The organism is Limisphaera sp. VF-2 (genome assembly GCF_049537125.1).
In the GTDB taxonomy this organism is placed as follows: Bacteria; Verrucomicrobiota; Verrucomicrobiia; order Limisphaerales; family Limisphaeraceae; genus Limisphaera.
Genome location: NZ_JBMVQY010000004.1, coordinates 230,687 through 288,357, shown reverse-complemented (window position 1 = coordinate 288,357; position 57,671 = coordinate 230,687). Strand labels below are relative to the sequence as shown.

The 57,671-nt window shown below is 65.2% G+C and carries 32 protein-coding genes (1 of these 32 cut by a window edge); 6 read left to right on the top strand and 26 right to left on the bottom strand.

The window, feature by feature from the left end; translation table 11 throughout:
• Both larB and ACPDIT_RS12945 read right to left on the bottom strand, forming a co-directional pair.
• A protein-coding gene (gene larB, locus ACPDIT_RS12950) for a nickel pincer cofactor biosynthesis protein LarB (protein ID WP_423444139.1) crosses the window boundary here: on the bottom strand, positions 1-253 show its beginning. It extends 563 nt beyond the left edge of the window; 253 of the gene's 816 nt are visible here — the first part of the coding sequence; it begins with the start codon at positions 251-253; its stop codon lies off the left edge, out of view.
• Positions 250-1,686 (bottom strand): 3-deoxy-7-phosphoheptulonate synthase class II, encoded by a 1,437-nt coding sequence (locus tag ACPDIT_RS12945; protein ID WP_423444137.1) that lies wholly within the window; start codon positions 1,684-1,686, stop codon positions 250-252. The genes larB and ACPDIT_RS12945 overlap by 4 nt, the downstream gene beginning before the upstream one ends.
• A 234-nt stretch (positions 1,687-1,920) precedes the next feature.
• On the opposite strand from ACPDIT_RS12945, the gene ACPDIT_RS12940 reads away from it, so the two are divergent.
• Positions 1,921-3,432, top strand: a complete 1,512-nt coding sequence (locus ACPDIT_RS12940) for a sigma-54-dependent transcriptional regulator (RefSeq protein WP_423444135.1) — start codon at positions 1,921-1,923, stop codon at positions 3,430-3,432.
• 172 nt (positions 3,433-3,604) lie between these two features.
• On the opposite strand, the gene ACPDIT_RS12935 is transcribed toward ACPDIT_RS12940, so the two are convergent.
• Both ACPDIT_RS12935 and ACPDIT_RS12930 read right to left on the bottom strand, forming a co-directional pair.
• The gene (locus ACPDIT_RS12935; RefSeq protein ID WP_423444134.1) at positions 3,605-4,618 is read right to left on the bottom strand and encodes a glycosyltransferase family 9 protein; all 1,014 of its coding nucleotides are present in this window, start codon (positions 4,616-4,618) and stop codon (positions 3,605-3,607) included.
• A complete protein-coding gene (locus tag ACPDIT_RS12930) occupies positions 4,615-5,406 on the bottom strand; it encodes a class I SAM-dependent methyltransferase (RefSeq protein ID WP_423444132.1) in 792 nt (263 codons plus the stop codon). The genes ACPDIT_RS12935 and ACPDIT_RS12930 overlap by 4 nt, the downstream gene beginning before the upstream one ends.
• A 404-nt stretch (positions 5,407-5,810) precedes the next feature.
• Here ACPDIT_RS12930 and ACPDIT_RS12925 point away from each other — a divergent pair, with 404 nt between their 5' ends.
• Positions 5,811-7,829, top strand: coding sequence for a hypothetical protein (locus ACPDIT_RS12925; protein ID WP_423444131.1), 2,019 nt, complete (start codon positions 5,811-5,813; stop codon positions 7,827-7,829).
• 786 nt (positions 7,830-8,615) lie between these two features.
• On the opposite strand, the gene ACPDIT_RS12920 is transcribed toward ACPDIT_RS12925, so the two are convergent.
• From ACPDIT_RS12920 to ACPDIT_RS12900, 5 genes are all read right to left on the bottom strand, one after another.
• A complete protein-coding gene (locus ACPDIT_RS12920) occupies positions 8,616-11,702 on the bottom strand; it encodes an immunoglobulin domain-containing protein (protein ID WP_423444129.1) in 3,087 nt (1,028 codons plus the stop codon).
• Positions 11,703-11,984: 282 nt separating this feature from the next.
• Positions 11,985-12,401, bottom strand: coding sequence for a hypothetical protein (locus ACPDIT_RS12915; protein WP_423444127.1), 417 nt, complete (start codon positions 12,399-12,401; stop codon positions 11,985-11,987).
• A gap of 4 nt (positions 12,402-12,405) precedes the next feature.
• Positions 12,406-12,735, bottom strand: a complete 330-nt coding sequence (locus ACPDIT_RS12910) for a hypothetical protein (protein WP_423444126.1) — start codon at positions 12,733-12,735, stop codon at positions 12,406-12,408.
• Positions 12,705-13,328, bottom strand: a complete 624-nt coding sequence (locus ACPDIT_RS12905) for an RNA polymerase sigma factor (RefSeq protein WP_423444124.1) — start codon at positions 13,326-13,328, stop codon at positions 12,705-12,707. Before ACPDIT_RS12905 ends, ACPDIT_RS12910 begins: the two co-directional genes overlap by 31 nt.
• Before the next feature lie 817 nt (positions 13,329-14,145).
• Complete coding sequence (locus ACPDIT_RS12900; protein WP_423444123.1) at positions 14,146-15,468, bottom strand: S8 family serine peptidase; 1,323 nt, start codon at positions 15,466-15,468, stop codon at positions 14,146-14,148.
• Between the two features lie 862 nt (positions 15,469-16,330).
• Here ACPDIT_RS12900 and ACPDIT_RS12895 point away from each other — a divergent pair.
• The gene (locus tag ACPDIT_RS12895) at positions 16,331-20,305 is read left to right on the top strand and encodes a hypothetical protein (protein WP_423444121.1); all 3,975 of its coding nucleotides are present in this window, start codon (positions 16,331-16,333) and stop codon (positions 20,303-20,305) included.
• 348 nt (positions 20,306-20,653) lie between these two features.
• Here the strand turns inward: ACPDIT_RS12895 and ACPDIT_RS12890 are convergent, their stop codons facing one another.
• Positions 20,654-22,354: an FAD-dependent oxidoreductase gene (locus tag ACPDIT_RS12890; protein ID WP_423444120.1), complete on the bottom strand. Its 1,701-nt coding sequence runs from the start codon at positions 22,352-22,354 to the stop codon at positions 20,654-20,656.
• Between the two features lie 676 nt (positions 22,355-23,030).
• Here ACPDIT_RS12890 and ACPDIT_RS12885 point away from each other — a divergent pair.
• Complete coding sequence (locus ACPDIT_RS12885; RefSeq protein WP_423444118.1) at positions 23,031-24,806, top strand: hypothetical protein; 1,776 nt, start codon at positions 23,031-23,033, stop codon at positions 24,804-24,806.
• A 1,388-nt stretch (positions 24,807-26,194) separates the two neighbouring features.
• Here the strand turns inward: ACPDIT_RS12885 and ACPDIT_RS12880 are convergent.
• From ACPDIT_RS12880 to ACPDIT_RS12855, 6 genes are all read right to left on the bottom strand, one after another.
• Positions 26,195-28,225: a heavy metal translocating P-type ATPase gene (locus ACPDIT_RS12880; RefSeq protein ID WP_423444116.1), complete on the bottom strand. Its 2,031-nt coding sequence runs from the start codon at positions 28,223-28,225 to the stop codon at positions 26,195-26,197.
• A 53-nt stretch (positions 28,226-28,278) separates the two neighbouring features.
• Positions 28,279-29,409, bottom strand: coding sequence for a protease modulator HflK (gene hflK, locus ACPDIT_RS12875; protein ID WP_423444115.1), 1,131 nt, complete (start codon positions 29,407-29,409; stop codon positions 28,279-28,281).
• A 5-nt stretch (positions 29,410-29,414) separates the two neighbouring features.
• Positions 29,415-30,320, bottom strand: a complete 906-nt coding sequence (gene hflC / locus ACPDIT_RS12870; RefSeq protein ID WP_423444113.1) for a protease modulator HflC — start codon at positions 30,318-30,320, stop codon at positions 29,415-29,417.
• A gap of 17 nt (positions 30,321-30,337) precedes the next feature.
• A complete protein-coding gene (locus tag ACPDIT_RS12865; RefSeq protein WP_423444111.1) occupies positions 30,338-32,221 on the bottom strand; it encodes a hypothetical protein in 1,884 nt (627 codons plus the stop codon).
• Between the two features lie 150 nt (positions 32,222-32,371).
• On the bottom strand, positions 32,372-33,343 hold the full coding sequence (locus ACPDIT_RS12860; RefSeq protein WP_423444109.1) for a hypothetical protein: 972 nt from the start codon (positions 33,341-33,343) through the stop codon (positions 32,372-32,374).
• A gap of 267 nt (positions 33,344-33,610) precedes the next feature.
• Positions 33,611-34,864 (bottom strand): glycoside hydrolase family 5 protein, encoded by a 1,254-nt coding sequence (locus ACPDIT_RS12855; RefSeq protein ID WP_423444107.1) that lies wholly within the window; start codon positions 34,862-34,864, stop codon positions 33,611-33,613.
• A 337-nt stretch (positions 34,865-35,201) separates the two neighbouring features.
• Between ACPDIT_RS12855 and ACPDIT_RS12850 the strand changes: the two genes are divergently transcribed.
• Positions 35,202-36,104 (top strand): type II secretion system protein, encoded by a 903-nt coding sequence (locus ACPDIT_RS12850; protein WP_423444105.1) that lies wholly within the window; start codon positions 35,202-35,204, stop codon positions 36,102-36,104.
• 136 nt (positions 36,105-36,240) lie between these two features.
• Here ACPDIT_RS12850 and ACPDIT_RS12845 read toward each other — a convergent pair whose 3' ends face one another.
• Together ACPDIT_RS12845 and fmt are read right to left on the bottom strand one after the other, a co-directional pair.
• Positions 36,241-37,650, bottom strand: coding sequence for a S8 family peptidase (locus ACPDIT_RS12845; protein WP_423444103.1), 1,410 nt, complete (start codon positions 37,648-37,650; stop codon positions 36,241-36,243).
• Between the two features lie 61 nt (positions 37,651-37,711).
• On the bottom strand, positions 37,712-38,737 hold the full coding sequence (gene fmt, locus ACPDIT_RS12840; RefSeq protein WP_423444101.1) for a methionyl-tRNA formyltransferase: 1,026 nt from the start codon (positions 38,735-38,737) through the stop codon (positions 37,712-37,714).
• Between the two features lie 239 nt (positions 38,738-38,976).
• Between fmt and ACPDIT_RS12835 the strand changes: the two genes are divergently transcribed.
• Positions 38,977-41,127, top strand: a complete 2,151-nt coding sequence (locus ACPDIT_RS12835; protein ID WP_423444099.1) for a TonB-dependent receptor family protein — start codon at positions 38,977-38,979, stop codon at positions 41,125-41,127.
• Between the two features lie 548 nt (positions 41,128-41,675).
• On the opposite strand, the gene ACPDIT_RS12830 is transcribed toward ACPDIT_RS12835, so the two are convergent.
• The 8 genes from ACPDIT_RS12830 to ACPDIT_RS12795 form a co-directional block, all read right to left on the bottom strand.
• Complete coding sequence (locus ACPDIT_RS12830) at positions 41,676-44,636, bottom strand: Ig-like domain-containing protein (protein ID WP_423444098.1); 2,961 nt, start codon at positions 44,634-44,636, stop codon at positions 41,676-41,678.
• Positions 44,637-45,025: 389 nt separating this feature from the next.
• A complete protein-coding gene (locus tag ACPDIT_RS12825; RefSeq protein WP_423444096.1) occupies positions 45,026-46,510 on the bottom strand; it encodes a sulfatase in 1,485 nt (494 codons plus the stop codon).
• Between the two features lie 142 nt (positions 46,511-46,652).
• The gene (locus ACPDIT_RS12820) at positions 46,653-49,349 is read right to left on the bottom strand and encodes a T9SS C-terminal target domain-containing protein (RefSeq protein WP_423444095.1); all 2,697 of its coding nucleotides are present in this window, start codon (positions 49,347-49,349) and stop codon (positions 46,653-46,655) included.
• 470 nt (positions 49,350-49,819) lie between these two features.
• Positions 49,820-52,777 carry a hypothetical protein gene (locus ACPDIT_RS12815; protein WP_423444093.1) on the bottom strand — a complete coding sequence of 986 codons (2,958 nt, stop codon included), beginning with the start codon at positions 52,775-52,777 and terminating at the stop codon, positions 49,820-49,822.
• Between the two features lie 136 nt (positions 52,778-52,913).
• Complete coding sequence (locus ACPDIT_RS12810) at positions 52,914-53,582, bottom strand: hypothetical protein (RefSeq protein ID WP_423444091.1); 669 nt, start codon at positions 53,580-53,582, stop codon at positions 52,914-52,916.
• 340 nt (positions 53,583-53,922) lie between these two features.
• Positions 53,923-54,750 (bottom strand): H-X9-DG-CTERM domain-containing protein, encoded by an 828-nt coding sequence (locus tag ACPDIT_RS12805; protein WP_423444089.1) that lies wholly within the window; start codon positions 54,748-54,750, stop codon positions 53,923-53,925.
• 40 nt (positions 54,751-54,790) lie between these two features.
• Entirely contained in the window at positions 54,791-56,563 is a 1,773-nt protein-coding gene (locus ACPDIT_RS12800) for an alpha/beta hydrolase (protein WP_423444087.1), read from the bottom strand.
• A 278-nt stretch (positions 56,564-56,841) separates the two neighbouring features.
• On the bottom strand, positions 56,842-57,285 hold the full coding sequence (locus tag ACPDIT_RS12795; RefSeq protein ID WP_423444086.1) for a hypothetical protein: 444 nt from the start codon (positions 57,283-57,285) through the stop codon (positions 56,842-56,844).
• Positions 57,286-57,671 lie beyond the last annotated feature (386 nt).

Genomic DNA, 57,671 nt, shown 5'->3' with positions numbered 1-57,671 from the left:
GGGTCAGACGCGTGGCCAGCACTCGCTCGCCCCGTTGCAGCAGGGTCTCGGCGATGGTCACCACCTGAGCGGGTGTTTTACCGAGTCCAAAGATCACCTCCGGAAAGCCCTGACGCAGCCCGCGGTGCAGATCGACGCGTGCAAACCCCAGGTCGGCCACGGGATCCATTTGAAAGGCCCGGAGGACCTCTTCGCGTTCGACGCGGCCGGCGCGGAAGGCTTCCAACAGTTGAATGGCTTCGGTGGTGGTCATGGAGTCGGGCTCGGTGCTGAGGCAACAGTGGGGGATCGTTCGGGAGCGGTGCTCCCGGCGAGCGAGACGCGGGTGACCGATCGGGCGCGGAGCAGCCGGGCCAGGTGCAGGGCCATTTCCAGGGACTGCTCATAGTTCAGGCGCGGGTCCACGGGGCTGCGGTAGGCCCGGGCCAGGTCATCCTCCGTCAGGCCACAAGCCCCGCCCACGCACTCCGTGACGTCTTCGCCACTCAGTTCGAAGTGAACGCCTGCCAGGGGAAGGCCCGCCTCATGGAGGATTTCACAGGTGCGCTCGAGCTCCAACAAGATGCGGTCGAACCGCCGGGTTTTGAAGCCGGCCGGCGTGGTTTCGGTGTTGCCGTGCATGGGATCGCACACCCACAGGACACGCCGCGGCTGACGTTGCAGCGCCTCCACCAAGGACGGCAGGTATCGCGTGACGGCGTCGGCACCGAAGCGCGTGATGAGTGTCAGCCGGCCGGGTTCGCGCTCGGGATCGAGTCGTTCGCAAAGCGCCAACAATTCCTCCGGACTGATGGGGGGGCCGATCTTGACGGCCACGGGGTTGCGAATGCCGCGGCAATACTCGACGTGGGCGCCCTCGATCTGCCGCGTGCGGTTTCCGATCCAGGGAAAGTGGGTCCCCAGATTGTACCAGCCGGTGCGGCGCGGCACCTGGCGGGTGAGGGCCTGTTCGTAAAGCAGATGAAGCGCTTCGTGACTGGTGAAAAAGTCCACCCGTTGCAGCTGCGGGATCGTTCCCCCGGTGAGGGTCTCCAGAAACGACACCGCTTCCTGGACAGCCGTTACGCGCTGCTGGTACGCCTCGGCCACGGATCGGGCGCAGGCGAAACTGAGGGTCCAGTTTTCCGGATGGTGAAGGTCGGCAAACCCGCCATCGATGAGCGCGCGGATGAAGTTGAGGGTGAGCGCGGCTCGCTCGTATCCGCGCAGCAACAGCTCGGGGTCCGGCTGGCGCTGTTCGGGGGAAAACTCCGGCCGATTGACCAGGTCCCCCCGGTACGCCGGGAGGGTCAAGCCATTCCGGGTTTCCACCTCCGTGGATCGCGGTTTGGCGTACTGTCCGGCAAAACGGCCGACACGGATGATCCTCCGACGCGTTTCGTAAGCGAGCACCAGGCTCATTTGGAGGAGGATCTTGAGCTTGGCGGCGATAATGGAGGACTGGCAATCGGCAAACGTCTCCGAGCAATCGCCTCCCTGGAGAAGAAACCGCTGACCCAGGGCGGCTTCGGCCAATTGTGCCTTGAGGCACTCGATTTCGTAGCTGCTGACCAGGGGAGGCAGTTGACGAAGCTGTTCCAGCACCCTGGCCAGGGCAGCAGAGTCCAGATAGACCGGCTGTTGGGCAGCGGGCCGGGTCTGCCAACTGTCCGGGCGCCAGTCTCGAAGATGGACCGGGTCACTCATCGATTCCCCGGCAGGGTGCCGGAAACCCGCCCCGGGTTCAAGCAACCCCGCGGTCGATCCCGGTGGGCGCACGGGCCAAGGCTACAGAGAACCGCTCGGGCCGGATGTTGAAGAAGGGGTGTATTTCTGACCGCCCGCTCTCGAGTGCCCTCTCAAGGCAGCCGCTGACGGAGGGCGGCAAACATGCCTTTGGCCTTCTGAAGGTTTCCCGCTTGGGCTATGTTAAGGCCATCTATGGCTGCGTACAAGCTGCTGTTGATTGATGACGAAGAAGACGTGCGGTACTCGTTCCGCCGGCTGTTTGCCGGGCCGGAGCTGGAGGTGATCACGGCCAGCAGCGGGGAGGAGGGATTGCGCTTGCTGCCCAAAGTGCAGCCCGACCTGGTGGTGATGGACATTCGCATGGCGGGGTTGAGCGGGTTGGAAACCCTGCGGCGCATCCGGCAGATGGATCCACGGCAACTGGTGATCCTGATGACCGCCTACGGCACCACCCAGACGGCCATCGAGGCGATGAAACTCGGCGCGTACGACTACCTTCTCAAGCCGTTCGATGTGCCGAAGCTGCGCGCGCTGATCCAGCAGGGGTTGAAGGCCGCCCGGGACATGCGCCAGGCGGTGGCCCTGCGCCCCTCCGGTCCCGGCGAAGGAGAGGATGCCCTGGGACTGGTGGGGCGCAGCGAACCGATGCAGCAGGTATTCAAGTTGATCGGGCAGCTCGCCGGTTCGGATGCCACGGTGCTCATCACCGGCGAAAGCGGCACGGGCAAGGAACTGGTGGCCCGCGCCATATATCAGCACAGTCGGCGCAGTGATCAGCCGTTCCTGGCGGTGAACTGCGCGGCCATTCCGGAGGGGCTGTTGGAGAGCGAATTGTTCGGACACGAGCGCGGGGCCTTCACCGGCGCCACCCACCAGCGCATCGGCAAGTTCGAGCAATGCCACCGCGGCACGCTCTTTCTCGACGAAATCGGCGACATGAGCCTGACGACACAGACCAAGATTCTGCGGGTGCTGCAGAGCGGGCAGTTCGAGCGCGTGGGGGGCAACCAGACGCTCCAGGTGGACGTGCGCATCCTGGCCGCCACCAACCGCCCGCTCGAGCAAATGGTGGCCTCCCGCCAGTTCCGCGAAGACCTGTTCTACCGCCTCAACGTCGTGCGCATCCACTTGCCGCCGCTGCGTGAGCGCAAGGAGGACATTCCGCTGCTGGTGGAGTATTTCTTGCGCCGCATCGCCCGCGAGCAGAATCAGGGCCCGAAGTCCGTCACGGCCGGGGCCCTGGAGGCGCTGATGGCCTATCACTGGCCGGGCAACGTGCGTGAACTGGAAAACGCGCTACGCCGTGCCACGGTCATCGCCAAAGGGGAAGCCATTCTGCCGGAGGACCTGCCCGCAGAGATCCTGGGGGCCGCGGTGGCAGGGGTTGGCCGGCAGTCGGGCGCCAGGCCGAATGCCACGGGCGTTTCCGCCCCCCTTTCCGGTCCGGGAGCGCCGACAGCGGAGCCCGATGAAGCCAGCGAACTCGACGAGGTCGTCCAGTTGGCCCAGCGGCTCTTTCAGTGGGCCCGGCGGCATCCAGATCGGAAGGTGTTGCCGGCCGTGGAGCGCGAACTGGTGGTACAGGCCCTGAAAGAAACCGGGGACAACCAGGTCCAGGCGGCCAGGCTCCTGGGAATTACGCGGGCCACGTTGCGCAAGCGGATCGAAAAGTTCGGCATCCGGCGCGAGATCCGCGTCCGGTGAACCGTCCTTTCCAGAGCGATTCCCGAGTGCCACGCAATGCGGGGGCAGGCCTGCGGGCGCCCCGGAGGCGGGGTTGCTCAGTCGGAGGCCTGAATTCTGAAGGAGTGGGGCCAAGCGGGATTCCGCGAACCGGAAAACGGAGCGCGTTGAGGCGCGGTGCGCGCGTTCCTCTTCAAGTCGGGCAGAATCCTTCCGCCGGCGTCAGTGCCGGGGAACCCGTGGTTTTTTGCAAGAACTCGAGAACCGCGGCCCAAACCTCTTCGAACCGCAAATGCTCCAGACAAACCGGCCGGGGCCAGCGACAATAATCCGAGCAGGGCTTGAAGGGGCAGGGCTTCCCCTCGATCCAGCGCGCCCGGGGGTGGAGTGGCGCAAACCATTCGGGCAACTGGGGCCCGAAGAGCGTGAAGGTGGGCACGCCGCAGCAGGCGGCCAGGTGACCGGGGCCCGAATCGTTGCCGATGAAGAGATCCGCGGCGTCGATGAGCCGGAGCAGCTCCGCCACAGTCTGCGGAGCAACCACTTCAGTCTCGCCCGCCTCACCCCACCACTGCCGCTGATGAGGATCGCACGCCACCTGGACGCGCCAGCCCAGTGACCGGAGCCGCTGAACCAACTGGCGATAACGCTCCAACGGCCAGACTCGAACGGGCTGACCGGCGCCGGTGTGGACCAGAATCGTCCGGAAGCTGAGGCGGGGAGGAGCCGCAAGAGCTTCACGCGGCGGCAGTTCGAAGCCCAGGGCCCGTCCCAAGCCGCGCCAATACTCGTAGCGATGGGCCTCGGGATCGGGGCGTGGCAGAGGCCGGGTCAACCAACGCTGGCTGCCCAGCCGGGGGAACCCGATCCGCTCCCTGGCGCCCACCAGGCGAAGCCATGCGTGATCCCGCGGGTCCCAGCGGCCCGAGACGCCCACGTCGAACCGTTGCGCCCGGAGCTCCCGGGTCATCTGGAACAATTGCCGCCACGGCCACAACCAAAGCCGGTACTTTCCGCGAAAGGCCGTCCAGGGCGCCACCAGTGTCTGCACCCGGACCCCGGCCCACAAACGCGGTTGCAAGTCGCGGCCGAACGGCTTGGCAACCAGTGTCACCTCGAAACGTTCACTGGCCGCACGGAGAAACTGCGTGGCAATGACCAGGTCACCCAACCCCCAAAGTTCCAAGACCAGCAAGCGCGGTTTCATGCCGCTGCGGAATGTGCCAAGGGCGTAGCGTGGGCGTCCCCGGTTTCAGGTTTCCGGGCGCTGAGCCAGGCGGACCATCCCACCCAGTGGACCTGGGCGGTGAAGCGTTTCCGGGAAGGCGGGCCCCATCGCAACACCCAGTGGGCCAGCGCAAAAAGCCAGTTTCGCGAAATCCCGCGGCCGGTAACGGCCAGGCCCCGCCGTTCCACTTCTTGCGCCAGCTCTTCGACCGGCACCAACCGGTGGTGCGTCGGATCGTCATAAAAATTCAACGTAAACGCCGCCGTCCCCTGTTGCCCGCGCAAGGAGGGCAAGCTCAGGCTGCGCGGATGCGGCGTTTCGAAATACACGCGGCCGCCCGGGCGCAGAAGCCGGGCCACCTCGTTGAGGAGGTTTTCGAGGGACCGAAGGTGTTCCACGACGTGCATGCAGGTGATGGCATCCATCGAGCCGTCCGGCCAGGGCAATCGGTCTTGCTCCAGATCCACGCGCGCAAACACACAGCCCGGCGGATACTGATCCGGCCGACCGGCACGATCCGCGGCGAAGAACCGGAGGTCCGGCCGCAGCTCGGCCATGTGCCGCAAGGTTTCTCCATCCGACGAGCCCAGGTCCAGGAGGCATCCCCCACGCGGCGTTGCTGCCACAAAACCAGCGCGGGTGTCGAGCCAGGGCCACGGCCTGAGATAACGCCAGTTCATCTCGGACGGCCGGCGCGAAGGTCTGCGGACCGTGCCCCGGTCCGCAGGGATGCCGCGGTCGATCCACGGAAGAATCCCGGTTTCCAAGGTCTCACTTCCGGGTGCAAGCCGGGCTCGCAACGCCGGCCACTCGGAGACTAGGGCCCCACCAGACCTCTGTAAAGCAGCCGTCGTGCACCACCCCATGGGCACGCCACGGAGCGGCTGCGGCATCGGCTTGGGCTCCCAGCCCGAACCGGGGCTGATTGCGCTACCTGCCAAGGGCCCACGGCAGGCGCGTTGGTGGACGTGGCAGGAGCCGCCCCGGGCCTGACGTGGATTGCCCCTGGCCGTGCCCCGGCGTCGATCCTGCAGCGGCGAACCGGGAGTGTCGTTCAGTCCACGGCGGTGGCCGGGTTGGCATCGACGCCGGGCATTCCCGCGAACGCAGGCGAGGCCCCGGACATTGCACTTGAGAGGCCCTGCCTCTGCTGGTAGGGTGCAGGCAAAGCATGGCTCAGGGTCTGCACTTGTCGCAGCGACTGACCCAGTCGCTGATTCTGGCGCCGCAACTGCAACAGTCGTTGGTTCTGTTGCAGGCGCCCCTGCTTGAATTGAAGGCCCTGGTCGAACAGGAGCTCCAGCAAAACCCCGTGCTGGAAGAAGCTCCGCCCGGGGAGACCGAAGCGGAGGAACGGGAGGGCTTCGACACGGACTTCGATCGGCTCGATCCGGCCGAGCCGCCGCCCGATGTGCGGGTCGACCCAACCGCGGAATCCAATGCTCCCGTGGACGATTTTCAAGCCGAGTTCGAGCGGTTGCTCCAGATGGACCAGGAATGGCGGGAACATTTCATGCAGACCAACCTGGCCCAACCCGCCAGTGAAGAAGACGAGGAACGCCGCCAGTTCATGTTCGATTCCCTCGTGGCCAACCCCTCGCTGCAGGAAGACCTGCTGGAGCAGATGCGGGAGTCGGATCTGCCGCCGCAAGACCATCCGATCGCCGAACTGATCATCGGCAACGTGGACGAGCGCGGCTATCTGACGGCCACCGTCGAGGAGATTGCCCGGGAGGCCGGCGTGACGCCCGAGCGCGTGGAACAGGTCCTGCGTGTGGTGCAAAGTTTCGAGCCGCCCGGCGTCGCTGCACGCGACCTCCGCGAATGCCTCCTTCTGCAATTGGAACGAGCCGGGCAACAAGAGAGCCTCGAGTACCGGTTGATCCGCGACCACATGGACCTGCTGGCACGGCGAAAGATCCCGGAACTGGCCCGCGCCACCGAGTCCACCGTCGACGAAGTCCAGAGCGCCCTTCAGCGAATTGCCCGCCTCGACCCGCGGCCCGGCCGCGCGTATCAGCCCGACACCGACCTTTACGTCGTGCCGGAGGTCTTCGTCCACAAGGTCGGGGATGACTACGTGGTCACCGCAAACACGGAATACCTGCCCCGGTTGCGCATCAGCCACACGTACAAGGACCTGATGACGCGGTCGCCGGTGGACACCGTGGCCCTGGCCCGCGCCTTCGAGGGTTGTGACGAGCCCATTCGCCCGCTGCTGGAACAGGCCCTGGAGGCCATGCGCACCGACAACGATGCCAGGGCCCTGGCCCTGCTGAAGCAACTGGCCGAAACCCCCAATCTGAGCCGCAGCCAGCGCCAGGCGTTGCAAGTGGCCCAGGCCCAGCTCATGGAAAAGGCCGCGTTCGTTGAGGCACGCAACTTCATCCGCGAAAAAATCCGGGCCGGGAAATTCCTCATCCGAAGCATCCACCAGCGGCAGGAAACCATCCTCAACATCGCCCGCCAGATCGTGCAGCGGCAGCGCGAATTCTTCGACAAGGGTCCGGCCCATCTCAAGCCGCTGACCATGGCCGCCGTCGCCGAGGCCGTCGGCGTTCACGAAACCACCGTCAGCCGCGCCGTCAACGGCAAGTACATGCAAACTCCCCGCGGGCTGTTCGAAATGCGCTATTTCTTCAGCACGGGGATTCGCACCGCCAATGGAGACGGCCTCTCGAACACCAGCGTCAAGGAAATGATCGCCGAGATCTTCCGTAACGAAGATCCGGCCAACCCGCTCTCCGACGACCAGGTCGTCAGGATTCTCAAACAACGCGGCATCGAAATCGCCCGTCGAACCGTGGCGAAATACCGCATGGAACTGGGCATTCTGGCCTCCAACCTCCGCCGCGTTTATACCGGGAAACCCAAGGACAAAGCGAAGAGTCCTGCAGCGCACGCTCGAGACAAGGGGAGGACCCTGAACCAGGGGTCTTCCTGTCCAGACGCCCAGGAGGCCCCAGCGAGTGGTGCGCCCGCGACCTCGCAACTCCCGCCGGCGCCGCCCATTGCCTCCGAGCCCGCCGTGGTGGAAAACTCCGCGGGCACTGACTTGTCGTCGCCCGGCCCCTCCGAATCCACACCCCTGGCGCCCACACCGGCTCAAGAAACCCTGCAGGCAAGCCCCGACGCCTCTGCATTCCCAACCACTTCTTCTCGGACCTCTTCGGAAACGCCCGCGGCGTGATTCTCGATCGGGTCCGCATGAGCGCCAGCTCGGTCGTGCCCGGGGCGACGTGTTGAGTTTCCAGAACCGCTTTCCAATGCCAGACCTTTTTTTTTCGGCAGAGAGACCTGCCCGCTTCCCGGATGCACAAAAGGAGCTAATCACACCTGCCAACGCGCGCCGGAGTCGATCGTTTTGGCTGGCCGGGTCCGACCTCGGGGCTTCCGCCCCTCACAGGGCCTCGATCGGGCCTCACGGCGCTACCTGGCAGACGCAGAAACGGTTTTTCTCGGTAAACGCTCTTCCAACAAACACCGGTGGGCGCTATTCGGAAAACCGGCGTCTTTTCAATCCGCCGGCCCCGGGTCATCGAACAAGTAGTTTCACCAGCAGAGCGCATGCGACTTTCCTCGAAAAAGCGTGGGGCGTTTTTTGGAAGACCGCGCCTCCTCAGCAGCAACGGGATTTACCGAGCCGCTGCAAACGCAGGGTCCTTGACATGGTTCATGAGGAGAATGAGTCCGCATATCACCACCGTCAGCACCACCTTGGCCGGTTTGGCTGCGGAGCGCAGGCGCGGATCAAAGGCGCGCATCGGGCCGTGGGCTGAGGGGCCCACCAAGGGCTGCCGTGTAGAGCACTCGTCGCACCGGGGCCCGGCCCTGCCGGTCGAGCGGGAATTGACTTCTCTCACGCGAAGCCGGTTCAGGGATTCAAACGCGAGAGGTACAGCTCTGAGACGAGCAGCCCGCAGACCGGGTGCAAGCCCATTGCGTCAAGGCGATGGCGGGAACGGCGTTCGTTGACTCAGGGGGCAGTGCGGCGCAGCCGGAAGAAACGGCCGGGCCCGTCCAGAGACACTTCGACTTCACCGGTGCCTTCGACCGCCTGCCAGGGTGCTCCCAGCCCACTCGCGGCCTCCAACACAGTTCCGGTGGGCACGGTGAATCGGAGTCTGCCCGGGCCGGGGCGGGCGAACTCCAGGCGAAGCGCCGTGTCATCGACCGGGCCCACGTTGGCGTAGTAGGTGCGGCCGCCCCAAGGGTCTATGATGCCCACGACCACCCGCGTGCCGTCGGTGCCGGCCACAAACTTGTTGCCCGGGCGGCCGTCCAGCTTGGCAGCACTGGTCAAGATTGGTTCGATGCCTTCCGCGCTGGCCGCAAACACCGCCTGCCGGACGCCTTCGGCCCCGTCCAAGGTCCCGGGTACATAGACTTTGCCGCCTGCGACACTGCCGAGACCGCTCACGGTTTGCACGGTCCCGCCGCCTCGGACGGGCATGCCTGGACCGGCGATCCGGCGGAGGGTGCCCTCGCGCCATTCGAGCCAATTTGAGGCTAGGGCCGAGTTTAAAGCGATGATGAACACCGCGCCACCTTCTGCTGTCATCGAACCAAAGTTCGACACGGTATCACTGGTGCCAGGAATGGGATCCCCTTTGGCCAGCAGGGCCGTGATTTCGCCCGCCGCATCCCGGCGCAGGACGACGCTTTGTTGGAGGCCCGCCGTATCCGCCACGAAAACCACGTTGGTTCCGTCAAACGCCAGGTTCCGGAATTGAATGGCGCCCGCGCCCACCACGGGCAGGTTTTGCGTGCTGTTCACGAGCTGGACCAAATCCCCATCCCCGGCACGGTACAGGGCGGACTGGCTCCCAATCCTCGTGCCAAAGACGATCCGGCCGCCGGCTTGGACCGCAGTGAAGAAGGATGAGGACGGAAACAGTGTGCCAGCGAAGCCCGGGGCGGGCGTGGTCACGTCCACCACCACCTCGAGAGTGCCGCCGTTCACACGGTAAAATCCCGCCCGCTGCGAGACGCCGTTGACCAATCGGTATCCTACGACCGCCAGCGGCTCCCCAAGTGCCGAGGGCAGCAGGGTAAAGCCCGAGGCCACGCCCAAACCATTCGGCAGGGTGGCCCCGGCGCCCACCAGGCGGGTCAAGGTGCCGTTTTCCCACGCAAAGATGCCCTCGTTGCGGTTGGTGGCCGGACCTCCCGAGAAAATCAGCCGGCCATCCAGGACGCGGAACGTGACCGAGGCACCGGAGAGGTCGAAGGGCTGGTTGCTATTCGGCACCAGGGTCGTGGGACCGAGGATCGCCGTGAAGCGACCGCCGTTGTACACCGGATTCGGCGGAGCCGGAGTCACCGTGACCACCGCTTCGGCACTGGTCACCTGGCCCCACGCGTTGCTCACGGTCACTCGATAGCGGCCCGAGTCAGCCACGGTCGGTACCGTGCGGATGAAGACTCCTCCGAGCGTTGTATCGTTGGTCACCGCCACGCCGTCCTTCGTCCAAAAATAGCTGAGCGGGAAACCGCCAATGGCCGTGACATCCAGACGCAGTTGGTCACCCGCTTCGAGGGTTTTGTCCACCGGCTGCACCAGGATCTGCGGCGGCGCCTCCACGTTCAGGAGGAAGTTGGGAGCCTGCGCAGCGCCCAGCGAATTGGTCACCAGCACGGTGTAGTACCCGGCATCGGCCACCGTGACCGGGTCCAGGACCAGCGTGTCGGTGGTCGAGCGAACGACCTCTCCGGTGGGACTGCTCCATTTCCAAGCGTAGGTCAGTGGCGCATCTCCGAGGACTGTGACCCGCAGCTCGACGCGTGCCCCTGGCAGCACGGAGAGGTTGGTGGGGGAGGACAAGATCACCGGCACGGCCGGACTGGCCAGGTTGGCCACCAACCGGCGGTTGCCGGACTGGTCCGCCACGTAGAGCACGAGCGTGTCGTCCGCCACATCGTGCAAAACGATGGCCGCCGGGCGGATGCCGCCAAGGTTGTTGACGCCCGGCGGAATAACGGTCCGCAGACCGGTCTCACCAAGCTCGTAAACACCCGGCCCACGGGCGGTCAGGGCCGGGAAAAACACCTTACCCTGCTCCACCGCCAGGCCGAACGAGCCGAGGTTTTGCAATGCATCGCCCTCGGGGGTCAGGTCTCCGTCCTTGACCAACACCGATACGGTGTCGTTCTCGAACTTCAGCAACCGCGTCACGCTGGCAGCGTCGTAGGCAAAGAAATACACCGCCCCGCCCGCCACGAACGGCGGGCTGTAAAAGCGATCCATTGCGCCGCCGTCCGGAAACGTGTCGCCGGTGCGGGCGATGAGTTTCACCGGCCCTCCATCGGCCTGCACGAACATGCCCTGCTCCTGGCCCAAGGGCCCCCGCGCGGCCCAGAAGGCCAGCGACTGGCCGTCGAACCCCACCTGGCTGCTGAAGGTTCCGGGCACGCCCAGGCCGGGCAGTTCGGTGGCGGTGTCTGCGACCGCCTCCAAGGCCCCCGCCTTGACCCGGTAAACGCCGCGGAAATCCTCGCTGCCAGGAGTGGTCTCATGGGCGGCAATGACGGCGAGCGCTTCGCCGACCTGAAACGGCTCGAGGACCACATTGGCCACCTTGCCGCCGGAGTTGGGCAACGCGCTGCCGCCGGGCAGCAGCGTCGCCCAGTTCGTTCCGTCGGTGCGCAGCAGGGCATCGGCGCGAGCGGGGCCGGCGGCGATGACCACTTCGTGACCGGCGGTGGTGTTGCGGGCGAATCCCTGGTGGAAGAACTGCAACGTGCCGGCGGGCGTCGCCGTGCCGGCGGCGGCCAGTTTGGTGAGCGGTCCACCGCGGCCACGGAAAATCCCGCTGGGGTTGAAAGCCGCGTCCCGCGTCACAAAGACCACCGCGTCGCCCACCACCTGCGCCCGGCCGAAATCCTGGATGAAGCCCGCCACCGGATCATTGGCGTTGGCCCGGCTGATCAGGACGAAGGGCCGCCCCGCGTACGTCGGCGATTGGGCTGCCGCGCGATCCTCACCGAGCGAAACGACCCACACCAAAAGAAGGGAGAAAGGGAGCCGAAACCCGCCGGACAAAGCCAATTTTGACGTTTTCATTAGCCCCCCTTAGCCATTCTCACATTCCCTGACAAGCGCAAATCCATGGCCTGGCTGTGCCCGGCCTGCCAGGCCGGCCGCGCCGTTGCTCATCACATCGTCAACGGCCGGGAAGGTCTTTTCCTCAGCGGCCTTGACTCAGGCACGGTTCCGGGGGGCCCTCGGCTGACTTGCCCCGGCAACTCGTCGAAGATCTCGCCAACCGCCTCGTCGCGGGGAGCAGATTGCGCGGTCGATCGTTCCTCACGCCCCGTCGTGCCGGACACCGCCCGCGGATGACCTTCACCGCGGCTCCTGCGAAACTCCCGAGGACCGCCCGTTTGCCGGTTTTCGCTCCACCGCCCGCTCGGCCTGCCTCAGGAGGCGGTCGTAGGCGCCCCGCTGTTCGGGCCGCAGGATGGCGCGCAGACGGGGGCTGTTCTGCTGCAGCACTTCGAACCGCTGTCGGGAACGCGGCGGCAACACCGCCAGTTGTTCCGCCATTTCCTCGAGCACCGGTTTGAACTTCGCCTGCTGCTCGGTGTCCAGACCCAACTCGGCCGTCATCCGCGCCAATGCCATGTCCACTGTGCGCACCCCACCTCCGGCCACGGGCACAAGAATCGGCGGACGCGGGGCGGTCCACCGACCGGTCAACACACCGGCGATGAAGATCGTCACCAGCAGCAGACTGATGCGGAGGATTCGGAACGTTTCCATGGACTCAGTGAAAGATCGGATCTTCCGCCCGGGACAACAGGATCTCCCAACCGGAGGGTTCGGTCGCGCGGCGCGCGTGCATCGCAGCCGCCAGACAAACGACCACCGCTGCACCCGCGCCGATCCAGCAAAGTCGTTCCCACATCGTCCATTGGGCGTGCGGCTGCCGCCGGCTTCGCGCTTCCGCCACGATGCGGGCAGCAAAGCCGATGGGCGCCGACTCGAGTTCGGGCCGACAGACCGGGCGGCGCGGCGCGCGCCGGGCCAGGGCGAGCAGCCGGGAGAGCGCAGTCGGATGGCGGCTCACGGCATTGGGGATTCGAGTTTCTTCCATGCGATCCGGAGGCGTTTCCGGGCCCGGAACAGACGCACGCGAGCAGCCACGGCGCTCCAGCCGGTCTCCTGGCAGACGGCGGCCAGTGAGCGTTCTTCCAGCTCGATTTGGCGGAGCAGCCAGGCATCCGCCGCCGGCAGCGATGCCAGCAACCGTTCCAACAGCGCCAGCGCACGGGGCGCGTCGGCGTCCCGCTGCGGACGTTCCTCGGCCAAACCTTCAAGGAAGGTCTGGTCCTCGACGCTCAAATCTGCGCAACGCAGCTCCGGCCGGGCGCGCTGGCGGCGCAACCGATCCAGGCAGGTGTTGAGGGCGATACGCGTCACCCAGCGCTCGAGGGCAACGTCGCCGCGATATTGGTCCAGCCGGGCGAACATCTTGAGAAACGTTTCCTGCATCAGGTCTTCGAGGTCGTCCCGGCGCGGCAGGTGGGCCCGCACCACCGCAGCGACGCAGGGGTAAAGCCGTTCGACCAGGGCCCGCGCCGCCGCGTCGTCCCCGGCGCGGACGGCGGCCAGCAGCGCGGCCTCGGGCATCGTTCGGCCGCCCTCGCGGGTGTCCGGCAGGTCCCGTTCTCGCGACGCGTCGTCCACAGACAAAGACGCAGGGTAGCTCAAAGCGTTACTGCCGGCTCGGACGCGCTTGCGTTGTCGCGACTGGACGGCACGTGCCAGGTCCGGGAGGTAACGGAAAAGCCCGGGCTGCGCCTGGTAGCAAATATGGCGCGGCTCATCACTCGCCTCAACCCCGGCAGGAGGGTTGGGGGCCGAGCAGGCTGGCAATGCTCCGCGGTTGCGGGACATTCCCCCGTCCGCCCAACTGGCCCGGGCAGGCCGGAGCGGTTTGGAGGTGCCGGGTCGCCCGGGCCCCGGCACTTCAGGCGTGCGGCTTCGAGTGCGGAGCGGTCAACGGGTCAAAAGGCACTTGCCATGCGCATGAAGCGGGAGGCGCGGGTTCGGGCCCGGTCATTCCTCTCGCACCGGCTGTCCCTTCCACGTTCCATTGTTGCCCCAAGGGGATGGGCCGTGTGAACACTCCGATGAGGACCAAGGTTTGCCGGGCGGCCACTTCCATGTGCTCTGCGGCGGCGCAGCGGGCTTGGCCCCGAGCCCGGAATGGGCAGTGGCGCGGTTGCCGGAATCCCTGCCGCCGGCAGTGGCCCGGGAAACAAACGCACAAGGCGTTCACCCGTCAAAGCCATCGAAGACTCCAAGGCCGGTTTTTCCCGGCGCCTCATCGGGCCCATGCCGAGCCCGGCGCCGGGAAGGGTTGCAGGGGCAATGGATCATTTCGTGACAATGGATGCCGCGGTCTCCGCTCCTCCAAGGGCCGGCCCGGCCGGAGCAGCTTTCACGGAAACCCTCGGATGGAGCCGCAGCGTTTGTGGCGCAGCCGCACGGACCGGGCGTTTCAGGGACCGAGCACGGCGCCCAAGGCGGCGGGGACGTTGAGAATGCCCTCGCGGAAGCCGTCGAAGGTATAGCACCGGGTGGGACTATCCAGAGGGGCGACGCCGGGACGGTCGGCGGTGGCGATGAGGACCGTACGCAACTCCTCCGGCGCAAGCGACGGATCCGCCTGCAGCAGAAGGGCAACGGCTCCTGCCACGTGAGGAGCCGCCATGCTCGATCCGGACATCGAGGTTGTGCCGCCTCCCAGCCTGGTCGAAAGGATCCCCACCGATTGAATCAGGTTGGCGTTATTGACGTCTTCCCGGGTTTCGCCCGGGGCCGAGATGGTCACGCCGATGTGATCGTCGAACCAGTTGCCGTCGGTCGCGAAATACGAGGCTGTGTCGGCAGGGATGAAAACGCCGCGGCGATTCGCCCGGCCGTCGGTGGCCGTGGTGCTGGCGACCGCAATGACTTCGGGAAACCGCGCCGGCACCAGGTCGTTTACTTCTCGCCCGCAATCATTGCCTGCGGCCACCACCACCGTAATGCCGGCGGCCACGACAGACTGCACGGCTTGGTGCAAGGGGATGTCGTCGTCACCAGCCGCGGGCCGGCCCAAACTGAGATTGGCGACCCGGACCAGGCCCCGATGTTCCTCGGTCAGCAAGGATTCGAGGCCGCCAATGATCGTCGCATCGGTACCCGTGCCGGTGTTGTCCAGCACACGCACCGAATACAGTGTGGCCTCCGGAGCCACACCCACGACGTCTCGAGTATTGTTCTTCGCTGCGATGATCCCGCCGACATGGGTCCCGTGCCCGTTGCGATCTTGACCGTCCCCGTCAAACGGATCGTAAAGCGTCCCGCCGATGTTCAGGTCCGCATGACCATGGTCCAATCCGGTGTCCAGGACGGCCACCCCCACGCCCCGACCTGTCACGAGCGTCCACACGGTGTTCGCGCCGACCCGGAGCACCCCGGCGGGCACAACCTGCCCGCCCGAGCCGCCACCCGGTTTGCCCTTTTTTGCCTGAATCGGATCGCTGATGGCCGTGACGATCCGATCCGGCACGATCCGCAGGACATCAGGATCTTGTTGCAACCGCTGCAACTGTCCCGGCGGAATCTCGCCCGCAAAGCCACGAATCGTCCGGTGATACACATGGGTCGGGCGCAAGCCGTGTCGCTGACTCACCGCAGTTGCGGATGCAACGTCGCGCAGCTGGACAATATACCGTCCGGGTACGATGTCCCCGGCCCGCCCACCCTGGGCGAAAGCGCCCGGGCCGAATCCAGTCAGGCTAATGGCAACCAGGAGAAGACGACCGATGGCTTTCATGATGCTGTCTAATGTTAAAGACTCGAAAGAACGGGGTCATCGCGGCTCATCCGGCGCTCGGCCCCAAGCGATTCCTGAACGCACTGTCGCGCGGCAGAGGGAAAAAGTCAACCCGGGAAGGCTTGCGCTCTCCCGGCCGGGATCCGTGGTCACCCGCCGGACGGCACGAGTCCTCCGGCAAACACCACGCGCAGCCCCTACGATCGCACCCGGCCGAGCTCCTTCGGCGCCAATGCGTTGCTCGCGCATCTCGGGTTGGCACGAGCTCCGCCAAGTTCCCGGCGTGGGGTGATCCACCTGAACATGCGACCGCCGGGGGTGGCCATGAAACGGGGCGCTTAGCCCCACAATCCCCGATCAACCATCTTGGGACCGGGGCATGGGCGTCTGGAGACTATCGAGACTGCAGCAGAATGCCATTTCCGGCGTGCGAGACGCCCGCACAGGTGCAGATCTCTTTCCTTGTCAAACCAGGCACGGGCAAAAGTGGGCGGCCCGACCACGCTCGGGAAAACCGCCCAAAACGCCGGCAGCCGGGCAAAGCGGGCCTGCGACCGGTCTTGGCCCACGGGACGGATTCTGCCCAAATCGACCACACCCCTGGCACAACCGTGTTCGAGGTGCCTGCCCTGGCCGGGACTGCCGGTGGCGTCCGGCTCACCGCCTGCAATCGCAACGCCGGCCCGGTTGGAGCGGCCATCCATCAGGCCGCACGAGCCCGCACCCGGGTGGATAAAAGGAAACCCGGTTTGAGCGCGGGCGATGTCGGCCGGAGAGGCCAGAGTTTTCGAAAGCGGGCGCGTCCAGGGCCGAGCCGGCAAGCACCTGTAACAGCCACTTCGCCAGCGCGTCATAAGACAGTGTGAAGACCATCATCACTGCCTTACCCGCCGCCGCTTTCCTCTTGGGCAAGGTTTATGCCGCAGAGTTCACCTCGCCCACGCTGGGCACGGATCTGGACCACCCGGCCGAACTGGTGCTGCTGCAAAGCGCCATCCAGATGGAGGGCCAGCATCTGTTGCCCGACGGCCGCGTGTTGCTCGAGGTCCGCGCCGGCGTGCAAAACGTCGGCGAAGGGTTGTGGAGCGCCGTGCAGGTAGGATTTCAGCCCGGCAGCAGCAACGGGGTTGGCTACGGCATCATCGCCAACGGACTCGAGATCCTGGGCCTGCTCTCCACCAACAGCACCCTTGTTGTGACCAATTCAATGTATCTGCGCGTGCCCACGGCCAACCTGACCGCCGCGCGCGACGAATTGCTTTCGGGCAGTCCGCTGGTGCTTCACGCCAGGGACCGGCTGGGCCAGCGCCGCACCCTCGATGCCGCGGCCCGGGCGGCGGAAAACCTCCAACTGGTCAATGCCCGCGTGCTGGCCGAATTGCCCGTGGCCGACAGCAAGACGCTGCTGGTGTTCACCACCGACCTGCAAAACAACGGCTCGAACACGTGGTCGGAGCTTTTCCTGGCCGTGGACGCCGGGCTCGCGACGAACGAGTTCTCCGCCGCCGCTCCCACCGGCACGTTTCCCGACCTTTTGCCGGCAATGGGCGCCCTGTCCAACTCCCCGCCCTTTTACGCCGCCGTGGCCAGCAACGAGGTCGAGCTTGCCGTCTCGAACATCCTCAGCGGGTCGGCCCTGACGCACTCGGGCTTCGAGCTGTGGGTGTTCAACGCGCCGCCGCAAGGTATTGACCAGGAGACCGAGGACGCCTGGCTGCCGCCGGCGGAGACCGTGCTGGGCGTGACCACCCTCAAGTTCGACCGGCTGACGACGTTCCTTTCGACACTGCAACCGGGCGATCTGCTGCTGGAAGACCCGGGCGTGAATCTGTTGGACCGACCTGCGCCCAACCCGGCCGACCCGTTTCACCAGACCGAGCCGTGGCTGGGACTGTATCTGCCGTTCGAAGTGACCGCGGTCACGCAGGTCGGCAACGACGTGCACGTGACCGGTCGCATCCGGTCCCTGCTGGACGTGCTGCAGAGTGGGTCGTTCGTGCAGGTGGCGGCCCTGGACGCCTACGACAATCCGGTGCGCGACGTTTACAATCCGGAGCTGGAAAACACCTACACCGGGGCCGAGCAGGACGCGCGCGACGTCCTCGCCGAGACGATCGAACGGGATGATCCGCGCGATGGCCGGCTGGCCGACCTGCGCGGGTTCAACGCGATCCCGTGGCACTTCAACGACCTCCCCCTCACCGACAAGGTCCGGCTCAGCGGCGAGCTGTTGCTGCGTTCGTCGGGGCTGAAGATCGAGGCGCGCATCCGCAACTTCGCCCTGCGACACGCGTTGGTGCATCTGGATGCCGGGGTGGTCATGAACGTGGTGCTCGAATGTGACGGCGGGGAGAACACCACCAACACCCCGCCGGCAGAGAAGACGGTGGAAATCTTCGACCTGCCGCTGCCGCCGGTCACGCTCAACATCGCCGGTGTGCCGATCACGGTCGGCCCGGCGGCGCGGCTGACCGCCGGCGTGGAAGCCAACCTGCCGCAAAAGCTCACGCTTCCGTTGCAAAGCAGTTTCACCATCGGGATGGAAATGGGCTACGACCCCGCGCGGCCCACGGCAAACACCAACGGCTTTTTCTACGAGCCGATCAAGGAGTTCGTGCCCTTGCGGGTGTCCGACCCGACCGTGTTCACCACACTGGCTGCGGAGGTGGGCGCGTGGTTGGAACTGGAGCTGGGGCTCGAGGGCAGCGTGGCCTCCGTGGTCAGTGGCGCGACGACGATGGGCCTGCGGTTGGGCAGCGATTTCCGCGTCGCGCCGCTCGCCAATCCGTGGTGGAACTTCGATGCCACGTTCGATGTGACCGGCCATTTCAGTCTCCGGTTGCTGGGCCTCGAGCTGGTGGATGCCACGACCTACCTGGATCACAACGTGTTGTTCCATCGCGACGCCGGCGGTGGTCTGGGCGGCATTCAGTTGGCCGGGTTGACCACCGATTTCAAGCCCGAGACCGGTCAGACTGTGCGCTGGGCGCGGTTGCTGGCGTCGGGCTTTGATCCTTACGCCTTCGGCGAGACGGGCACGCGCAGCTCCGGCCGGGGGGCGGTCGTGCTCCAGAGCGGCGGGAGCAACGACACGGACTTGATCGTCGCCGGGTGGCCCGGTGCACTGGCGCGGCTGAGTCCGCGGGGCGATCTGCTCTGGGCCAAAGACCTGGGCGCAAATCGAGGCATTGCTCCCCAACGCGGCGTGGCTCTGGCGGACGGCACGTTCACTTTGATCGGCAACCAGGGACGGGCGGTTTGGCTGCAGCATTTCGACGCAGACGGCAACCGGCTCTGGGCGACGAGCCTCCTGCCTGCCGACCCGGTCAAGGAGCTGTTCATTCATGAGTTGCTGGCCGGGACGAATGGCGCGGGCCAAACCGAATACTTCGCCGCCGGTTACGTGCGCCACGGGGCCATCGGGGAAAACGACCCGCTGGTGATCAAGTTCGACGCCGCCGGTGCGGTGCTCTGGGCCAAATACTTCGCGCTGCCCGGCGACGACCCGACCTGGGGCGCCACCCTGACCGCCGACGGAAACCTGGTCCTTTGCGGCACCACCACGGCCGATGTCGCCCCGCCGCCTTATGGCACACCGGACAACGGCAACCTGTTCAAGAACAACACTCCGAACGGGCTGTTGCTGAAGATTTCCGCAACCGACGGCGGTCCGCTTTGGGCCACTGCCTTCGTCAGCGAACGCGGCATCAACCTCGCCTCGGTCACCGAAGGCCCGGACGGAACGCTGTTCGTGGCCGGCGCCATCCACCTGATCGTCACGGACGGCTTCCCCGCCATCTTTGTGGGCAAATTCAAGGCCGACGGCACGCTGCTCGACCACGTGACCATCGGCGAAGACCCGGATTGGAGCGACGAACTGCCCACCGGCGGAACCTCGCCCTACGACATCGCCACGCGCCTGCGCTGGACGCCGGAGGGTTTGATCGCCTGCGGCAGCACCGGCCTGGGCGATGGCCGCTCCGGCTGGGTGCTCGGCCTTACGGACGAATTGGGAGTGAAATTCTACAGCGTGTTCGACGGCCCGCGCGGAGACTGGTGCGCGGAAATCGTGGAGGCCGGTGACGGCCTGGCCGTGCTGGGGAACGCCACGCTGGACACGGTCCGGTTCGGCATCGGTTCGCTCACCGCGGCCACTGTGCCGCTGCTCATGAAGCTGCCGTGGGAAGGCATCCTTCGCTTCCACGAAGATACCGGCCTGCGTTCGCTCTTCCTCCAGCCGCGCGTCTTTCACAGCTCGGCTTCGACCATGTTCCACGTGCTCTCCGGTTCGGGCCAGCTAACGTTCGCCAACGCCCAAAGCCCGGTCTCGTTCACCGTCACCGATCTGCCGTGGGTGCCCGCGTCGCTCCCGCCAGCACCCGTGACCGACATGGACTACCGAATCGTGCCCGTTGAAGCGACCGACCCGGCCCTGATCCAGACCTACGAGGACTGGGCGGCGTATCATTATCTGAGCGGCAGCATGGCCGATCCGGCGGCCGACCCTGACGGCGATGGTCTGCGCAACCTGTTCGAGAGCTATTTTGGTCGCAACCCGTATGTGGCCGAGACCGAGCCGCCCCTGACCATCACGGCGGGCCTGCTCAACGGCGAGCCGGTGGTGGTACTGGAATTCGACCGGGCCACCGGTGCCGCCGCGCTGGGAATCCGGTTCGAAAGCAGCCAGAACCTTCTGACCTGGCTCGGGGCCAGCGACCTGATCGAGGAGGTGCAACCCCTGGGTGGCGGGCTCGAACACGTCCGGCTCATCGCCGCGCAGAATCTGCCCATCCGCTTCTTCCGGCTGGTGGGCGAGTTGGCCGCGGGAGCGAACTGACAGGGCTCGCGGCGCGCCCAAGATGATTCTCTCCGCGTCCCCGGCGCCGAACCAGGGGCGGGACCCGTTCGGGCCGCTCGCCTCCGGCGCCGGCGAGCCGAAGAGGGCAACCCTCGGCCGCTCCCTTTCGATGAAGACGGCGCCAAGAACAGCGGAGGATCGCAGCCTCCCCCGGGTGGGAGGCCCGTTCTTCAGAGAGTCGATCAGAGGCGCCTCAGCGAGAAGCGTCGTCCCGTGCCCGCTCGAGGCATCGCAACGCACCGGTCCCCGCAAACCCAAGCGGGCCGCGCACGCCTGCAACCCAGGGGCAGTTCATGCGGACACCGGGAGCAGCTTTGAGGGAGGCCTTCACAGCGGGCGCAGGCGCGGCCATTCCAATTCGAATCCTTGTCGCTGCAACGTTTGCTGAAACTCGGCCAGCAGTTTGGGGTTGTTGCGCACCTGCCGCGGCACGGCCTTTTTGGAATGGCAGAACGCCACCAGGACACCGGCGGCCTCGCCCACCGTCCACTCCACCGGGTGGAGTCGGTAGGCCCCGTTGGTGATGTGCGTCGTCCCGATGTTCTTGGCACCCGCCAGCAGGTTTTCCACGCGTCGTGGCAACAACGCCCCCAACGGGATCTGGAACGGGAGGCAACTGAGGTCGAGGTAGTTTCGCCCGTTTGTCCTGGGATGAAGATCGATGCGGTAGGCGCCGACGCCGACGGTGTCGGCGAATCGTTCGGCGAGGATCTCGTCTCGCGGTTTCCCGGTCAGGGCCATGCGGGCTTCGGTGCCGACGTGTTGCTCGGTGACGGTAAACTCGGCCAGTAAACGCCGGGATTCACGAATATACGGGGCCTTCGCCAGCCCGTCGCTCGTGCCCACCACGTCGGGGCGCAGACGCAACCCTTTCCAGCCCGTGCCGCCGTCCGGACGGGGCGCCTCGGTTTGCATCCAGTACAGAAGCGAGAGGCTCAATTGTTTTGCACGAGCGAGGTTCCGGGCCGCTTCCGCCGGGGACACGCCCACCAGGGGGCCGAGCCAGTAATCGTTCTGCGGCCAGTTCACGAGGCAGAGGTCACTGCGGTAGGTCCCGGGCACGAACTGCGCAGCCGCCGCAATGCGCCGATAGGTCCAGAGGTTCAACCCGGAACTCCGAAGCGTGGGATCGAACACGAACCGCCGCACCCCAAGGGTCCGGGGATCGGAAGCCTCCCAACTGAGCAGCGGCCCGGGCCACGGAGGCTGGAGCCGCGGCACATAAGTGCGCCAGAAATCGTATTCCTCGGGTCGCTCGATGGTGTGGTCCTCCCCGGGCAGGTATTCCACGACGAAGCACCAGGTGAACGCCTGTTGGTCGCCGGGATCGGGCTCCGGGGGTGCGTGAGGTTCCCCTGTGTCGCGCCTAGCCTCGGCGCCGACGACATGCTCGGTGCCGGTCAGCGGCAGAAGTTCGCCCAACTCCGTGGCATCGATGAAGAACGGGGCCCTCAACGTGCGCCGGTCGCCCGAGCGACGGTCCTCCACCTCCACCACAACCACTCGATCCCCGGAGATAGCCGCGTTCACGGGGGCATGCTCCCCCAGGACGGTGAGCCTCCCGCCGCTGCAATGCGGGGCGAGCATTTGATGCAAAACGGCCAGGGCCACACGCGGTTCATGGCAAAGACGCGACACCCACCCGTTGCCGGGGTTGAGAAACGGCTGGGCGCGGGCTTCCGGAGTAAGTGGGTAGTGCGCGCGATAAAACGAGCGTACACCTTCGCGGAACTCGCGGTAGCTGCGGGTGCAACCGAAATGCTCGATCCACGGGTGCTCATCCGGCGGAACCGCCTGGGCCGTCAATTGCCCGCCCAGCCAGTCGGTGGCCTCGGTGAGAATCACCCGCAGTCCATTTCGACAGGCCGCCAGGGCAGCCGCACAACCGCCCACTCCCCCTCCGACGATCACCAGGTCGGCTTGGAGTTCCCGGCTTCGCGCGGCCAAGATCGACGGTTGCAACATCCAGGGGCCGGCAAGCAGGCACGCTGTCAACCGGTCCAGAAACGAACGGCGGCTGAGGCTCATGTCGCGTGCAATTTTGCAGATCCAGGGCCAACCGTCCATGCCGCACCCGGGTAGCCTGCGCCAATGGCAACAATGCGGGCTCGATTTGCAGCCAGGCCAGCGGGCCGCTCCGCAGCCACACCCGCTGCCGGCGGGCACGGGATCGGAATCGAGCATCGGCTCGGGACCGGTCAATGCTTCGCTGTCCCCGGAGCTCAACCAGGATCTCGGAAGGCTCCAGCGAAACCCGATGTGCGTCTCTCCACCGCGTCCCACCACGCGTAGCAGGGCTGGTGACCAGGCAAACGCCACGAGGCCGGTCAACGCCCACGGGCGTTCGAGCAAGCCGACTGAGATCGTGACGACCTTTATGCCCGCCGGAGCCAAAGGAGGGTTGTGGGCGCATGGCTGTTTTCGAGCCCCGTGAGGAAGGATCTCGAGCGAGTACCCTTTTCCCGCGGCTTACCCGTGCCGAGGACGCCCGGAATTCCGCCGGGCTCTTCGGGAGTGCCCAAAACCTGAGAAAACGCCAAGAATGTGTCGCAACCCAAAAAACCGCTTGTCGGCGAAGCCATAAGGTCTACGCTTCCCTCGAGATCGTGGAAAAAGTTACCGAGGGTCATCACAGGGGCATATGCGTACCACGTCGTCACACACTCTCGTTCCCGGCCGGCGAAACGGCATTTCCAGCTTTGGCTTGATTGTGCTCACTGGTTTGCTGGGTGGATTCCTGCAAACCCGGGCTGCGACGCTGAGCGTCAGTCCGACGGCAGCGCCACATACCTACTCCGGCATGGTCACCCTCCAGGCCACGGGTCTGCAGGGCGGCGAAACCGTCATCCTCCGTAGGTGGTTGGACGCCAATGGCAACGGCACCTGGGACGCTAACGACCTGCTCACCTTCGAACTCCGGCTGACGGACAACAGCGTGCCCCTTCTCGCAGGAGTGACCAACTGGAACCAACCTTTCGATCAGGACCCCGCCGCCGGCCAACTCCGTGTGCCGGTGAACTACGGCCAGCCCTGGCTGGACCACACCATCGGCACTCACATATGGGAGCTGGCCAGCCCCACCGGCCGGTTCGCCACGGTCCGCCAAACTCAACAGTTCACCAATGCGCCCCTGGGGCAAGGCGTGACCGGCGTCGTTCGCGCAGCCGGCACCAACCTGCCCGCGGCGGTCGTGGTCGCCATCGACCTGGTCAAGGACGGTTCCTTTGCCGCAGCCACCCTGACGGACGCGGGCGGACGGTTCCAACTGCAACTGCCGCCCGGGTTTTACGTTCTCGTGCCGGCTCGACCCGGTTGGGTCACCGACCTCGAAAGCCCTTATATGCTCGGCTTGGGTCCGGGCCAATCGGTGCCGACCGAGCTGGAACTCTTGTCTGCCACGCGACAACTTTCCGGTCGTCTGGTGGACGCCTCCAACCCCGAACGAGCTCTGCCCGGGGTGTTCCTCCAGGTGGAGTCGGACACGGGGCTCTTCGCCCCGGCGTGGACCGATGGCAACGGATTCTTCACGGTCGCCGTCCGCGAGGGGGCGTGGACCATCGAGCCTGCTTTCGAGGACCTTCACCTGCACGCCGTGCTTTTCCCCAGTAGCGAAAAAGAGCGCTCCTTCCTGACCACCACCGGCAGCGTGGCGGGAGTCGAAGTCCACGTCGTGCCCGCGAATGCCGCGTTCCACGGACGCGTGTTGGATGCCGCCGGCCAGCCCCTGGCCGGCATTCGGCTCCGTGTCAGCGGCCAGACCGGGAGCGACACCTACGACGGCAACGATCCCATCACCGATGACCAGGGCCGCTACACCGGCATCGTCGTCGGAGGCACTCCCTCATGGTGGATGCTCATGGTCGACCCGATCCTGAATCCGCGCCTGACCAATCACATCGCCTCCGGATTCCGATTCAATCAAACCGTGCTGCCGGGTCAGGCGATCGCGCAAAACATTCGTGTCGTCGAAGCCACCAACCAAATCACCGGCACGGTGCGCGACCCACGCGGCTTGTCCGTGCTGGGTATCGGCGTCTTCGGCTGGGCCGATCTCGGCGGCGAAACGTTCTATGCCTCCGGGATGGCCACGGACCCCCAGGGGCGTTACCGCATGCCCGTTTCAGGTGGCCCCTGGCAGGTACAGCTGTCGTGCGACGATCTGCAGGACGAGGGCTTCAATTGCGCACCCGCGAGTGTGATTCTACCTCCCCCTGGCGGCGCCGTCCTGGACTTCACCGTCTTCCCTCTGCCGACTCCGGGCCTGGGCAGTCCCCGCAAGGTCGGCCCCCACGAGTTTCAATTCGAGATCCACGGAGAGCCCTTCGTCACCTACCAGGTCCAGGTCTCCTCCGACCTGCGCCAGTGGCAGAATCTCATTCAGGTCACGCCCCGCATGGACGGCCCGGCATTCGTCAACACCACGGTAACGGACCTGAATGCCGGCACTTCCCCGCGGTTCTATCGACTGCTTCGGCGGTGAGCTGCAACCGCGGTCCAATCCCGAACAAAGGCGGTCACTCCAGACCCGATTCGGCGCCACCCCGCCCATCGACCCATTGCCTCAGCGGCTGGAACGAGAACCCCCGCACATGGAACAGATCCCCCGCCAGGCCGAAACCGGGTGAGCCGTGGCGATCCTGCTGTCTTTTCGACTGCCCGGGTTCTGAGAACTGGATGTGGTCAGGATCCGCGCAGGCTGAGGGTTCTTTGCGACTCGGTGGCGCACCTCCGGAACAGCAGGTCGTCCCGCTGCCGCGGGGGTTTGCGCCCCGCATTCGGTGCCGGCCCTCCGTTGTCGTTCAACAACGGCCAACAGGAACGCAACTGATAATCCGCGAGCTGTCTGCCCGCCGACCTCCATCGGCGGCTACGGAATTGCGGAGGTGGCCGCCGCAGTAAGGCAGCGGACCCGGAATCTGGAAGCCAACTGCCGCCCCAACTGGTAGTTACCGCGGTGACGCGGTGGACCCTCCGGTGCAACCGCTGACAGCTGTCATCCGGTAGCCTCCACGGAACGCCGCCGATGGGCTTGCCAGAGAGTCTTCGCCGTCCTGCGTCCGTGGCTTCAGAAATTGCGAGGGTTCGTAGCCGCCGCCCGTTAGGCGAGGCACGTGGGAACCGAATCCAGCCCCTTGCCTACAAAGCGTGGGCACCGCCGCCATGGGAAGGATCGTAGGGTCATCCGCCCACTACTGTCGGCAGCTCCTTCAATGAGCCCGCCTTCGAAGCGCGTTTGGCGACCGGTACGATCGGCTCGTGGCCCCGCCCCCACGGAAGTGGCCCAAGCTGGCTCCACCTCCTTCCAGGCTCCGCTACCAGCAAGGCCTTCGGCTGCGGCTTCTGGGAAAGCCGCGCGGCTCGCATTCCCGGGGCACTGAGAAGGAACGCATTGCGCAAAAGCATATTGCGCAAGTCGTTGCTCGGGTAGGGCTGTTTCCCGAAGAATACGTTTTTCAACAACCTGGCAATTGGGGAGGCCCTGCAGTTGCGATGCCAGGGGCTGGGCCCACAGTTTCCGACCGCGGGAGGGCTGTTTTGCGGCTGTCTGGACAATGCTCAACGTCGCGTGGCCTGATTCTTGAAGGCCGCGCGCAGCCGGAAAGTCGGATCTACCGGACCAAACCTCCGCGTCACAGGGCAACCGACTTCGGCCCGCCGTTGGTCCGCCGCTGCTTTAACCCGTGCAGGGGCCCCAGACCGTGTGCAGAGCCGAGGCTGCGCCACAGGAAGCAACCACCGTCCCCAACGTACTGCCAGAATCGTCGCTCCGACGAGCGATCTCGACGCTCGCGTTCTGCCGCTCCCGCCGCCAACCCGATCTGCACCGCGGATCCGGCAGGGATCGTGGCACAGATTTCCACTCCTGTTTCAAGCCGGCCGCGGGACCAGCTGGGTCGCAGCCCCGTGCCGCGGGGCGGTCGGACCTGTCGGAGGGACTGCCGGCGCCTGCTGCGCCTGGAAATGCTCCAATTCCTCGCCCTTCCGCACCAACCGGGCGCTGTTGAACACCACAATGAGCGAACCAACGTTGTGCAGGATGGCCGCCACGATGGGATTCAGATAGCCGAAGGCGGCGGCCGTCAAACCGGCGATGATGAAGAACACGCCGAAAAGGAAGTTCTGATTGATGACGGCCCGTGTGCTGCGGGAGAGCTTCACCAGGAAGGGCAGCCGCCGCAGGTCGTTGTTCATCAATGCAATGGTGGCACTGTGAATGGCCACTTCACTGCCGGCGGCACCCATGGCAATTCCCATGTCGCCCGCCGCCAACGCAGGCGCGTCGTTCACGCCGTCGCCCACCACCGCCACGCGATATCCCTTGCCCCGAATCTCGCGCACAAAATTGACCTTGTCCTGCGGCAGGCAGTCTCCGCGAACCTCCTCGCAGCCGATTTCCCGCGCCACGCGTTCGGCCACCGGCTGCCGGTCGCCGGAGATCATCGCAATGCGGCGCACGCCGGCCTCTTTCAATTCGGCCAGGGCTGGCTTCGCTTCGGGACGGATCTGGTCCTGCAGGCCGATCCAGCCAACGCACTGACCGTTCCGGGCCACGAACACCAGGCTCCATCCCTCCGCCTCGTTCAGGTCCACGGACTGGAAAAGCTCTCCATTGACGCCCTGTTCCTGGAGCCACTGGGCCCGTCCCACCAGCACCCAGTCGTCTCCCACCCGTGCCCGCACGCCCCGGCCCGGCGTTTCCGCAAAATCCTGCGGCTCTGCCATCGGCACGTTCACCTCTTCGGCCAGTTGCGCCAGCGCCCTGGCCGTGGGATGGTTGCTGTACTTCTCGGCCGAGGCCGCGAGCCGCAGCAATTCCGCCGGCTTGACCCCCGGGGCCGGCGCCAGGCGGCTGACCGCCAGTTGCCCCGTGGTGAGCGTGCCGGTTTTGTCGAAGATGAAGGCGTTGATCTTGGCGGCGGCTTCGATGTCCGCCACGTTCTTGATCAGGATCCCCAGCCGGGCCGCCGCCGAGAGGGCCGCCACCATCGCGGTGGGCGTCGCCAGAATAAACGCACACGGACAGGCCACGATGAACACGGCAATGACCCGGTCCAGATCACGCGTGAACGCCCACACCAGTGCCCCGATCAACAGCACCAGCGGCGTGTAAAAACCCATGTATTGGTCCACGATCTTCATGATCGGGAGCTTCGTCTTTTCCGCCGCCAGGATCAGTTCCCGCACGCGGCCCAGGGTGGTATCCGTCCCCGCCCGCGTTACGCGCACCTCGAGCACACCGGTGAGATTCTGCGTGCCGGCAAACACCTCGTCCCCGGGCTTCTTGTCCACCGGCAATGATTCGCCCGTGATGGTGGCCTGGTTGAAGGAACCCTGGCCGCTGACGATCACTCCGTCGGCCGGCACATTGTCGCCGGGGCGGATGCGAATGATGTCGCCCACCGCCAACTGGCTGGCCGGGACCTCCTCCTCGGTGCGGTCGGGGCGAATCCGCCGTGCCTTGGTGGGCGTCAGTTTGATCAGGGATTCAATGGAAGCCCGGGCCCCCTCGGCCGTGCGGGTCTCGATGATCTCCCCCAACAGCATGAAAAACGCCACCACGCCGGCGGTCTTGTAGTCGCCCGAGGCAAATGCAGCCAGGACGGCGATGGCCACAAGTTCGTTGATACTGAGCCGGCCGGCGCGCAGGTCGCGCACCGCGGTGACCATGATCGGGTAGCCGAGGATGATGGCCCCGATCATGCCACTGGCACTGGCGATGGCATGGCTCTGGTCGAACAACCAGTCGACCAGGAACGCGTTCACGACGAACACCAGCCCGATCAGGGTCTGCCACAACTTGATCGGCGTGTGCTCGTGATCGTGGCCACAGCCACAGCCGGGCCCGTGTTCGTGGTCATGCGCGTGTTCGCGCCGGCTCAGCAACGACGTCACCTGCATGGTTGGCTCTCATCCGATGCAGCCGCACTCTTCGCTCCCGCCAACCCTGCCGGTCATCGGCTCGGCTGCGGGGACGGCCTGGGCGGCTCACGATTCAACAATAGCCGAAGTTCCCGCGTCCGGCCATCGGCACGTTCCGGCACGAAGAACTTGTCCTGCACATTGGTCAACACGCGGGCCATGGTTTCGGCCACGCGCTGCTGCATGTACAGATCGGGATTCCGCTCGAACTGGGCCAGCAGGCCCTCGAAGCGTCGCGCCTCTGCCGCCAGCGTCTCCAAGTAGCGGGTCCGTTCAGCCTGGGCCCGACTCACCAGCGCGGCCGCTTCGGACGCGGCCCGGTTGGTGGTCTGATTGGCATAACTGAGCGCCTCGTTGAGCACCTGGCTCCGCCGCAGGGCCGCCTGCACCACCTGGTCGAAGGCCTGTTTCAACTGGCGCGGCGGACGGCTCTCCACCTGCAGTTGTTCGACCGCAATGCCCAGGTTGCGCTCCTCGGCCAACGCCAGAAACCGACGCAACACCTCCTCCTGAAAGCCCAAAACGTTCCGCGTCAGAATGTCGTCCACGGTGAACCGCGCAGCCGCATGCAGAAGTGCCTGGTTCAGCGTGTTGAGCACCGCGTTGGAAACCCCCGCCAGGTCAAAGCGTCCCGGAGTGCCCCCGCTGAACCCAAAAATGCAGCGCAGCGGGTCCTCGAACCGATACCGCAACACCGCCCGGGAATGAATAATGTTGCCGTCGGCCGTCAGCAGGTAACCGTCCACCCCCGGAATCAGTGGGGTCCGCGGATCCACCGGCGGTTCCGTCCCCGCCGCCTCCTGCTCCGGTGTTACGGCGTACCATCCGATGGTGCTGCGCAAGGTCTGAATCTCGGTAATGGGCACGCGAATGACTTCGTCGATGGGATAGGGGAACGACCAGTGCAAACCGGGACCCAACAGAGCCGCCTCTCCCTCGCCCACGGGCTTGCCGAGGCGCAGGATCAACCCCCGCTCCTGCGGCCCCACCGAGAAAAAGCCCGAGGCCAGAAACACCACCACCAGCACCACCATCAGGAACCGCACGATGGCGAAGCTGCTGTGCAGCGCCTCGGCCAGGGCTTGCGAACCCGCATCCAGCGGGGTCGGCGGCGCCGTCTCCGGGAATCGGGGCGGGGCAGGAGAAGAAGGGGACTCAGCCATGGCTCTTACCGGGCAGCTCGATTCGTCAGGAAACCTTGAAACACATCGAAGGGCGGCGTTCGCTCGTCGAAGATCAGTGTCGTCCGCTCCTTCAACGCCTGTTCCAACGCACGCAGCCGCAATTCGAAGTTGGCCAGGGCCGGATTCCGTTCGAACACGGGCAGGATCTGGGCCGCCGCGGCCTCGCCCTCGCCCCGAATCCGGGTGGCCTCGGCCTCGGCCGCAGCCAGAATCTCCGCTGCCTGCCGGTTGGCCTGGGCCCGAATCTTCTGCGCCTCGGCCTCTCCTTCGTTCTCCAGCCGACTCACGAGCACCTTTCGCTCCGACGTCATCCGGTCGAAGACCGTTTGCGTCACGCTTTCGGGCAACCCGATCTTCTTGATGCCCAGGAACTCGATGCGGATCCCCGTGTTGTTGGTGCGCAATTGCGCGTCCACCAACGCCAGAATGTCACGCTCGATCTGGTCGAACTTGAGTTTGGTCGGATCGGCATTGATGAAATCGGACAATTGATACCGCCCCACCACCGCCCCCTTGGCATTCCCCAGGACGCCTTCCAGCATTCGTTCGGCCGCCTGGATCGAGCCGCCGCCAAACTTCGGAAAAAACGCCTGCGCATCTTCGATCCGCCACCCCACATACACCGCGGTCAACAAATTGTTGTTATCCGCGGTAAGTCCCTCGGTGAACTTGTCCTCGAAGACCTGCACGCGCCGATCGAACTTGTAGACCCGCTGGATCGGCCACGGCCATTTCAAGTAGGCCCCGGGCTCGCTGATGTTGCGGGTGGGCTGCCCGAAGGTGGTGACCACGGCAACCTCCGACTGCCGCACCTGAAAGGTAAACAGCAGCAGGGCAAAGATCGCCACCAGCAGGGCACCAACGATAAGCGTGACAACAGGTCGTTTCATGGCGGAACGTGCTCGACTCACTGACGCGGGGCGGGCAGGGCAACGTCCAACAAATCCTGCCGGATCCGATCCTGCAGGTCCACCTGGATCAAATCCTGGGTGTTCGTGGTCCAGAGAACATACTTGCGCACACCGGCCACCGCGGGCACCAGCGTCTGCAAATACGCACGCAAAGGATACACCGAGGGCGCTGCGCGGTAGGCGGGTTCCTGATTGGTGAACGCCGCCGCCCGTGCCAGGCTCACCCGTTCCAGCTGGGCGCGCTCGGCCAGGGCCTGGTTCGTCAGCACAAACGCTTGGGCCCCCGCCAGGGCATTGGTCCGAATCGCCTCCGCCTGCGCATCCAGAATGCGTGCCTGCCGCGTGTGCGCCGCGGAGACCACCTTGGCAAACTCCGGCGCCACCTTCACCGGGGGATGAATCCCCTGCAAACCAACAAACAGGATCTTCACCCCCAGCCGTTTCTCCTCCGCCCTCTGCTGAATGCGCAGCCGCAACTCCTCAGCCGCCCGGGCACGGCCCGTGCTCATGATCTCCCCCAAATCTGCGCTCACCAGGTAGCGCACAATCTCCCGCGTTGCCAGCTTCTCCAACAAGGCCGCCGGATCCTTGTGCCCGTACGCCCACTGGCGGACGTCCTGAATCTGGAAGTGGATGGGCACATTGACCACCAGGAAGCTGACGGGAGGCGCGGAGCGGTCCCCGCCACCGCCCGGGCCCGGGGTCAGTCCCTCCTCCCGATGCGCCACCATGAACAAATCCTCCTTCCCGTGGGCCACCGACCACACCACCGTTCGCGTGTCCTGCACCCCGGGCTTGGGCTCCTCCGGCTCGATGCCGACGATCAAGGTCTGAATCTCGTCCGTCCGATACCGATATACCCGCTCCACCGGCCATGGCCATTTCAGATGCAGACCCGGCCCCAACAAGGCACGGTCATCCGCCGGCCGACCCCACCGTTCCAACAACGCCTGTTGTCCGGGTTCCACCACCACGAAGCACGTGGACAGCAACAACACCCCCACCTGCAACAACAGCAACCATCCCAACGCCCGCTCGAAAAACTTGTAAAACCAGGTCTCGGAAACCTTGAATCCGAACTGGTAATCCAGCGCCTCCGCCGCCGTGGTGATCAACCCCTCCGGCCTCGCCAACAACCCGACAAACCGACTCTCGTACACCGGCCTGGGCCGCTGCCCCTTGATCCGCGGTCGATAGATCTCCAGGATCAGGTTCAGCAACGTCTCCACCGCCACCAGGGCCAGCACCCCCAGCAGGACGCGCGCCGCCCAGAAATCCGCCCGGGCCCACCCCGCCTCCACACCGACCACGGCCGCAGCCGCCACCATGCACACATACGCTCCAAACAGGACGTAATCCCCACTGGGCCGCAGCAGACGCTGGTTCTCCAACCGCGCCAAAGTGGAGGCGAACTTGCCCAGCAAAAACAGAATCAGCGCAAACAACCCAAAGAACGACATCGCCACCAGCGGCGGGGAAATCGGCGGCAGCGTCTGCCGGTCCAGCCACCGCCACATCCACCAGACCCCGGCCGCCTGCAGACCAAAGAGCAGTAGGGTGAAAACTGGAACGAAATACCGTTCGAACTGTTCCCGGGCGCGCCGGGCCGGCAAAGCCTCCGCCTCTTCAGTCTCGAACAGAGCGCTGCGCCCCTTGGACCGCAGCAGATCCTCCAGTTCCAGCTGTTCCTCGGCCTCCTGCTCTTCCAACCGGAGCTGGAACCAGCTGACGAAGGCCACCAACATGCCCAGCCCCAAATGCAGCGCGGCCACGTAGCCCGCCAGCGAATTCACATACCGGGCGGCGCCCAACGCTGCTGCCCCCACGGTCAACAGCGTCAGCAGGTTGATCAGGCCGTACTTTTGGTAACTTCGTCGCATTCTGGTTCTTGCTCGGGGGCCGGCCCACTGCCGGCTTCCCTTCCTTGGACCGGTTCCCAGCCCTGCGCGTTGGAACCCCGGGGCACCCTCTCCCTTGCAAGGGCCCCGCCGGGCATTCACCCCGCCGGCGTCTGCCGCCGCAGGGACGGTTCAGCTCAGTTCCCGGTCCTCGAACAACACCACCGCCAACGCCAACAAGGCCCCCACGAACCCGGCCGTGTAGGCGAACGCCTTGGCCACATAGGCCCAGTGGAAGGCACCGCGGCCCGTTTCCAACAGGTCCGCGAGCCAGAAAAGCTGCCAGTTCGGCAGCAACGTGTAAAGCACAGTCGCCCACCACGGCCCGCCCTCCAATGTTCCCCCCATCCGGCTGTACAAGTAGTCGGCCACCAAACCCAACAGGAATACCGCGGAACAAATGGCCAGCGTCGGAATCAGATCCAGCCGCGTCGAACAGGTCACCGCCACGGCAGCCAGGATCCACAGCGCAAACAAGATCAACAAACCCGCCGGGATCATCCGGTAATCGTACCCGGCCTGTTCGTACAGCGAGGGCGAGTGGGCCGAAACCTGCCCGATCACCAGGGCCGCCACCGTCACCATCGGAACCAACGCAAAGACCGCATGGCTTACGAACGGCCGGCGCAGAAAATAATTCGCGAAGGCCCCGTACAAGTACGCCACCACCACGGCCCCCGCAAAAATCCCCAGCGCCCGCACGTCGGTCCGACCGTACGCATCGAACGCCATCCGGCCGGCCACCATGGCCGCCACAACGTTCACATACGTCAGCACGGTCAACGCACCGGCCAGCCCGAGGTATTTGGCCACCAGAAAGCGTCCCTTTCCCACCGGCTTCGATAGCACCGCCAGTGCAGTGCCGGTGCGCAACTCCCGGGCCACCGACGAGGCCGCACTCAACACCGCCCCCGCCAGGCCACTGATCAACGCCACTGCCAACGTGCTGTTCTTCACCAGCTTGGGCTCGTCCCCGAACGCAAAGTAGTACGGGACCGCCAGAAAAATCTCGAACAACGACGAGGCGGTCATGAGCAGCAAAAACACCGGCTGCCGGGCCAGCTCCATGAACGCATTGACGGCAATGTTGAGAAACGGTCGCATGGGACTCGCGCGCCGCACCCAGCATACGAACGGCCCGGCGGCCGGGCAAAGGACATTTTCAGCCTCGCTGCCCCAAAGCGAGCTCAGGCGTGCCGTCAATTCGCGCCTCCGGCCCCCGGGCTCGAACGTGCTGGTTCGATCCGGCCACCGCTCACCGGGCGTTTGGTCCGCCTCAGCGGGATTTTGCAATCCCTCTTGGAAGCCCCCCGCACCGCCCCGGCAGCGGTCATCGCCCGACCGCACCGGCGCGCCCGCCCGCGGCTCTCCTCACCGACTCACCCCGCGCGGAATCAACGCCTCCACCACCTCGGCATTGTACTGACAGCGTTCCGCCCGCAAATTCTCCGCCAGACCAAACAGCGCCCGCACTGCCACCTCGCGCGTCGGCCGGGCCCCGCCGCCGTTCCAATACTCCAACAATGCCCTGTACTCGGTCGGGGGTGTGACCGTGTACACGCAGGAACGGCTCTCCACCTTCTTGTGCGGCCACCAGGCCCACCCAATCCGATGCCGCTCCATCAACGCCACGCACTCCCGAAACCATTCGTTGGAGTTCTCCCCGCTCTCCCCCAACCAGATCGGAATCCGATACTTCTCGCGCAGCGCCAGGTACGGCGCGATCGCCTCGTCCGTGTTCGGATTCCAGTACTTGTGAAAACTCAGCACCAGGTTGTCATCCCACGGACCGGGGAACCCCCGGTAGTTGTTTCCCCAGCCGTTGCCTCCCAAAATGATCATGTGGTTCCGGTCCACCTCCCGAATTGCGCGGGTGATCTCCCGGTACAAGGCCCACAGGGGCGCGTTGGTCTGGTCTTCCCGGCCGTGCCGCTCCCTCCCCTCGAAGCTCCAGTTCGGCTCGTTGATCAGATCGTAGCCCCCGATCCATGGCTCCCGGGCATATCGCTCCGCCAACTTCCGCCACAACGCCACCGTCTTTTCCCGATTCCGTGGATCCTCCCAGAGGGACGGCTTGTTCGTGTCCCGATCGCAAATGTTCACGTCGTGGCCCTGTCCACCCGGAGCCGCGTGCAGGTCCAGGATCAAATAGATCCGATACGCCCGACACCAGGCCAGCAGACGGTCCACCAACTCAAAGCCGGTCGGCAGCCACGTCTGCCGCCCCGGCTCCGGCTCTTCATCCACCGGCAGCGTAAACAGATTGTAATGCATCGGCAGACGGATCGAGTTGAAGCCCGCTTCCGCCAATGCTCTCACGTCCGCCTCGGTCATGTGCCGGTCCCGCCACAGGACATAAAACCGTTCCGTCGCCTCGGGTCCGATCAACTCCACGATCCGCTGCCGGATTCGATGCTGTGGATTCTCCCCTTTCAGCCGCAGCATGTAGCCCTCCTGGAGCATCCAGCCGCCCAGGCCCATGCCCCGCAAGAGCACCTCCCTGCCCTCTCCGTCCACAATCCGATCTCCCCGGGCGCGCAAAAAGCCCTCGGCGCGGGCCGGTACAACGAGGCTCAAGGCCAGGCAAATCAGCGGAACCCAAGGCGATACGGCTGGAATCTTCATGGTCGAAACGGTTTTGGACATGGTCTTTCCCTGCATCCGGCGGTTCCCCCGGAGCGGTGTGCCGTCATTCAACCTCGCCCCGGGACGTGCGTCGAGTCCGGTTTGGAGGCAAAGAAGCCGACGCCCAACGCGTTAGGCCCACTTCTTGGCCCGGCGCCCCACCGCGACGAGTTCCTCCCCCCTCCTCCGGCTTACAAGTAAGCCATTCTCCGCCCCGGACCTCCGAGCCCGGAATGCCCAGTTGACGAAATCCGGCAAACGGCCTAACGTGGCTTGAGAAACGGGCCGAACCAGTGTCCGGACGGCTACAAAGCAGAAGCAGCAACCGACTTCGACCATGCAACCTTGGAACCAAACAAGGCGGAACGCCGCGGGCAGGGCGTTTACACTGATCGAACTACTGGTCGTCATCGCCATCATTGCCATTTTGGCGGGCATGCTGTTGCCGGCCCTGAGCAAGGCCAAGGCCAAAACCCAGGGGATCTACTGCATGAACAACGGCAACCAGCTCATGAAAGCGATCACCCTGTACGCCAGCGATCATCGGGAGCTTTTGCCGCCCAACCCGGACGACGGCAACACCATTCCCGGTCACAACTGGTGTGCCGGCCAGGCCGGTCGTGGCGGCGCTCAAGAGTTCAATCCGGACGTCCTCATGGACCCGGACCGCACGCTGGTGGCGCCCTACATCGGGAGGAATGTCGAGATCTTCCGTTGTCCAGCAGATCAACGCTCGGGCCTCTACAGTGGCACCGACCCGGCCAAGCGCGGCCAAACCGTTCGCGCCGCCCGCACCATCGCCATGAGCCAGGCGGTGGGTACAATTTGCCGAGGTTTTGATGCTGGCTCCGGTCACGCTGGTCCACCCGATCGCCCGACCAACGGTCCTTGGTTGAACAATTCTCACACTCACCGTCGCAACCAGCCCTTTTTCACCTACGGCAAGACCACAGATTTCCTCAAACCCGGTCCAGCGATGACCTGGGTTATCTTGGATGAAGACGCCTACAGTTTGAACGACGCCGGCTTCGCCGTGGGGATGGTGAATCCCGAGTGGATTGATTGGCCCGGAACCTATCACAACTTTGGCGCTGGCTTCGCCTTTGCAGACGGTCATTCCGAAATCCACAAATGGCGGGATGCGCGCACCAAGGTGGTCGGCGGAAATGTCAGCCGCCGCGCCGTGCCCGGAAGTCCCGACTGGATGTGGATCGCTGAACGCACCTCGGCTCGCCCCTGAGAACATGTGGTGTTCTTAAACCCGCGGCTGGATTCCTGTTCTTCGGATACCCGAACCGACTGGTATATCCCACCCCAGCTAGCCCCGCTCGCCCGAATGGGTGATCCTTGGCGCCGGCACTCCGTCGGGTAGCCCGTTAAGGTTTGGGCGTCGAAAGAATCACCCGCAGCGCACTCCGAATCTCGTCCGGGTTGCGGCCGCGCGTCTCGGCCAACCCTGCCGCCAACCCGCTGGCAAACGCCGTGGCCGCCGAGGTGCCACTGACCAAAAACGGCTGCCCTTGATGGTACACCACACTCACCCCGGGTGCGATCAGGTCCACGAAATCCCCGCGATTCGCATAAGGTGCGATCCGCCCGGTCCGATCCCCCGCAGTCACCGCCATCACCTCGGGATACGCGGCCGGAAACACCGGAGTCGTCACCGGTTCGTTCCCCGCCGCCGCCAACACCAGCACCCCGCTTGCACTCACCTGTTGCAGCAGCGCGTGCAAAAAGCGGTTGTCCGCCTCGCTGCCCAAACTGAGGTTCAGAATGTGCGCTCCTCCTTCGTGCACGGCCCGGTAGACCCCCACCGCCAAGTCGAAGGTCGAGGTCGCCGGTTGATCCCCGTAAACGTCCACGGGCAAAAGCCTCACCTTCAAATCCGCGCCGGAAACCATTTCCACTCCACGCAACACCGTCTGAGCCATGGCCGTGCCGTGCGTGGGAACATCCGCCGGGACCTGGCCGCCCGGCACAACCCGGATTGGCGCAAGGACAAACTCGCCCAGCGAGCCCGGTAACGACTGAACCGCCGTGTCCAACAACGCCACCACGACCGGCCCGCCGGGGTCCGGAGGCCGCGCCCGAATCCGGGGCCAGCCCACCGAGGTCCCCAACAAACCCTGGACCTCCCCCGGCCGCCCGATGGCGTAGTTGGCCTCCACGTCCGTCACCGCGGGATCCTCCAGCAACCGCTGGCGTGCCGCCTCCGCTGCCTCCGCACTGGCAAACCGCAGGCGATACGCATGGAGCTCCTCCAGCCGACCCACCACTTCCGCACCCAGTGCGCGCGCCAGAGCTTCTATCTCCGACCCCGGTTTTACCCGCACAATCCACTCGTTCCGTAGTCGGTTCGTCTCTGCCGTTCCGGCGGGCGCACGCCCGGCCTCTGTCACGGGCTGCGTTGCCTCCTGTAATGAAGTGCGAAACACATACAGCTGGGGAGGCCCGTTGCTCCGGGGCAGCAACGCAAAGTTCAGTCGGTCCAACAGCCGTCGCAACGCCTCACCGGGCGGCAAGCCCTGAAACCGCGTGGACACGCGCCCTGACAAACCGGGCTCGACAAACACCCGCCAGCCCGTCTGCGCGGCGATCTCCCGCAACACTGTGTCCAACGACCACCCTTGGACATCCGCATCCACCCGATTCTGCTGCGTATCCCACGCCAGTCGGTTGGTCACCGCGGCTCCCACCCGAAACACCATCGGAACCAGGCTCAGCCACAGGCACGCACAGCCCGCCACCAACCGTCGAAAGATCCGCCTTTTTGTTCTCCCTGCCATGACGCCCCCAAGCTACCATGGCTTCACCCGGTGCGAAACTGCGGTCCCTTCCGCCCGACTGCTATACCGGCGGCTCCATGCTACCGAGCCGGTCGCCGGGGCGCATCGGATTCCCCGCCAGGAACTCCGCAATCCCCATGCGCCGTCCCCCCTCCCGCTGCACCTCCAGAAGACGCAGGATCCCCTGACCGCAACCCACCAAGACGCCGCGAGGATTCACTTCCAAAACCTCTCCCACTCGCCCGCTGCCCGACTCCACAGTGGCCCGCCACACCTTCAGTAAGACCGGCCCAGCCCAGCGCGGCTTGTCCTCCTCTTCCGCGCTCCCCGCGCCACCCGGCCCACTCGGTTCGCCTCGCCGCCACCACCACGTGAACGTCCCCGGCCACGGGTCGAAAGCCCGAACCCGGAGCCACAAGTCTCGCGCCGAAAGCGCCCAGTCCATGAGCCCATCGGTCTTGCGCAAACGAGGGGCATACGAAACGCCCTCCGCCGGTTGGGGTCGGGGCACGATCTGCCCGGCCAGGTACGCCGGCAGGGTCTCCACCAACAAGTCCGCCCCCAGCACCGCCAGCCGATCCTGCAGCGTGGCAGCGGTGTCCTCCGGCAAAATGGGAACGGCCCGTTGGGCCAGAATCGGCCCGGTGTCCATCCCCTCGTCCATTTGCATGAGGGTCACACCCGTCTCGGTTTCTCCGCGTGCCAGGGCCCATTGGATCGGCGCCGCCCCGCGATACTTGGGCAATAACGACGCGTGCACATTCACACAGCCATGCCGCGGCAGTTCCAGGACCGTCCGCGGCAGGATCTGGCCGTACGCCATCACCACCACCAATTCCGGTTGCCACGCCGCCAACGCCTCGAGAAACCCCGGCTCTCGCACCCGCTGCGGTTGCAACACCGGCAAACCCTGCCCCACGGCCAGCTGTTTCACCGGCGAAGACTGCGGCTGCAAATGACGCCCCGCCGGCCGGTCGGGCTGCGTCACCACTCCGACCACCTCGACACCACCCCACGCCACCAGGCGGCGCAGGCTCGGGCACGCAATCGCCCCCGTCCCCATGAACACACATCGCACACGTTTCATCTCCCCCAACCAAACGACAAACCCCCGAGCGGCGAAAGTGCAAACCAAAGCTTCGGGCATCCCGCAATCCCCAGCTCATTCGATTGCGCGAGGCTGTCGCCTCAAACGATTCGAAGGCGCCCCGCGTCCCCAGCCGGCCTCTCCATCGGTACGTCCCCGGGGAAGGAAGCGCAAAGCACCGACAAAAAATCGCAACCGACCGGCAGCACCGCGCAAAGTCACTCCCTACGATGAGGGGTATGAAACGAAACGCGCAGACCTTGCACAACCCGAAGGCTCTGTCGGTTTTCGCTGCAGTTCGAGCCGTGGCCTGTGTGGCCACGGCCGCGACCGTTGGCCTGGCCCAGGAGACGCCAGTGCCCGGCGTCCTGCCGCCGGTCATCGTCCGGGGAATCGCCCCTGCGGGCGGCGCCCTGCCCGACGTGCACGGCGTTCAACTTTACCAGGGCAAGAAAACTTCCGTGGCCGACCTCGAGACCCTCCCTGCGGTCGTCAACAACAATTATCGCGAGGCGTTCAGTCTGCTGCCCGGCCTTTTGATCTCCGAAATGCCCACGCCCGGCCACCTGAACGCCACCTATCGAGGCATTGGCGACCCACACGAGTCCGAGTTCCTGCTCAACCTCCAAGATGGCATCCCCATCGCCTCCGACTGGCTCGGCTACAGCACCGCGTACTACACCCCGCCCATGGAAAGCGTCCAGCGCGTCGAAATGATCCGTGGCGGATCCGCCCTGCTTTACGGGCCCCAGCCCGGCCCTGTCCTTAACCACGTCACCATCCTGCCCCAAACCCGAACGCCCTGGGAGATCGACACCCGACACCTGGCCGGCTCATGGGGACTCTATTCCACCCACACCTGTCTCTCCGGGACCCTCTCGCACCTCGGATACCTCGCCACCTTTCATCACCGCCAGGCCGATGGTTTCCGAGATGCGAATGCCGATTATTCCGTCTACCATGGTCAGGCCAAGCTCACGCTGCAGCTGAGCGAATCCTGGCGCCTGACCCTCGATTTCTACGGGTACGGCGCCGAGTCCGGAGAACCCGGCCGTCTCACCCTTGCCCAATACATCGCCAACCGCGAGCAGACCGTTCGCCCCCTGGACCGCCTCTTCGTCGAACGCTACGTGCCCTCGCTCACCTTGGACGGCGCCCTCTCCGAGCAAACCGCCCTTACTCTCAAAGCCTGGGCCGGCCACCAGGACCGCCTCAGCCGCCGCCAAAACAACGCCGGCACCTTCATGAACCTCGACCAGCAAATCTTCGATTTCGTCGGACTCGACGCGCGACTGCGCCACACCTGGGCTACGGGGGCACAGGAACATCAACTCACCGGCGGGTTCGTCGCGTACGCCGCCGACAGCCCCCGCAGCCGCGAGCGGGTCCCGGGCCTCAGTACCAGCCTCAGTGGCCAACCTCAGTTCGACCTCGACCGCCACTCCCTCTACGGCGCCCTTTTCGCCGAAAACCGCTTCCAATGGGGCCCTTGGGGAGTCATCCCCGCGTTTCGCCTCGAACTCATGGAAACCTCGGTTCGCGAGAACTTCAACGCCGAGGTCACGCGACCCCTTCAGGACGAGACCTTCCGCCGCGCGGTGCCGCTGTTCGGGCTCGGGCTCACCTGGGACTGGCACGAGTCCCATCGCTGGTACGCCAACGTCTCGCAAGGCTATCGTCCGCCCCGCTACGACGACCTGGTCAATCCCACCAGTAACAGCCAGCGCCCGTCGCGTGAACTGGACGAGGGTCGTACGCTGACCCTGGAAACCGGCCTGCGGGGCAGCCCCAGCCCCTGGCTCACGTACGACACCAGCATCTTTTACACCGATTACGACGGCGTCATCGAAAACCGCGACCTCGGTGGCGGCAACTTCGAGCGATCCAACTCCGGACACGCTCGACATTACGGTTGGGAGACCAGCCTGGAATTCCAGCCGCTCGCCTGCCTGGAAGCCTGGACCGGTCGAACCCTCGATCCCGCCTGGGGCCGCTGGACCTGGTTCGCGAGTTATGCCCTTCTGCATGCCGAGTTCACGGCCGGCCTGAACGAAGGCCGCACCCCGGCCTATGCCCCCGACCACGTCCTCAAAACCGGGCTCATCGGCCAGTGGCAAGAGCGCTTCAAAATCGCCCTCACGGGCACTTACGTGGACGCCATGTATTGGCAGGATAACAACCAGCCCGGCAGCGTCGGCTTGGCCCGAATCCCCGACTTCACCGTCTGGGACCTCAGCGCGGAATGGACACTCTACCGCCAGAACCCGCACCTCCTGGCCGGCATCCAGAACCTTTTCGATCGCGAGTACTTTTCGCGAGTCCGAAGCGACGGCATCGAACCCATGCCGGGGCGAAGTTTCTACGTCGGACTGCGCATCCGCTGGTTCTAACTTGCCTCTGTCCGAAATCCGTTTTCCGGGGGATGTAAGTCTGCCATAAACCACGCCACGAGCCGCAGTGGCCTGCGCCCCGGCCGGCCCTGCGGCTCCTTCTGTCTCTCTTCCCCAAGCCTCCACGGGTCCGGATCAGACGCCCCGCCCATCCCGGGCCGGCCACCCGCGGCGCCCCGGCTGTCACTTCGGGAAAGCGTGGTCCGACCGGTTGGGAGACCGACCGGCGCAGCGTCTTGCGAAATTCAGAGCGCTGCGGACGCCGAATCCCCGGGTTTGTTCGGTGTCTGTCCAACCAAGCAACCACGCGCGGCGGCCCGAAGGAACGCGCGGCCTTCGGCGGCATTGCAAGGTCGGGTTTTCCGGCTCGCCAGCCACCCGGCCAGGGATTCGTCCCTCGTAAGTCGAGGGCAGCCCACGGATTGAAATCCGCGGGCCCTCCCGGGATCTCCGCCACAATTGCGCTCGCGCCCCAGGGGGCGAATCGCACGGGCAGACAGCCCCGCCGAAACCGCCTGCCCGCGCGTTTCTCGCCCCAACGCGAATGGCTACTGCCCGACCACGCGGAAGAACCCGCTCTGGCCCGTAACCGGCAAGATCACGGTCGTCTCCGTCAATCCGCTCTGGACCGTCTCCCACGGATCTTCCAACCGCGCCTTGCGCTGTATGGCAAACGGACCCGCGCCCCCTGACCACCGCAGTGTCAGTTGGGTTGCAGATACCGTAATCGCCTCGATCCGCAGCGGCGGGGCCACCGCGGCCACGCGGAACATGAGATAAGGCGCAAAAGTGCCCGGCTCGCCCGTGGGCGTGCCCCCGTCCAGCGCCGTCGCCTCCTTCGAGGCAAACCGCGACTGGCCGGTGCTCAGCGTGTCCACATCCACCAGGATCGTGACCAGGGGATCCGGACTCTGATTCAGGAAGTCCGTCAACGCGGATGAGCGGAACACCTCGGGCTCGCCCTTGGTCCCGTGCATCATCAGGGTCCCCAAGTCGACGATTCGGTTCGTGTCATAGCCCTGCGTTGGTTCCCCATCGTAATAGAGCCCGGGCATCGTGGAATAGCGCAGCTCCGGCGATGCCTCGTCCCAGGTGTTATCCGTGAACCCCGGCGTGTATCCGTTGTTGTCCAACCCCACTGTCCCGTCCAAAACCCCGTAAAAGTGCAGGAGCCGTTGGCCGTTGTTCCGGAAGTTGATCAGATTCAGGCTCACATCCCGCAACTGCCCGAGAGGATACCCGGTCAGATCGAAACGCAGGGCGATCACCTCGTTCACCGTGGCTGCGGTGCGTGCATTGAGTTGGGGACCGTTCGAGGCCGTGTCCTGCGGTGTGTTGTTGTACTCGTTCAATTGCACGTCCGCTCCGTTGCCCACGGCCGTCGAAACAAACCGCAGGGCCGGATCCGTGACCTTGACCCGCACCTCCGCCTGTCCCGACAGCCCGCCGTCGTCTGTCGCCACCACCCGCAGGATGTACGTGTGCACCCCGCCCAGCCGCGGCAACTGATACGCCACTGAAAACGGCGCCCGGTTGGTCTGACCGATCAACGTCAGCGGTTCTGCCGTTCCGGCAAAGAACTGCACATTGGTGATCGTCCCGTCATCGTTGACCTGCGCGGCCAGGATGACCGTGTCCCCTTCGGCCAGGGAGGCGCCGTCGGCGGGGCTGGTGATGGCCACGCTCGGGGGCTCGTTCACCGGCGCCGCCGTCGGCACGAGCATGAAGTAATTCAGTACCATCCCGTCCGAAAGGGCCGTGACCCGGATGGTCTTCACCGTCCCATCGAACGCCACCACCAGCGGTGCCACCCCCGCATCATCCGTCAAGGGCACGAACTGATACCCCGCCGTCGCCGGGCCCACGAAGCGGCCGATCTTGGTGAGGTTTTGCACCTCCGAGGCCGGATTGTCGACGAAGTCCAGCTGCACCGTGAAAGGCCCCGGTGCCGCCATGCGTGCATATACATGATAGGTGCCCGCAGGGAACGTACGCGTGTAATTCAACCACTCCCCGGTGACGATGTTCCGCACGTCGTAATCCGGCAGGCCCGCCTGCTGATGCTTCTGACGCACCACCACGTCGCCCGTGACAAAGGTGTCCACGAACTCATCACGCGTCCCCACCCCCGGACCGTACCGATACACCTCGTTCGTTTGCGGGACCAGCACCGTGACCACGTTGTTGATCTCGTTCTTGTCGATGCCCTGGGTCCCCACGCGATCAAAATAACAGTTCGGCGTCCCACCTCCGATCGTGTCGCACAATACGATGGTGTCGAAAAACTGCCCCGGGGTTCCGCCCGGATACGGGTCCGTGAAATTGAAGTCCTCGGCCTCGAACGTGAAGTTGGCAGGGTCGAAGGTGTCGATCTCGGTCTGTCGTGCGCTGAAGCCACCGTCGGCGGCCGTGGCCGAGGCCACGATGACACACATCCGGTTGGCTGCCAGGGGCCGATTGTAACTCACGTTCCAACGACTGCCGCCATCCTGAATCACCAAGTCCCCGCTCACATCCACTCCGTTCAATTTCAACCGGATGCCGCTGGGAGTCACCGAGCTGCCCGCGGCCGTGGTCTTGTCCACCGAGAACGAAATGACCGTGTTCGTGGGCATGAACCCGCCCGGCAGCGGTTGCAAATCATAAATCTTCGTCGGCTGCGGCAGGTTCAACGCCCACGCCACTGCGGCCTCGAACAGGAAGAAACTCGGCTCGATCATCACCCGCTCCGCCGGATCAGTATCGTTCCACGGCAGATGCACCCAGCGGGCGCGATTCGTGGTCCCGTCCGCGTTCAGCACCCCCGCATCGACTGCCATGATCGCATAGCCATTGGGAAATCCGGGCACCACGGCCACGCCCACCGCCTCCGGGATCAGCGTGCGCCGTCCCACGAACGTGATCACGCCGTTGCCCTCCCCCGAATCCGGCGAGACATGACTGGGATCGAACACGTCCACCAGACCCGCCGGCAACCCCGCCGCCAGCGGATGCGCCGGATTCACAATCTCGATGGCCGTAAGCCTCACCACTTGACCGAAATCCGCCCCCGCGCCGCCATTCACCGCCGCGGCCTCTGCGGCACTGCCGTACGTGCCCCCGTTCAAGCCGGTGTCCGCATTGAAACTGCTCCGATTGCCACTGTACAGGAATCCCTCCCACGTGATCACCGGGATCGGGGAGTTCCGAAACTTGTTGCCCACATTGCCCGAACTGATGTTCTCATCCGCGATCAGCAACTGATACCCCTGCGCGGCAAACTGCTCCGCCGTCAGCACATTCGCCGCGGGCGGTGTCGCAATCACCGTCACCTCATGACCCTGGGCCTGGAGGATCTTGATGAGCTTCAACGTGTCCCGCTTGTTCTGTCCGTCATGGATGTACGCAATCTTGGCCGCATGGGCCTCGAGCCAGGCACCGCTCACGAGGCCCGCCACCAACACCGCAATCACAGGGCGCACGCACAGGCAGAAACGCCTCCGAACCAAACCCATCTGCGATTGGCTCATAATGGCTCCTTTGTTCTGGGGTTCTTCCGATGTTGACACAGCCATGGGTTTCCTCGCACCCGACCCGGAAGAGACGGCTCCCGGACCGCTGCCCTTGGGAAAGTCGCGGGCGCACCCGCGGGACACGGGGCCCGGCCCGCTCTCCTGCCGGGGCATGGCGGTCACTGTTCGCATGGCTTCGCCATCTCTTTTACCCTCCTTCGACACGCCGCGCCTCCCCGACCTTTTGCAAAACGTCGTGAAAAATGTGCACCACCCGGATCTCTCCGATCGCGGAAGCGCCGCCGGATTGTCGGCAGGACGAAGCCGCACCGAAGCTCTTTCCGGCGGCACGATCCGCGCTCGGGCGGGCGAGGTGGGCCGGCCGAGCCCTCCGGCCCCTGCCGGGATCAGTGGATCTGCGGTCGGGCCTCCGGGTACCGGTTCAAAATCGACCGCAAATGCGCCACCACCTCCGGGCGCTCGGCCGCCAGGTTGCGCGTCTCCTCCGGATCCTCCTCGTAATCGTAAAGCTCCACGTCCGCCGTCTCTCCCGGTGCCCCGGGCACCTTCCATTCCACGAGCCGGTATCGCTCCGTGCGAATCGCTCGGCCGATCACCTCCTGGCCCGCGCGCCGGCGAGGATACGCGTGGTAGGCATGGTCGCTCACCCGCACAGCGGGATCGCGCAAGACGGGCACCAGACTCTCCCCCTCCAACGGCTGCGGGACCTCCGGCCGCGGCAACCCCGCCAGCTCCACCAACGTCGGATACAAATCCACCGTCTCCGCCACCTGCCGTGTGACACCCGGACGAGCCACGCCCGGGGCCACGAGGATCAGCGGAATGCGGTTCGCCTGCTCGTAATTCGTGTGCTTCGTCCACATCCCGTGATCCCCCAAATGCCATCCATGATCACCCCACACCACCACGAGGGTGTTGGTGGCCAGGCCCAACCGGTCCAGCTCCTCCAATACCCGCCCGATCTGCGCGTCCACGTAACTGACACACGCGTAATAGCCGTGGATCAGCAACCGTTGCAGATCCGGATCCAACCGCCCCCGCTCGGGGATCGGGTCGTACTGGTTCAGTTCCCCCAGGGTTTTCCCCGCGTACGGGGGCGCTCCCGCCGGCGGAGTTTGTCGCCGGGCCAGCGGAAACCTTTCCCGCTCGTACAAATCCCAATACTTTTTCGGCGCGGTGAAGGGCAGGTGGGGCTTCACGAACCCCAGCGCCAGAAAGAAAGGTTCGCCGGGGCGTTCCGCAGCCGCTCGCAGCCGCCGAATTCCCTCCAATGCAATCCGGCCATCGGCATACGCCTCGTCTGCCACCTCTTCCATCTCCCATGCCCGACCCCGGGGCAGCCGCCCGATCTCATTCAAACGCTGATTGCTGAAGTATGCCTCCTCCCGCGTGAGCCGTCCGCCCGCCGCATTCGCCGGATTCACATACTCCACCACCTTGTCCGGCCGAAAGGGCACGCTCCACGAGACTGCATCGTCCCGGTTTCCGTGACCAATGTGAAAGATCTTCCCCATGCCCTCCGTGCGCCATCCGTGCGCCTTGAAATACTGGAGCAACGTCACCGCCCCGGGGATCGAACGACGAAAGTGCGTCGCCAGATCGTAAATGCCCAACGTGGTGGAACGGGCCCCCACCATCAGTGCGTTCCGGGACGGGGCACACACCGCCTGATTGCAGAAGGCCAGGTCGAACCGCACCCCGCGCGAAGCCAACCGGTCGATGTGCGGTGTCTTCGCCAGTGTGTCGCCATAACAGCCGAGCGTCGGCTTCAAATCGTCCACGCTGATCAACAGCACATTCGGACGTGCCCCGGCAGCGACGACGGCCGCCCACCCCCATAGAGCGAGACACGGCCACTTCCAAACCTTCATGCCTCTCAGCGTACTCCCCACCTCTTCCCCATCTCAATTCCTGACGCGGCACCGCACACCAGGTCGGGCTGGATCACACCATCATGCTCCCGGCTGCCTGCGCATCACCCCTGCACCCAAATGCCTCCGAATCCCCCGCACGCTACCTGACCACCGCCCGGAAGAATCGCGGACCCTCGTCAGACCCCGACAACGGAATCACCGCCGTCCCGCTGCCCACCCAGTTCGTCCACACCTGCCAGCTCCGCAAATCCCTGCTCTGCTCCAGCTCCACCCGCCGCCCCACCGGCCCATCCACCCCGATTTCCAACCCCCCGCCCCGGTGCCGAATCGTCAGCCGCGGCGGACCCACCGGAGCCTCCCCCGCCCACAGCCGCAGATGCACCCGGTTCGTCATCGCATGGCCCATCGCATCCACGACCGCAAACCCAAAGCCCCCCAGCGCGTTGGTCGTCACCCCGGACACAAACCGCGCCCGCCGCTCTCCCACCAGCCTCACCTCGCCATTCTGCGGCTCGAACACAAAGTACACCGGATTCGCATTCGCAAAGCCGCGTGTAAACTCCGTCAGATCCACCTCCAAGGGCACCCCGTTCGTGCAATCGAACTGCGGATGCGCCAGCCAGTCCAGATACTCCTCCAGATTCGTGAACTCGTCCCCGTCCAAATCCCCGTTGGCGTCCGAAAAATCCCCCGGCGCAGACTGCGGGTTCAGGCCGTGAATCTCCTCCCACCAATTCGGCAGTCCGTCGTTGTCCGTGTCCCAATCCGGCGGCCGGTTCACCACCGGGTACTCTTCCCACCCGCCCACGTCGTTCTGCGAATCCGGCAACCCCGGATCGCCACTGATACTCCCGCGATAGGTGGCAGTGCCGTCGAGCACCTCCCGAATGGTGCGCAGATCATGGTCGTCGATCTCCGGCCGGTTGCATCCCACGTCCGAAAGCACCTTCTTGTACGCGTTGGTGACCTCGTCGATCGTTGCGTACGAAGGGAAGAAGGGCATGGTCACCCAGGGGCTGTAATTGGTCGGCACATATCCCGTGGCCCGACGAGCCTGTTCCTGCTGGTTGGTTTGAAAATAGCCGGGCATGACATTGCCGACGAAATAGTATTGCTGGGTGCCGGGAAAGTTGTCGTACTGGGCCGTCAGGATGTAGAAATGGCGCGACGCCGGGCCCGGTTTGTAGAAATTGTTGACGAAGTTGACCTGGTGCGCACCTCCGTCCGTGGTCCGACTCCGCCAGTTGTACACTACGTTGTTGAAAACATCCAAGCGGCCGGCGAACCGACCCGCCCCATCCAGACCTCCGGCCAGACTCCAGTTTCGTCCCTCGTTGTGGGCCAGCAGATTGTGATGCAGGCTCCCAATGTCACCCCCGACACTGGCCGCATAGCCGTGCCGCGTCCCCGGCGGATACTTGTCATGTCCGGCAATGTTCAAAGCCTCGGCAATGATCGTTCGCTGCAGTGTGAAGTTTTTCGCCCCGCGGGTGCTGATCCCTTCATCGATGCCCCAACTGATGGAGCAGTGATCCATGATGCAATGGTCCACCCCGGCCATCCCGCTGGCGTTCTGGGTCTCGCCGCTGAGGTCCCCGACGCGCACCCGGAGAAACCGCACAACCACATCCCGCGCTCCGCTCAGACCGAACTGATGTTTCCGCAGACAGATGCCCTTCCCTGGCGCCGTTTGGCCCGCCACCGTGATGCAGGGCTGCGTGATGATGAGATCGGACTCAAGAGTGATCAGTCCGCCTACATCGAAGACAATGGTTCGTGGTCCGTAATTGCCCTCGATGGCATCCCGCAGGCTGCCCGGACCGCGATCGTTCAGGTTGGTCACCTTGATCACCACTCCGCCGCGGCCTCCCCGGGCGAATCGTCCATACCCCTCGGCCCCCAGAAAGGCAAGCCGGCGCGCCCGAAACATCCACACGTCCCCCCGCGTCACCGCGCCCGACGCGTCCACCTCGTCCACGCGCCAGTAATAGGCCACCAACCGGCTGACCGGCCGCAATTCGTACTGCGCCTCGGAGAGGCGCCCGCGATACTCGGGTGACTGCCTCGTGGCCTGCCGCACGGCGTTGCTGTCGGTGCCAATATACAAGTCATGGGCCACAGCCCCCGAGGCCCCCACCCAACGCAACCCCACGCTTCCCGCATCCGCATCCACATGCTCGTCCTGGTCCGCCGGCACCGGCTGCGTCGCTCTCCGGCTCGGATGTACCGTGTTCAGCTCGAACCCGTTCAAATACACGTTCCGAATTCCTGCGGCGGGATTGGTCGCGGCGCGAAACAGGATCACCGCTTCCTCACCTTCGCCAACCTGAAACACAAGATACGCCGTGGATGCCAAGGCGTTGTTCGTGACGCGCACCGTCTGGGGGACGCCGGCGGCTGCGAGCACCCCGTTGACGAAGATGTCCAGGGAAGCCACCGAGGTGGTCCCGTGATTGTCCCAGTCATTGTGATACGTCAAAAGCGTGTGGTTTCCCGCCGGCAATCCGATCAACCGCATTTCGATCTGGGCTCCTGCGTCACCTCCGTTTACCTTGATGCCATCCGACACCAACTTGGCGTCCCACACTGCGCTCTGGACCCCTTCTTTCCAATACCCCGGTTGAAGCGCCGTCCCCTCCGGGCCCACCCGTCTCAGGATCACGGTCACCGATCCGAACGTGTTCGAAATGACGTCCCCGCCCGCAAACCATGAGGTGTTGGTGGACCAAGGGGTGAATCCCGGCTGCAGACCCTCCGCCACCGGCCGGTTGTGGTTGTTGATGTCCACCTTCAATTCTTGCGCCGGTGCAGTCAGGGCCGAGCCGATCCCAACCACTGCAAGAATCAATGCTCGCAGGGTTCGAACCCTCCCGACTGCATGGCTTGCTTTCCGACCTGATCCCTTCCGACAGCCACCGTCCGCCCGTACCGATTGGGGCGCCTTCCCCAACCCGTGACCGCAGCCACAGATGCGCGCCGGATCAGCTTCCGAACCACCGCCCGGCCCTCCTGCCACGCGCAAACGGGTCCCCACCGGGGTCGCACGCCTTTCGTTGCCATCGCGTTGACTCCACTGCATGCCGAACCTCCAGTCATCAGTCACGATCGTCCGGAGCAGGTTCGGCTGACAACCCTCCTTCCTGCCAAAAGCCTTGCGTTTGCTGCCTGCCGCCCCGGGCGCAACGAGAGTCCGGGCCTTTCTCGGGCCCCCGCCAACGACCCTCCCCGCGATCCGTCTCCCACGAGAAGAACCCTCACGTCGAGCCGACCCGATGCGGCGGTCGATTCTCGAAGGGGACAGGAGGCTCAGCGTGTCGCACACCTCACAGGCAACCACGCCCCCACGGGGTGCCATCCTTGGCCATCCCAGAACTCGGCTTCTCCCGCTGCACCGAGTCTGGCAGGAATGCCCACCGATCGCAGCGCCGCCACACACAACCGGTGGAAGGCCGCCTCCGGGCATCTGCCCGCCCGCAGATACTCGAGAACTTCTCCATCATGCTCCGCACTGTCCTCCCTCAACACACTCACGCGACTTCGAAGATAATAAGCCACCAATGCCGCCGCCGATCGTACCGATTCCACATCGTCCATCCGCGGATACAATCGTTCCCACAAGGCCCACCGCCACCGCACATCCCCGCTTGCGCCCGCAGCCAACCACGGGTTCAAAACCCACGAACGGTATATCTCATCCGGAATCTTCCATGCCACGAGCCTGCGATTGTATTCCGCCAACTCGATGTGTTCCAACCACACCGACCAACGTTTGCCTTCCCAGTGGCCATGGGTTAGCAACCATTCGAAATCTTCCCGATGCCGCTCCTGCACGCAGAGGCTTCGAACCCAGGACACTGTGCGGGCATCCGCCGACCAACGCCGCAACCCCACCTGGAACGCGCTCCACACCAGGGCGCAGCCCACGAGGACCCCGGCAACCATCCGCACGACCCGCAGGAATGCACCTTCCCTGGACGCATCCTGCCGGTCGGCGTGCGTCATCGTCCGCGCCGGTTCCCGACCCTCGCGCCGCTCTCGCCAGCGCCACACCAGCCCCGCTGCCGTGCACACCACCCCCGGCAGCAGCCACAGGACCACACTTCCCCGCCCGACACGGCATTCCTCGGCACCCCGGGAGGATCCCCGGGCTGTCTCCCGGCCGGCCAGGCGCCACGCCTCCTCGCCCACCAGGCGAAACACGATCGCCTCCCATGATTTGCTGGCCTCGGGCACCCACGGAATAGCGATCCGCTCGACTTGCACCCCCAGTTTCCCGAGCTGCGCGAGGGTCTGCTCGACCCCTGTAGGCAGCTTCTCCTGGGGGCGCAGCGGGTAGATCCATACACCAGGTCCCAGCCGCACCCGATTGTCCCTGTCCCCCAGCCTTTGCAGATACCAGCCCAACCGCGGTTGCGGCCCATCCTCCACCCAGACCCACGCGTCGTCCCGGAGCCGGTCGTCCCTGCTCAGGGCCCCGAACATGGAAGCCGCACCGTCCCGAAAGCCGACCCACACCACAGGAGTTTCCCTGCTCCCGTGCCGCTCCAGAAGATATTCTCGCACCGCCCGCAATTTATCGGCCAAGACGGGAAGGTCCTTCCCGGCCACGCTCAGCCCGGCCACTGTCACGCCGGTACCAGCAACCTGCACAAGCCGTTGCCCCCAAGAACGCCAAGATTGCTCGACACCGTGGAGATAGATGACCAACGGTCCGGCCGGAGCCGCAAACCTGGGCCGCATCACGCACACCGCCTCCTTCTGTCCCCCCGCGGCCCGGATCAGGACAATCGATTTCGAGAAAGGATCCCCGCGCATCGCCCATAGCAGACTCCCGGCGAATCCCACAGCGACGCCCGCGAGCAACAAGCACCCGGGTCCGGCCCGAATTGACCCTCTGGACCCGGGGCTCGCCGTGGGACGCGTCGCCAACCCCGCAAACAACAGGCAAAGCCACAGCCATGTCCCCGTTTTCAACGAGAACAATCCACCGCTCAAGGCGCACCCCAAACCCATCACCAGCGCGCCCGCTCGGGCCGTGATCACCAATCTTTCCTCGGGGTCTCCGTTCCGTCCCCCCGCATCCTCCCCGGCCCTCAACCCGCGCCCGGCTCGCCAGAGGAACCAGACTCCCAAACCCGCCGCCATCAACGCCACCACGCCCGAGCCGGCCCCCAACACCAGCCACGAATTCAATGCGATCGCGCCCACCTCGGCCGGGGCGGCAAACGAGTACAACGAACCATGCAGGACGGTCGTCGATTGCCACCCCCAGCCCAGAAGCGGGCGATCGGCCATCATCTGCAAAGCGCCCTCCCAGCCCAGAATCCGGTTTCTCCACGAGAAATCCCAGATGTTGGCGATGGAATAGATTCGACGAAGCCACGGCACCTCGATATGCCGCAACTCCCAGTAACCCGTCACCAACAAGGCAGCGGCCGCAAGCCCCGCCCATGCTCCTGCCTGACGCAGCCTCTTCCACCGCCCGTGACCACAGACATGCCACAGCAGATAACCCAGCCCACAAAGTGCCGACAACCACGCGCCCCGGCTGTAACTCCGCGCGCATGCCCAGAGACAGGACCCCCCAGCCACCACCCCCCACCCAACCACGCACCCCTGCAACATGCGGCCGGTCAATCCCTTGCTCGTATCCTCCAGGCTGTCGGACTCCCGACCCTTGTTCGCCCACCAGCACCATAACAGTCCAACGGCCAGAACCGTCCCGAGGGCCATCAACAAACCGGCCTCGTTCGGATGCCCCCAAAACCCGCCCCATCGCTCCACACTCCAGTAGCGAAATCGCGCATTCGAGGGAACCCTGATCCATGACAGCACCGCCAACCAACCGGCCAGGACACCAAACCCGAACAAGCTTCGTCTCGGTCGCTCTTCCGAATCGCCACCCGTCATCCACAGAGCGAGCCACCACCCGGCGACCACCGTGGCCAGGAGCCCTACATATTGCCGGGCCTCGTCCGCCCTGCCATACCCGATCCCATAACTGATCCCGCTCCAGGCCAGCATTCCCACCAGCCAGCGCCAACCCCAGCGCGACCCCGTAGCTTTCCACGCCCGCGCCCGCAGCTCGCTCCACCACCAACAAGAAACGACGTACACCCAGAGCGAAACCACCACCACCCACTGCATTCGGGGGTCCGTTACCACGGCCCGCATCTCGAGCAACAGTGCGCGCCACCAGCTCGCCGAGGCCGACCCTGTGATGCCGCGCTCGGCCGTGAGGAACACCCCGATCGCGGCCGCCATCAGCAGCCCCTGCAACAGGATGCGCCACTGTCGCCCTGGGGCCGGGTTCCCGCCCGTCCGCGCCCCACTCTGCGCCGACGGAAATGCTGTCTCTTCCCTTCGCGAGTCTCGAGCGTGCGGGCCCACAACCCCTCCGCTATCGGCCGTCCTCACTGAACGGATAACACCACAACGGGTTCCGCCGCTCCTGCGCCTCCATCAAATACCACCGTGCCAGCGGAATATAACTCACGGCGCCGCCAAACGTCGCATGGATGGCCCCCTGGGTGTGCCGTGCGCTCACACCCTCCCGGGGATAACTTGCTCCGTCATTGAAGTACTCCGGATATCGTTCGTCCGTCTCCCAGAAGACAATATCCTCGGGTCGGAATGCACCCAGCTTCAGCGCCGGCCAGTTCGTCCGATTGTACCCCACCACCGCGCCGTTCATCACATAACTCGAGCTCTGTTGGGCTCGCTCGGCAAACCGGGGCACCTGCGGCCCGTCCCGCGGGCACATGTAAAGCTTGCTTTGTTGCAGGATCGGCCAGAACACTCCTGTTTCTACTCGGAACTGCGCTGGGCCGGCCACCTGCGGGTTCCATCGATACAACCACCCGGCCCGTTCGGGATGATCGCCCCGCTTCCAGTTCGCCCAGGGCAAAAGATCTGCAGAATCGCTGGCGTACAAGTGGAGGGCCATGGAAAGTTGCTTGAGATTGTTGATGTCGGTCACGCGAATCGCGCGGTCCTTGGCCTTCCCCAGGGCCGGGAGCAGCATCCCCGCCAGGATCCCCAGGATGGCAACGACCACCAGCAACTCCACGAGAGTGAAACCGGTGCCACGGGCGCTCCCACAGCGCCCATCCCATGGCCGGCCACGCTGCCCCCGGTGACCCTTGGATCCGCCCATGCTCATCGGCAAACCCATCCTTGGAGAGTTGCGGTCCTTTCACGCCGGCGTTGCCAGCCCGGCGCCAGGCAAGCGGCTGCACGCCGAGGGCGGCTTCCATCCGCATCCCCCGGCCAACCTCTTTGCCTCATGCCATGCGTTAGGCGCTTGATTCCCGAAGCGTGCACCCCGGCCGCTCCCCGCCTCCGCCGGGGCCTCCGATGTCGCGCCCGGCTCGGCCGGCCCTCCGCGGTCGGGTCGAGGTTCAGGCCCCTCAATCGTCGGGCCGAAGGGTCCATACCCCGCCACTGCCGGTATGCCCGCCGCTTTCTCGTTCCGTCATTCGCTCCACGTGCCCATCCACCATCAGGTAATTGAACTTGCCCCCGTGAAACTTCGGTCGTTCCAGGGTCTTGGCTGCCCATTGTTCCCGGGGATGCAAAATGCACGCGAATGTGGGCGATCCCAACACGTTCCGGATCGCAATTCTTTCCACCAACAGGGCGGTCTCGGCCGGCGCCGGGACCATCGTGACCCTCATCACCGGCCAGCTTTCGCCCAACGTCGCATCCGACTCCCGGGCGGCGCGAAGGCGGTCCGGATCCAGGTAGAGCCCCACCCCGCCCATGCTCAACCGCCGCGGTGGCCATCCCTCGTCCCGCAGTTCGTACATCGGCATCGAATAACTTCGGGCCTGTCCCTCCCCGCGAGGCTCCGCGTCCGAGGGACAGCGGAACCACTGCGCCAACTTGTCCAAACCTGCGTCGCCGGCTGTGGGGTTCATGCCTTTTGCGATTTCGCGGTCCCAGGCACTCTCCACCGCGCCCAGACGCACGGCACCCACAGGGAGGGCACGCTCTCGCTCCATGGCATAGGTCTGAAAGGCCTCGCCCAACGTTTTCAAGCGCGCGCGACAGCCCCACGTGCGCCTCGGCTCTCCTGTGCCCTGCACCGCCGCCCATACCACGCCTCCCACAACCATGAGCAGCAGCACGACCGTCGCCAGCTCCGTCCGCGTGAATCCGTCCTCCCGCCCCCGGCATCCAGTAGCCGCCGCCTGTCCGGGACCCCACGGCCACGGTGGACGCTTCAACCTTTTCATTTGCGTTCGATCCGGGCCCATGCCGCGCACCACAGCTTTCTCAGCGGCCAAAGACAAAATCCAGTTTCCACAGTGCCCGCTCGCGCAGGCTTTCCTTCGACCGGATGATGTGCCGCCCTCCCGGGTGTACATGGTACTCCATCGGAATCCCAACCCGGCAAAACTCCGCTCCATGCCGTGCCGCTTCCGCAGGGCTCCACTGTTCACGCTCTCCGTGCGTGACCAAAATCCGATCGGTCAATCCCACCTGCGGCTTCGGCAGGTCGCCGCGATTGCACAACATCAGGCCCCGATACCGCCCCGGATACATCTCCGCCAACGCGTTCACTGTCAGCGTGCCGGCGCTAAACCCCAACAAATACACCCGGTCTCCGTCCACCGAGGGATGCGCCCGCATTACCCTCTCCACGGCTAATACGTGGTTGGTATGGTCGTAGATTGTCTCGATCCGACGCTGATCCCAGCGGTACCTGACCAACGCCACATATGCACCGGCCCGTGCCAGGGCCTGCGCGGATACTCCGTGGGCAATCGGGGTCCATTCATAGGCGCCCAGGACTATGACCAGGGGATATTTCTTGCCACGTCGATAATCCGCGGGCGGGACAAGATCGAACATCGCCCAATGTCCGGCCCCGTACGGCGCACGCGCCGTCAGCACGGGTTGCAACGGCGGCAAAGCCACGCCCGGTTCCCCCGGCCACCAGGCGCAGGTCAGACTTTCGGAGCCGATTTCGTACCGCCAGACCCCGGGCGGCTCGTTGGTCACAGAGCCATGAACAAACAGTGCACGGCCACGCTCCGCCGTGCAAAAGCTGTACACTGCGCCGTCCTCGAGCACCTCGCGCTCCCGGCCCAGCCACTGCGCCCGCACTCGCAGCCGGGGCTTCCCATTTCGTACCGTCCGATAGGCCCAACCCTCCCCACCCATCACCCATTGCCCTTCCAGAATCGATTCCCCCTCGGCCAACACCCGGGCCGTGCTCGCACCTTGTCGCAGGCCCTCGACCGCCACCAGCCGGCACGTCGTTACCCGATTCGTGCGAAAGCTATAGGTCACCAGCAGGGCATCCCGCTGCGGCTCGTAATCCACCCACGTCACTTCCCCCGCCTCGGCCCGCCACACCTCGGACCACTCACGCGCGGTAAGCGATCCCCGCCAGAGCGCAGGCCCCACCACCCACGCGATCATGTCCGGGCTCAAAATCCGCAGCCCCCGAAGCGCACCCTCCCCGCCCGGCAGTTGCCACGTTTCCGCTTCTTCCCAACCCGCAGCGGTGCGACGAAACAAGCGAAGGGTGCGACCTCGATCCAAACACAACCAGCCCCGCCCCTCCCACCATTGGACCCCGGCCAGGCCCTGTCCCACCGGTGCTCGCTGCACGCCCCCGCCCTGCTCCCAAAAATGCACCGTGTTCGTCATGCCGAAGGCCAGCCTGGTTCCCTCCGCATCCCAGGAAAACACATGCGCCGTGCCCGGATCGTAATCCCCATCCCAGATCTCCAGAAGTTGCTCTTCCCGCGCCACCGCCGGCTCCACCACCGCAACCTCGATGCCCCGTCCCGTCGTCCGAATCAGGCCCAACCGTCGGCCGCCCGCATCCACCAACGGCGGCTTCTGAATCACACTGAACCGTCCCAACGCCTCGGCCACCTCCACTCCGGCCCGCGGATACTGCCACACCAACCAAAGCCGCCGCCCCGACACGACCAGAGTCGCCAACACCAGGCACAGTCCGAACCCCAGCCAGCCCGCGGTGGCGTTGCGCCTCAACCACCCGTTTTCCGGCAAGCCAGATCGGTTGCGAACCATAAGCACTCCCATCAGGCTGTGTGACGTCAGCTTAATCCAGGCACCGACCTCCGACAACTGGATTTCCGGGCTCCGGCCCTCTCTCGCCCCTTGGCTGTCCCGCATCCATTCGGGCATCACACTTTTCAGGCATGTCCGTGCACTTTGCGTGTGACCTCAGTGTCCCGAGCCAAAGGCGCCCCGGGCCGCAAAAGGGACCCTGCAAAACACTGAGGCGACCATCTCGAATCGGCACCCGCCCGGTGTGCCAATCCGTCGCCTCGATCCACCAGCCCGCCTCACTCTCCCGGTGCCCGCGATCGCTCCCGACGCAACAAAAGCCAGAGGACCACCGTGCCCGCCGCCATGGCAGCCAGCACCGCATACCGAACCGACGGCTGCCTCCGATCCGCGGACCCGGGCGCGACGTATCGCACCGGCACCAGACTGGCAAAACCGCCCTGCGTGCTGACATAGACAGCATTGTTTGTGTACACGGACAGCGTCGGGATCTCCTGCTGGATCTGTGCATAGTGAAACATCCCGGGCTCCAACGGTCCCTCGGCCACCTCCAGGGACCGCAGCCGGAAGAGATCGGTCAGTTGTTTCTTGCCCGGTCGTATTTCGAGCATCCTGCGAATCGTTCCAGCGAGTCGGCCCTGCACGAAGTCCGCGGAGTACTCGAATTCAACATGCCAGATGTAATCAGCCGGCTCGCCCGGCACGCGAGCCGTAAGGAGCAAGCCCCGCGGCAGTCCATCTTACTCTACAAGCAGCGTTCCCGACCACACAATCCCCAGCGCGTTCGTTCGCACACAGCGGTCTCCCCACCAGCGGATTGCCCCGATGTCGCGGTTTGGAATTCCCCTGCTCGGGACCTGGGACACATAATCCAAGGCTCCCCGACAGGCCCCGACTACATCGTTCGTGCGTTCGCCAGTGACGCTTTTGCACGGTCCTGGCGTAAAAGCGCAAACCTTGTCCATAGTACGAATCGTAGGTCCACCAGACATCGCCATGATGTCCGCACGCCCTCCGCACCCGCAACGTCTCCCCTTCCACCGAATCCACCCCCGGCAGACATTCCGCAAGACAGAACCTGTTGGTCTCCGGTCCCATTGCACCACAT

Excerpts from the sequence above, each read along its gene's own strand:
- ACPDIT_RS12945 (WP_423444137.1), bottom strand. The coding sequence starts at position 1,686 with ATGAGTGACCCGGTCCATCTTCGAGACTGGCGCCCGGACAGTTGGCAG.
- ACPDIT_RS12940 (WP_423444135.1), top strand. The coding sequence starts at position 1,921 with ATGGCTGCGTACAAGCTGCTGTTGATTGATGACGAAGAAGACGTGCGG.
- ACPDIT_RS12935 (WP_423444134.1), bottom strand. The coding sequence starts at position 4,618 with ATGAAACCGCGCTTGCTGGTCTTGGAACTTTGGGGGTTGGGTGACCTG.
- ACPDIT_RS12925 (WP_423444131.1), top strand. The coding sequence starts at position 5,811 with ATGGCTCAGGGTCTGCACTTGTCGCAGCGACTGACCCAGTCGCTGATT.
- ACPDIT_RS12920 (WP_423444129.1), bottom strand. The coding sequence starts at position 11,702 with ATGAAAACGTCAAAATTGGCTTTGTCCGGCGGGTTTCGGCTCCCTTTC.
- ACPDIT_RS12915 (WP_423444127.1), bottom strand. The coding sequence starts at position 12,401 with ATGGAAACGTTCCGAATCCTCCGCATCAGTCTGCTGCTGGTGACGATC.
- ACPDIT_RS12910 (WP_423444126.1), bottom strand. The coding sequence starts at position 12,735 with ATGGAAGAAACTCGAATCCCCAATGCCGTGAGCCGCCATCCGACTGCG.
- ACPDIT_RS12900 (WP_423444123.1), bottom strand. The coding sequence starts at position 15,468 with ATGAAAGCCATCGGTCGTCTTCTCCTGGTTGCCATTAGCCTGACTGGA.
- ACPDIT_RS12890 (WP_423444120.1), bottom strand. The coding sequence starts at position 22,354 with ATGAGCCTCAGCCGCCGTTCGTTTCTGGACCGGTTGACAGCGTGCCTG.
- ACPDIT_RS12880 (WP_423444116.1), bottom strand. The coding sequence starts at position 28,225 with ATGCAGGTGACGTCGTTGCTGAGCCGGCGCGAACACGCGCATGACCAC.
- hflK (WP_423444115.1), bottom strand. The coding sequence starts at position 29,409 with ATGGCTGAGTCCCCTTCTTCTCCTGCCCCGCCCCGATTCCCGGAGACG.
- hflC (WP_423444113.1), bottom strand. The coding sequence starts at position 30,320 with ATGAAACGACCTGTTGTCACGCTTATCGTTGGTGCCCTGCTGGTGGCG.
- ACPDIT_RS12865 (WP_423444111.1), bottom strand. The coding sequence starts at position 32,221 with ATGCGACGAAGTTACCAAAAGTACGGCCTGATCAACCTGCTGACGCTG.
- ACPDIT_RS12860 (WP_423444109.1), bottom strand. The coding sequence starts at position 33,343 with ATGCGACCGTTTCTCAACATTGCCGTCAATGCGTTCATGGAGCTGGCC.
- ACPDIT_RS12855 (WP_423444107.1), bottom strand. The coding sequence starts at position 34,864 with ATGAAGATTCCAGCCGTATCGCCTTGGGTTCCGCTGATTTGCCTGGCC.
- ACPDIT_RS12850 (WP_423444105.1), top strand. The coding sequence starts at position 35,202 with ATGCAACCTTGGAACCAAACAAGGCGGAACGCCGCGGGCAGGGCGTTT.
- ACPDIT_RS12845 (WP_423444103.1), bottom strand. The coding sequence starts at position 37,650 with ATGGCAGGGAGAACAAAAAGGCGGATCTTTCGACGGTTGGTGGCGGGC.
- fmt (WP_423444101.1), bottom strand. The coding sequence starts at position 38,737 with ATGAAACGTGTGCGATGTGTGTTCATGGGGACGGGGGCGATTGCGTGC.
- ACPDIT_RS12835 (WP_423444099.1), top strand. The coding sequence starts at position 38,977 with ATGAAACGAAACGCGCAGACCTTGCACAACCCGAAGGCTCTGTCGGTT.
- ACPDIT_RS12830 (WP_423444098.1), bottom strand. The coding sequence starts at position 44,636 with ATGAGCCAATCGCAGATGGGTTTGGTTCGGAGGCGTTTCTGCCTGTGC.
- ACPDIT_RS12825 (WP_423444096.1), bottom strand. The coding sequence starts at position 46,510 with ATGAAGGTTTGGAAGTGGCCGTGTCTCGCTCTATGGGGGTGGGCGGCC.
- ACPDIT_RS12815 (WP_423444093.1), bottom strand. The coding sequence starts at position 52,777 with ATGGCGGCCGCGATCGGGGTGTTCCTCACGGCCGAGCGCGGCATCACA.
- ACPDIT_RS12805 (WP_423444089.1), bottom strand. The coding sequence starts at position 54,750 with ATGAAAAGGTTGAAGCGTCCACCGTGGCCGTGGGGTCCCGGACAGGCG.
- ACPDIT_RS12800 (WP_423444087.1), bottom strand. The coding sequence starts at position 56,563 with ATGGTTCGCAACCGATCTGGCTTGCCGGAAAACGGGTGGTTGAGGCGC.